A 57,671-nucleotide genomic window follows, 5' to 3' on the forward strand; every position below is an offset into this window, starting at 1 on the left:
CGCGGTCGACGGCGCGCTCGCCGGGATCGCCTGCCGCGGCGGCGGGTGGGGGATCGGTGACGTCGGCGAGGCGCAGGCGGGAGAGCAGGCCCGGCAGCCCGGCCAGCCGGGTCAGCTCGGCGCGGCAGTCGGGACATCCGTCCAGATGCGTCTCCACTGCGGCGCGTTCTCCGGGGGCGAGCGCGCCGAGCACGTAGCAGCCGAGCGCGACGCGCAGCGTCGAGCAGGTGTCGGTCACGGCGCCCACCCCTGCTCCTCCAGCGCCAGCCGCAGCGCGCGCAGGCCGTAGTAGACCCGGGACTTCACCGTGCCCTCCGGAATATCCAGCGCCGCCGCCGCCTCGGCCACCGAGCGGCCGAGGAAGTACGTCTCGACCAGCGCGGCGCGGTGTTCCAGGCTGAGTGTGCGGAACGCCTCCGCGACCTGCCAGCTTTCCATCGCCCGTTCCAGGTCGTCGCCGGCGGGCAGCGACGTCAGGACGTCGCCGGGCAGTTCGGCCGGGCGGGCCCGGCGGGCGCGCTGCTCGTCCACGACGATCCGGGCCGCGACGGTGAACAGCCACGGGCGCAGCGGCCGGTCGTCCGCGTCGAGCTTCGGCGCCTGCCGCCAGGCCCGCAGCAGGGTCTCCTGCACGACGTCCTCGGCCCGGCCGCGGTCACCGGTCAGCCGGGTGGTGAAGGCGAGCAGTGCCGCCCCGTGCTCGGCGTGCACGGCACGCACGAACACGGCCCCGGGGTCGTCCACCCCGGGCCGGCCGCCGCGGCGCAGTCCCACATCCCCCCTTCACGGGCAGAGCGGCCGTTCGGTTCAGCGGCCGCGCTGTCGGACGGGTGACAGCGGTCACGGTGAACCGGGACGGCCCGTGCCGCGTGACATCCCACGTCCGCACCGGTTCCCGGGCCTTCCGAGGCACTGGCCCTTCCGAGAGACAGGAGAACATGTGATGCACCGTCCGCATACCCGTACCGCGGCCGCACTGGCGACCGGCGTCATGCTGCTCGCCCTCACCGCCGCCTGCGGGGGCGGCGACGACACCGCCGCCGCGCCGGCGGCCTCCCAGCCCGCCGCGGCCACGACCGCGCCGTGGACCGGTGCGCCGAGCGCGGGCGCGACCGCGGGAGCAGGCGTCCCGGCGGCGCCGACGGCGACCGGCACGACCGTCATGGTCACCGCGACCGAGTTCGCGCTCAAGCTCTCCCAGGACACCTTCACCGCGGGCACCTACACGTTCGTCACCACGAACGACGGCCAGGTGATCCACGCCCTGGAGATCGAGGGACCGGGCGTGAGCGGCTCGGAGACGGCGGACCTCGGGCCGGGCCAGTCCGAGGGCCTCACCGTCACCCTCAGCCCGGGCACGTACAAGCTGTACTGCCCCGTCGGCAACCACGAGTCGCGGGGCATGTCCACGGAGATCACCGTGACCTGACCTCGCCCCGCCCGCCCCGCCCGGCCGCGGTCCGCGTCCGGGGCGGCGCCGGGCTAACGTCGGGAGGGTGAGCGTCCAGCCCCCGCGAACACGGCCCGCCGTCCTGCCCGTCGACCTGCCCGTCGACCTGCGCAGCGACACCGTCACCCGGCCCACGCCCGGCATGCGCCGCGCGATGGCGGAGGCGGAGGTCGGCGACGACGTCTACCGCGAGGACCCGACCGTCCGCGAGCTCGAGGAGCAGGCTGCCGCGCTGCTCGGGCACGAGGCCGCGCTGTTCGTGCCGAGCGGCACGATGGGCAACTTCTGTGCCCTGCGTGCCGGCGCCCCGGTGGGCACCGAGGTCGTCGCCGACACCGACGCGCACATCGTCACCTACGAGCTCGGCGGGCTCGCCGCCCTCGGCGGCGTGCAGACCCGGACCCTCAGCGGCCTCGCGGACACGCTCGACCCGGCCGACATCGCGGCCCAGCTGCGCGCGTTCCCGGTCGCGCACAACTACAACATGGTCCGGACGAGCGTGCTCGCGGTGGAGAACACCCGGGCCCGGGCCGGTGGCCGGGTGTGGCCCCTGGAGCGGCTCGACCGGCTGCGGCTGATCACCGAGGATGCCGGGGTGGTCCTGCACTGCGACGGCGCCCGCCTCTGGAACGCGGCGGTGGCGCTCGACGTCCCGCCACGCCGCCTCGGCGAGATCTTCGGGACGCTGTCGGTCTGCCTCTCGAAGGGCCTCGGCGCCCCGGTCGGTTCCCTCGTCGTCGGCGGCGCCGAGCACGTCGAGCGGGCCCGCGAGTGGCGCAAGCGGCTCGGTGGCGGGATGCGCCAGGCCGGGGTGCTCGCCGCCGCCGGCCTGTACGCGCTGCGGCACCACCTCGACCGCCTCGCCGACGACCACCGCCACGCCGCCGCGCTGGCCGTGACCCTCGCCGACGCGGCACCGCGGCGGGTCCACCCGGAGCGCACCGAGACCAACATGGTGCTCGTCGACGTCCCGGACGCGGCCGCCTTCTGCGCGCAGGCGGCGGACGGCGGTGTGCTCGTCGGCCTGGCCGGTCCGACGACGGTCCGGATCGTCACCCACCTCGACGTCGACGACACCGCGATCCGCCGGGCCGGGGACGTCCTCGCCCCGCTGCTGAACGCCCTGCCACCAGCCGGTTCCTGACCGCGGCGCCGAGGTGTCAGGGGCCGTAGGACCTGGTCGGGTGGATGAGGACGGCGGCGCGGCGCTGTTCGGCCATCACCCGGTCGTAGGTGTCCCAGTCGTCGTGGGTGCCACCGGCGGCGGTGAAGATCTCCCGCAGCAGCAGCCGGAGACGCTCCGCGTCGACCTGCTCGTGGGGGTCGTCGGGCCCGACGATCTCCGCCGTGCCCTCCACGGTGGCCCACCGCCACCCGGACCGGAACGTCGCGCTGACCTGCGGCCGGCGGCGCAGGTTGGCCAGCTTCGTCCGACCGTAGGTCACGAAGGCCACGACCGGCGCGGGCTCCCGCGGATCGGGCGGCAGCGGATGGGGCATGAACGCGGCGTTCACCACGGAGGCCTGGATGCTCCCGTCGGCGCGGCTGGTGGAGATCACGGCCAGCCCGCTCTCCGCGTGCCCCAGTTCGGCTGCCGCCTCGAAAGCGGCCCTGTCAAAGGCGGCTCCGTCGGGAGCGGCGGAGTTGTGCGGGGGGTCGAACGGGGCCACAGACGTCCCTCGCCTTCGCGGTCGGTCCGCCCCCACCGGCACCGGACATGGTGGTGGGCGGTCACACACGGTCCGCGGCCAGGCTACCCAGCGGGAGCCGCGAAGCGACGATCACGGGACGTGGCGGACGTCCTCAGGCTACGGATGGCTGACAGGCACGCTGCGAGGCGGCCGCGTCCGGCTTCAGGTCGGCGAGCGTGAGCGGAAGGGCCGGCGGGTAGGGCAGGACGATCCGCGTCGTGGTGACCCGGCCGGGGGCGACCCGCACCAGCTCGCCGGAGCGCAGCGCCCGCCAGCCGGGATGCTCGTCCATCGGCTCGCTGGCCACCACCACCGAGGGCACGGCCGCCAGGTCGGCCGAGCGCAGCCGGGTCGTGCCCGTGGCGTCGACGTGATCCAGCGGACGTCGGCCGTGGTGGCCGCCGGCGGCCCGGCGCAGCAGGAAGAGTGTGTTCGTCTCCGGGTAGCGCAGGGCCCACAGCTCCCGCGGCGTGGCGAGCACGAGGTTGATGCTGTAGACGGGCAGGTTCGCCGCGACCCACCGGACGGCCACCTCGATGCCGCGCCCGACGTCGCCGTCCGCGTTCGCGATCTCCCGGGTGATCAGGGCGAAGAACCGCTCGGAGTCGGTGTCGCCGGCGACGAGCTCACGGGCGCTGCCGAGCCGCTCCTCCAGCCGGTCGAGCCCCTCGATGACCCCGTTGTGGGCGAAGATCCGCCCGTCCTGGTGGAACGGGTGGGTGTTCTCCGGCGCCAGCCGCCCGGTGGAGGCATGGCGGACATGCGCCACGAACGTCGTGGACGTCCGGCGGCGGGCCTGGGCGGCGAACTGCCGGTCCTCCCAGGCCGCGATCGGCTGCCGGAAGACCTCGGGACGCCCGTCAGGGTCGAAGACGCCGAGGCCGGCGCCGTCGGGATTACGGTGGCTCTGCTCATCCAGGCTGTCGGGCGCGTCGAGCAGCCAGAACGTCGCCCTCGTCCGCTCCGGGGCACTGCTGAGACCGAGAAGTCGACACACGCCCGCGAACCCCCCCGTGATCGCCGTGGCTGCGGCCGCGGGGCGGGCCGTCGCCTGCTGCCAGGGGGTGTTCCCGCTGTCCGCGGCGCCGCACCCGGATCCGTGGCGTCTCCGGGGAGGGGGTCCGCGGGGCGCGACGGCTCAGACGAGCGCCGAACCCGAAGGTGTCCGCGGCCTGGTGCTGGGTCGCCCGCTGGAACTCCAGCAGGGCGTTGCCCTCGTCGTCCTGGACCAACACAGTGGTCACCGGCGGGAGCGCGGGCGCGGGTTCAGGGCACCTCGAGGTTGTTGTCGATCAGTGGCAGGTGCTGGAGGTGCTTCGCGTTCGACGCGATCGCGATCAGCGCGAGGGCCTGCGCGTAGGCGACCTTGCCCGCCTCGTCGAGCGCATCGACGTCGATGTCGGCCAGGACGTCCACCGAGAGCCGAAGGAACTCCTTCGAGTCGAACTCGGTGCCGTCGCCGATCAACGCGGGGACGCGGGGTGGAAGAGCGCGCTTAGCCATACACCCATGGTGCGTGCCGCCGCGTCCGCCTGTTGCCCGGACCCCCGGATCCGCCCGCCACATCGCCGGAGCGCGGAACCCCAGGCCTGACGAAAGGTCCCCGGGCCGCCCCAAACCTGCTGATCCACCGGCAGACCTGCCCTAAACCGGGCGTGCCCGGGAAGTGCGGCGGGTGAGTGAGTCCATAGAGTCACTCACCCGCCACGGTGGTGCTGGAACGGCCGTCGGCTGGGGGCGTCAGGCTTGTGTGACCCGGCACCAGGACGGAATCCCCGTCTCCGGACCCCCGACCCCGACCTGGGGCCCGGACCCTTGCTGCCGCTACACCGCAGCTGTCCGGAGGCCCGGGTGGCGGCGGAGCAGGACGGTCGCGATCAGCGCGGCCAGGGCGACCGTGACGAGCCCGTTCACGACCAGCGCGGTCTGGATGCCGCCCAGCGTCGCCTCCCGCGCCGAGTGCCCGCCACCCGCGGTGAGCGCGGACGTCCGGGCGGTCGCCACCGCGCTCACGATCGGTATCCCCAGCGTGAGCGCGACCTGCTGGGTCATCGTGGTCAGGCCGGTGGCCAGGCCCTGCTGGGCGTCGGGCAGCCCGGAGGTCGCCGTCACCAGGTAGGCGACGAGCCCGCTGGCGTGGCCGAAGAATCCGACGACGGACGCCGCCAGCACGAGCGACAGCGAGCTGCGGTCCAGCCCGACGAAGGCCAGGGCCAGCGCGGACAGGCCCTGGACGAGCAGCCCGAGCACCAGGGTGCGGCGCGGTTCCACGACGGCCAGGACGCGCGGTGCCACCAGTCCGGCCACGAACGCGGCCGTCCCGGGCAGCCCGAAGATCAGCCCGGTCGTCACCGCCGAGTAGCCGAGGACCCGCTGCAGGTACAGCGTCATCAGGAACACGATCGAGCTACCCATCGCGAAGACGACCAACCCGCCGAGGTTGCCCCATCCGACGTGGCGTAGCCGCAGCACCTCCAGCGAGGCCAGCGGATGCGGGCTGGTCGCCTCTATCCGCCAGAAGGCGCCGAGCAGGACGAGCCCCGCGGCCACCGCGATCCACACCGACGGCCGGCCCCAGCCGTCCTCACCGCCGCTGGAGATGCCGTAGACGAAGGCGACCAGCCCAGCGGTGACGGTCAGCGCCCCGGGGACGTCGAGCCGCTGGCGGACGTCCGCGCGGCCACCGGGGACGACCCGCGGCGCGGCGAGCAGGATCGCCAGCGCCACCGGAACGTTGACGAGGAAGGCCCAGCGCCAGCTGAGATAGCCGGTCAGCAGCCCGCCCACCAGTGCGCCCACGGTGAAGCCGGCCGGCAGCAGCGCACCGTTGAGGCTGAGCGCACGCTGCCGGACGGGACCCTCCGGGAACGTCGTGACCAGCAGGGACAGCGCGGCCGGGATGGCGATCGCGGCGGCGAGGCCCTGGCCGACGCGGGCGAGCAGCAGCACGGTCGGCCCCTGGGCGAGCCCGCCAAGCAGGGACGCCACGATCAGCAGCACCAGGCCGGTGAGGAACATCCGGCGTCGTCCGGCCAGGTCGGCGACCCGCGCGAACAGCAGGGTGAACCCCGCGGACGGCAGCGCGAACGTGGTCGCGATCCACTGCAGGTCGCCCTCACCGAGGCCGACCCCCGCCCCGATTGACGGCAGGGCCACGTTGAGGATCGAGAAGTCGATCGCGAGCATGAACTGCGTCCCCAGCAGCAGCACGAGCGCCAACCGCTGCCGCGGAGTCATCCGGTCGGGCCCCGCTGGCCGCGGATCCCCAGCGACGGGCCGCTCGGCCGTCGCGGACGGCGCGGGGTGCCTCGGGGCCGGCACGGCGACGCCGGCCGGGTCGCTCGCGTCCGGCGTGCCGACGGAGGCCCGCTCCGAGATCGCCGCGGGCATCGAATCTGTCATGCCCCGCACGATTCTGGACGTCGACGGCCCTAGCCACGCCCCCGCCGTTGCCACCCCCACGGGTCCTGCCCACGGCGTGGATGGCACCGTCAGGGTGACGGCCACCGGGAATAGTCCGGCGGCGGAACCCGGTCCTGGTGGTTCCTGGCACTGGCAGGGTCACCTTCGCCCCGTCGACTCGCGCGCCGTGCGGCGTGACAATGCCGAGCATGACCGAGCTGGGGGAGTTTCTCCGTTCGCGGCGCAACCAGATCACACCCGCGGACGTCGGCCTGACCCGCCCGGGTGACCGCCGCCGCGTCCCGGGCCTGCGGCGCGAGGAGCTGGCCCAGCTCGCCGGGGTGAGCGTCACCTACTACACCCGGCTGGAACAGGGGCAGAGCCGCAACGCGTCCGACGCGGTCCTGGACGCGCTCGCCCGGGTGCTGCTGCTGGACGACGACGAGCACGCTCACCTGCGCACCCTGGCCCGCCCGGCGCGCGTCGCCCGGCGCACCGCCCGGCCGGAGAAGGTCCGCCCGGGTGTGCGGCTGCTGCTGGACGCGGTGCGCGACGTGCCGGCGCTCGTCATCGGACGGCGGACCGACGTCCTGGCCTGGAACCGGCTCGCGCACGCCCTGCTCGCGCCGCATCTGGACTTCGCGGCGCCGAACCGCTGCGCGACCCAGCCGAACATGGCCCGCCTCATCCTGCTGGACCCGCACATCCGTGATCTTTACGTGAACTGGCGGCGCAAGGTCGACGAGGTCGTCCGCTACCTGCGGCTGGCCTCCGGTCAGTATCCCGACGACCAGCAGCTCACCACCCTCATCGGCGAGCTGTGTGTGAACAGCCCGGAATTCGCGGCGAACTGGGCCCGCCACCAGGTGCGCGACTGCGGGCACGCCGTCCGCGAGTACCGGCACCCGCTGGTGGGGGACCTCGTCCTCGCCGAGGAGGTGCTGCGCGTGCAGGACGACTCGGGCCTGCGGCTGCTCGTGCTCTCCCCCGAACCGGGCTCGGCGAGCGCCGAACGGCTCGCCCTGCTCGCCAGCCTCACCGCCGCCACCGTCGACACGGCCACGGCCGTCGGCGAGCCCCCCTGCGCAACGATTCCCGGCAGCCATCACCTCGCCACGACTCCCGGCAGCCAGCACCTCATCCCGTAACCACCGTCACCCTCCCCACGCCCGCACCCGTGCCGTGGTCACCGAGGCCGGCGCGGTCGCGGTCCGCCCGCAGCAGGTGGACGCCGACCAGGACGAACGCGGCCCCGGTCACGGCCTGGAAGACGGCCACCAGGGCGAGCGGAAGGACGTCCACCAGTGTGCCGGGCAGGGCGGTCAGCAGCAGGAGCCAGCTCGCGACGGGGACGAACCGTGCACGGACGAGCGCCGTGGCGAACAGCATGCTGCCGGCGACGTAGAGGATCCCGGCGGTGTAGACGGCCGGCATCGTCGGGGCGGAGTCCGCGAGCGCGTCGCGGACGGGCTCATCCAGGGGGAACAGCACGTACACCCGGGAGAACTCGATACCGGTCAGCAGCACCAGCCCGACGATGTTCGCCAGCGCGCCCAGGTCGAGCAGCCGGTTGCCCGGCCCGCCGAGGGGACCCGGCCGGCGCAGGCAGGCGGTGATGCCGGCGACGGCGAGCACCGCGAGGACGGGCGCGGCGACCCCGGCTGTGTTCAGCACGGCGTTCTCACTGCCGGCGATGTCCACCGGCGCGTCGAGCAGGACGGCGGCGCCGCCCGCGATGCTCGCCGCCGCGGCCGCGAGCCGGGTTCGTGGCTCGACAGCGGGCGGGCTGGGTGGGGTGTCTCGGTCGGTGCTCATGGTCGTCCTCCGAACGGCGGGGAGTGTCGCCCCGGCCACCGACCCTGTCTATATCGGTAGCCAGTACTCTGATCGCCAATATAACGGTAGACGTACTAGTGGGCAACGGGACGGCTGGCCGCCCCGCTGGAGACGCGGTTCGGTGAGATTCAGTGAGGTTCGGTGCGGTTCAGTGCAGTTCGGTGAGGCGGCGGCTTCCACTGCCGGTCACCGCCACCGCGATCGCCACTCCCGCCGCCATCAGCAGCCAGCGCAGCAGGAGCAGCCCGTCGCGGTCGAGTGCCACGGCCCGCAGGGCGTCGCCGAGCTCCCCGAGCGCACCCAGCGCGAGCCGGCCGAACCACACGACGGCCGCGGCGGCCGCCAGCCGTGGATCCTGCCCGCCGAGCAGGACGCACAAGGCGGGCAGCAGGACGGTCAGGCCGAGGCGGAGCGCGACCGGTGCCGCCTCTCCCGCGGTGCAGGTCGCGGCGAGTGCGAGCAGCGGGCCGGCGGCGTAGGCCGCGGCGACGCCGGCCCGGCGCGCGGACCGCGGCCAGCACCGCGCGGAGGGCCCGGCCGCTACCGGCGGCCTTTGCGCCGGACGACCCAGCAGCAGGCCCAGGAAGACCACGCCGAGGCCGGACAGCCAGCCGAGATCCCCGTACCCGCCGCTGTTCGCGGCGGTCAGACTGGCCGTGAGCGTGACCAGGGCCGTGAGCGCGGTTGCCGTCAGCGCGCCGGCCCGCCGCCCGCTGTACCCCAGTCCGACGCCTACCGCCCCGGTCACCCCCGCCACCGCGGTCCACCACCCGGGAGCGGGACCGATCAGGAGAGCGGGGGTGACCCGGGGCGTCGCGCCGCCGAACTGTGCGGTCCAGACGTCCACCGTCATGACGACCAGCAACATCACCGCGCCGAGGTACAGGCCGCCGCGCCAGACACCGAAAAGCCCCGGTCCGGCGCGGGCCCGTGCGCGCAGGCGCAGCGCCAGCGCGGCGAGCGACCCGAGCTCACCGAGGTGGGCGCGCCGGCCGCGGGTGGCACCGACCTCCGCGACGGTGAGCGCCACGTCGTGGGTGAACGCGGGGTCCACACCCTCGAGGCGGGCGGCGAGCCACCGCGTCGACGCGGCGAGCCGGCCGTCGCTCCAGCGTCCCAGCGGGCCGGGGGTGGACGCCGTCACGTGCCGCGCAGCCCGAGCCGGGCCACGGCCAGGTCGGCGTTCGCCCGCAGCCTCGCGGCCTCCTGAGCGAGCAGGCCGGCACCGGTGTCGGTCAGCCGGTAGTTGCGGCGCGGCGGGCCGCCGTCCGACACCTCACCGTCGAAGGCGACGAGCCCGTCAGCCTCCAGGCGTTCGAGCGCGCCGTACAGGGTGCCCGCGCGGAGCCGGACGCGCCCCTGGGACATCTCCTCGACGGCCTTGATCACCCCGTAGCCGTGCAGCGGCCCGGGCCCCAGCGCGGCGAGAATGAGAAACGTCGGTTCCCGCAGTGGGACGGAGGCGGACACCCCGCGATCATACCGTCGACTGTGCCGCCCATCGGTATACCGGCGGCCGGTGATCGGCCTAGGAATCCTCGGGCGTCGCACAGGTGGAACGGGGCCGGGCTCCCAGGTGCGGATGGATCCCCGGGTGCAGCTCCAGCGTCGCGGCCACCCGGCGCAGCAGGCCGACGAACACCCGCCGCTCGTCGGCGGTCAGATCGCGGGCGATCTCGCCCTCCAGCGGTGGGATCACCTCCGTGACCTGCTCCAGAAGCGCCGTACCGGCCGGCGTCAGGTCGATCTCGAAGGCCCTCCGGTCCTGTGCGCTGCGCCGCCGCCGGACCCAGCCCGCCTCCTCCATCTCGTCGATCAACCCGACCATGTTGTTGCGGTGCATGCCCAGCGCGTCCGCGAGCTGCTGCTGGGTCCGGCCCGCGGCCGCGGTGGTCAGGTTGCTGAGCACACCGAACGCGCGCGGTGAGACGCCGAGCGGCGCCAGCCGGTCGGCGAACTCCTGCGCCGTGCGGGCGCCGACCTGGGACAGCAGGAAGGGCAGGGACACGGAGTAGGGGGCCGCCGGGACGTCGTTCACGAGTCGGAAGTGTACCGTCCAGTGATTGTCATCTAAGGTGACAATCACTAGATGGGTGTTTCGCGCCGATTCTGTGTGATCGAGATGGGGAGTGGCTGAGATGAAGATCGCGGTAGTGGGGGCGACCGGGCGGACCGGAGCCCTGGTCGTGGAGCAGGCACTGGCCCGCGGCCATCGGGTGACGGCCGTGGCACGCCGGCCCGAGGCCGTGCTGGCCCGGCACGACAACCTGCAGGTCGCCGCCGCGGACGTACTCGACCGGGAGACCCTCCTCCCGGCGCTCGCCGGTGTTGAAGCCGTCGTCTCGGCGCTGGGCGCGGCGGCCGGCAGGGAACCGACGACGGTGTACTCCACCGGCGTCCGCAACCTGCTCGCGGCGATGCGGGCCGGCGGCGCGGGCACCATCGCCGTGATCTCCGCGACCCCGGCGGGGCCGCGCGGCGAACTGCCCTTCCTGGAACGGCGGCTGATGATGCCGGTACTCGACCGTTTCTTCGGCGAGGCCTACGCCGACATGCGGCGGATGGAGGACATCCTGCGGACCAGTGACGCCGACTGGATCTCGGTGCGCCCGCCCCGCCTGATCGACCGCCCCGGGACCGGCTCCTACCGCGTCGCCACGGAGGCGCCGCTGCCGAGGGCCCGCAGCATCACCTATCCCGACCTGGCCATGGCCCTGCTGGACGTGCTCGACCGCCGCGACCTCCACCGCCGAGCGGTAACCGTCGCGCACTGAGCCGCCGCCGGCCGCCCGCCGGCGCCACGACCACCGACGACCATCAACGAGGCCACGCACCCGCGGATCCTGAGCGGCCTGTCGCCTTCTGGGAGCGCTGGGACGAGGAGCCCGCGGCCGTTCGCGCTGTTTCCGCCGTGGGCCGGCACGACGTGGAGGGCCTCGGTGCGGGAGCGGTGTCTCCCCGCCGCAGCAGCGCTCTGTGCAGGCGGGCGTTCTCCTGGTACAGCCGTTGTAGTTCAGCCTGCTGCTGGCGTCGTCGTCGCTGGTCGTAGCCAGTCGCCGTCTCGGCCTGGCGGACCCATCGTCGAAGCGTCTCGGTGCCCATGTCGAGCGCGGCAGCGACGGCCTTGATGGCCTGCGATGTGGACGGGTACTGAGGCCGGATGCGTGCGACGTGGGCGACGGCCTGGGCGCGGAAAGGCGGGGGGTACCTCGTCGGACGACCCATGCTGGAACGCTCCTGCGGTGGGGGAGGGAGGCCTCCCGACTGCGGACGGACGCATGGGAGGCGTGACACCGGATTTTTGGCAGTGTTCAGCCAGTGCACCGAGCCTGGATCTCGAATCCGAGACCGAATGGATCCGTTCGTGCTGCCCATTACATTCCTCGACCGGTGCGACGGTGCGCGGTCGAGCCTGCGGGGTCTGCTGGCCGTGAGCTCACTTCGCGGCGAGAAAGCTCCGGGGCAGGACTATGGCAGAGCAGGTCGCTCCTGTCAGCAAAACGGCAGGCAAATTTCTTTGTTGCTCCTGACGTGCCAGGTGGAGACGCCAACAGGCTGTCGGTGGCGCTGCGCACCGGCGATGACAGACGCGGCCTGTCGTTGCGCGCGACCTGGGCCAGCCGTTCCTGACGTCGGGGTCATGTGACTTTCTGCCTCTAGCATCCGACGGTGACAGCTTGCAGCCGACCGACGCTCCGGAACCCGCGCTTGGAATCGGCTTATGTTTCATCGACGTAACACACTCCTGTGTGTCTGGTGTCATATCGACTCCGGAGAGTGTGCGAGCGTGTTAACTGCGTCGCGGCGCAAGGTATCACGGCCCTGGGTGTTCTGTACCTAAATGCCCCGCTTGCGCCGCCGGCCTGTCGTCGCACGCAGTAACCGGTAGGCCATCGGTGATCTTGCCGTAATCGCAATGGGTAACGATTTCGGTGGACGGCGCATGCGGGGCTGTTTGCGCCGCGGCATTCGATCCTGTCATTTTCGGTGATCCGGAACGGCAGCTGTTCTCCGTAGCGGCCGCGCTGGTGCCGCTTTCCCTGATCAAGGGATTCCTGCTGGATCGGAGTTGGCGTGGTGCGGGCATTCCCCATGCGTCGTCGTAGGTCCCTCGTCCGTTCCCTGTGTATCTTCTTGGCCGCGTTACTGGCGGCGACGGGAACCGAGCTCGTCCTCTCCGCTGAGCGGCCGGTGTGGGCCGCGCCGGCCGAGACCGCGGACGCCCCGCCGCCAGCCCCGACCGGGCCCGCGCAGCGACCGGACTTCATCTCGGCGCAGCTGGCCGCGCATGCGGAGAATCGGCGGATCGAGGTGACCGAGGAGCGGACGGAGACGACGTCGACGTTCGTGAATCCCGACGGGACGGTCACCGTCGACTCCTACACGGGGATCCGCCGGGTCCGCCGGGGGGAGGGCTGGGCCGACGTCGACTCGACCCTGGTCCTGGCCGACGGAAAGGTCACGCCGAAGGTCGCGAAGGCGGGCATCGTGCTGTCGGCGGGCGGGTCGAAGCCCGGTGACGTCGCCACCCTTGTCGACGGTGCCCGGGAGATCGCCTTCGGCTGGCCGAGTGCGCTGCCCGCTCCGGAGCTGAAGGACAACACCGCGACCTACCGGGGCGTCGCCGAGGACACCGACCTGGTCGTCAAGGTCGTTCCGACCGGCTACGACGTGCTGATCGTCGCCCACAGCCCCGCCGCCGCGCAGGCGGCCCTGTCGCTGCCGATGCGGCTGAAGGGCCTCACCGCCACCCGGACGTCGGCCGGGGAACTGCAGCTGTCCGCCGGCGGGAAGGTGACCGCCCGCTCGCCCGCGCCGCTGATGTGGGACGCCCATCTCGACCCGGAGAGCCGGCTGCCCGACCGGGTCCGCGGCGTCGACGCGACACTCGACACCGCGAAGGCCGCCTCGCCCACGCTGGCGCTGAAGCCGGACCGGACCTGGCTCACCGACCCCGCCCGGCAGTACCCGGTGACCATCGATCCGGCCGCCACCCTCGCCGACAACCTCGACACCGACGTGAACAACCTGTACACGACCACCAACTACGACACCTACGAGAACCTGCGGGTGGGGAACTACCTCGGCGCGGCGGTGAACCGTTCCTTCCTGCGCTTCGACGACTCCGCGATCAAGGGCAAGCACGTCACCTCGGCGGTGCTGAACCTGTGGCAGGGCGGATCCGCGACGTGCACGGCCCAGCCGACGATCGTGCAGGGATCCGGCGGGATGGGGGCGGGCACCACCTGGAACACCCAGCCGAGCGCGGACGGGATCACCTGGGGCAACGCCACGTTCAACAACGGCGGGTCGTGCACGGGCTCGGGTGGCACGAACATCGACATCACCGGGCTGGTCGACGCCTGGGCGCACAACGGCTACCCCTCGCCGGAGACGCTCACCCTGCGCGCTCCGAACGAGTCCGACGGCAACCAGTTCAAGTACTTCTACTCGGGTGACACGTTCCTGGCCCCGCACATCTCCACCACCTACAACTCCTACCCGGGGACGGTCGCCGGCCGGTTCACCAGCCCGTGCTCCGCACAGTGCGGCGGCAGCCCGGCGATGGTGCTGACGAACAGCACCACCCCGACCCTGTCCGGCGCGTCGCTGGATCCCGAAGGCAGCCCGGTCCGGCTTGACTTCGAGGTGTGGAACTCCGCCGGCTCCACCATGATCACAAGTGGGTCGGTGTCGAACGTGACCTCGAACGCGGTCGGCACCTGGACGGTGCCCTCGGGGCTGCTCACCAACGGGACGGCCTACCAGTGGCGGGCGCGTGCCTTCGACGGGGTCGACTACTCGCAGGCATGGTCGGGCTGGATCCCGTTCACCGTGGACACCACCGCCCCCGCCGCGCCGACCGGGCTGAGCTCAGCGGCCTGGCCGTCCGGCGGCTGGGGCTCGGCCACCTCCGGCACGTTCACCTGGACCTCGCCGGGCGGGGACACCCAGTCGTTCCTCTACGGCCTCGACCAGCCCTCGCCGTCCACCGACACACCCTCGACCGTCACCTCGACGCTGAGCCCGGGCGGTGGGCTGCACACCTTCTACCTGCGGACCAAGGACAAGGCGGGCAACCTCTCCCCGGTCGCCTCCTACGGGTTCGGCGTCGGGGCGGGCGCGCTCGCGCAACCGGCGGAAGGGGCGCGGATCCAGCGGTACACCACCCTGGAGGGGCAGGCCCCCGCGGCGCAGACCAAGGTGACGTTCCAGTACCGGCAGGGAACGAACACCGCCACGGCGTGGAGCGACGTCCCGACCGCCGACGTGACGGTGGCCGGGACGTCGACGCACCCGACCTGGCCGATGACCCGTAACGGCTCGGGCCTGTTCGACAAGCTGACCTGGGATCTCAACGCCACCCTGACCGGCTTCGGCGCGCCGGACGGACCGGTGCAGGTCCAGGCCTGCTTCCGGGACGCCGCCGACACGGTGTCATGCGCCCCGCTGCACACCGTGCAGTTCGCCCGCCGCGCCTTCGCCGACGCCGACGCCACCCAGCAGGTCGGCCCGGGCACCGTCGCCCTGCTGACCGGCGACTACTCGGTGTCGGCGACGGACGTCTCGATGCCGACCTACACCGGTGAGCTGACGGTCGGGCGCTCCTTCACCACCCTGGCGGTGGGCGGCACGCCCGGGGTGTTCGGCCCGGGTTGGACGGCGAGTATGCCCGGCCCGGACGCGGGCTCCGCCGACCGCACCCTCACCGACAGCACCGCCTCCGACGGCTACGTCGCGCTCACCGACGAGAACGGCGTCCAGGACGTCTACACCCGCACCGGCTCGGGCGTCTACCCGTACTCCTACGCCGGTGTCGGTGACGTCGGAACGGACGGGTCGAAGCTGGTGAAGGACTCGGCCACCCAGTTCACCCTCACCGAACTCGACGGAACACGGACGATCTACACCGCGCAGACGGTCAGCGGGGCGACGGTCTGGCGGGTCAGCCAGGTCATCGAACCCGGCACGAACACCACCTCCACGTTCACCACCGACTCCGCCGGGCGGACCACCCGCATCCTCGGCCCGGTCCCGGCCGGCGTCACCTGCACCACCCTCGTCGCCGGCTGCCGGGCCCTGACCCTCGGCTACGCCGCCACGACCACCGCGACCGGCACCGGCACCGACCCGGCCACCTGGGGCGACTACACCGGCCGACTGACCTCGATCGCGATGTCCCTCAACGGCGACGCGCCGATCAACGTCGCCGCCTACGCCTACGACGCCGCCGGCCGGCTGCGCTCGGCGAAGGACCCCCGCACCGGCCTGACCACCACCTACGCCTACGACGCGGCCGGCCGGCTCGCCCAGATCACCCCACCCGGGCAGGCCACCTGGACCCTGACCTACGACGGCGCTGCCCGGCTCTACACCGCCTCCCGCCCCGCCCCCGGCGGGGGGACCGCGACCCAGACGATGGCCTACGACGTGCCCGTGTCCGGATCGGGAGCGCCAGTCGACCTGTCCCCGGGGCAGGTCGCGGGCTGGGCGCAGACCGACATCCCGCTCTACGCCGCCGCGGTGTTCCCCGCCGGCCACGTGCCGGCCGCCGTCCCGGCCACGACGGACTGGCCCTACGCCGACCTGACCTACCTCAACGCCGACGGCAAGCAGGTCAACACCGCCTCCTACGGCAACGGCGCCTGGCAGATCACCACCACCGAGCACGACGCCAAGGGCAACACCATCCGCACCCTGTCCGCCGAGAACCGCAACCAGGCATTCACGCCCACCGCCGACACGGACATGACGGTGGCGGCGCTGACCAGCTCCGCGGCCCGCGCCCAGCAGCTCGACGAGCAGACCGTCTACAGCTCCGACGGAGTGTCGGTCACCGACACCTACGGCCCGACCCATCAGATCGTCGACAACGCCGGAGCCCGCTACTCCGGCCGCGAACACGTGCACACCGACTACGACCAGGGCGCCCCCTCCGCGCCGGACCCCTACCGGCTGGCGACCACGGTCACCACCAGCACCCGACAGGCGGGCGGCACGGACGTCGACGCCCGCCGGACCGTCAACGGCTACGAGGCCAAGACCGGCGCCGACCCGTCCACCTCCGGCTGGGCCCTGCGCAAACCGACGACCATCACCACCTGGATGGGCGGCGGTTCCACCCCCGACATCGTCCGGACCACCTACTACAACCCGGCCGGGAACACGGTGGAATCCCGCCAGCCGAAGGCGAACAGCACCGGCACCGACGCCTTCACCACCGTCACCACCTACTACACCGCCACCGGATCGGGCAGCTGCGTGAACGCCTCCCGCACCGGCCTGGCCTGCACCAGCGGCCCCGCCGCCCAGCCGTCCTCGGGTAACCCGCTGCCGGTGTCGACCTACACGTACAACTCGCTGAACCAGGTCCTGACCGAGGTCGAGACGGTCAACAGCACCACCCGGACCAGCACGTTCACCTACGACACCGCCGGCCGCAGGACCTCCGAGGCGATCACCGCCAGCCCGGCCGCGAACGGCGGCACCGCCATCCCCACCGCCACCTACGGCTACGACCCGGCGACCGGCCTGGCCACAACCACCACCGCGAGCGGCATCACCCTGACCACCGGCTACGACAGCTGGGGACGGGTCGTCTCCCAGACCGACGCCGACGGCAACACCGCCACCACCGGCTACGACATCGACAGCCAGGTCACCTCCGCCACCGACGGAAAAGGCACCTACACCTACACCTACGACGGCGCGAACGAACATCGCGGCCTGCTGACCAGCCTGAACGTCGGTGCCGGATCAGCGCCGTCCACGTTCACCGCCGCGTACAACGCCGATGGCAAACTCGTCGCGCAGACCTATCCGAACGGCCTGGTCGCCACCACCCGCTACGACAACAACGCCGAACCGACCAGCCTCGTCTACGCCAAGAGCGGCACACCCTGGCTGTCGTTCACGCAGGCGAACTCGATCCATGAACAGATCCGCATCGACACCACCCCCGTGTCCGCGAAAACCCTCGGCTACGACCCGTCCGGCCGGCTGACCTCGGTCGCGGACACCGTCAGCTACGGAGGCCCGGCGAGCTGCACCACCCGCGTCTACGCCTACGACCCCGATTCCAACCGGACCGCGCTGACCAGCTATCCCGACGCCGGTGGAAGCGAGACGGGAACCTGTTCTACCAGCACCAGCCCGACGGCCTACTCTTTCTCCTATGACCAGGCCGACCGGCTCACGAACTCCGGTTATGCCTACGACCTGTTCGGCCGCACCACCACCGACCCCTACCCGCCCGCGGGCACCTCGGTGAGCGTCGGCTACCACGTCAACGACCTGGTCGCCTCGGAAACCGTCGGCACCACCACCCGCACCTACACCCTCGACCCCGCCCGGCGCCTTCGGTCCTGGACCGAAGGCAGCACGACCAGCACGAACCATTACACGTCAGCCTCCGCCGACAGCCCCGCCTGGATCGGTGTCGGGACCAGCTGGACGCGGAACATCGCCGGTATCGGCGGGGACCTCGCCGCCACCCAGACCGACACCGGTGCCGTCATCCTGCATCTGGCCAACCTGCACGGCGATGTCGTCGCGACCGTCGACGACATCACGACGGCCAGCTCCATCGCCAGCTACGCCGAATCCACCGAGTTCGGCCTGCCGTACTTCCCCTCCACCGCCTACCCGCGCTACGGCTGGCTCGGCGCGAAGCAACGCTCCCGCGACACCCTCTCCGACCTCACCCTCATGGGTGTCCGCCTCTACGACCCCAACCTCGGTCGCTTCCTGTCCACCGACCCCGTCCCCGGCGGCTCCGACAATCCCTACGACTACGCCCACCAAGACCCCTACAACAGCCTCGACCTCGATGGCCGGTTCTGGCGCAAGGTCGGCCGCTTCATATCTCATCATAAGGTCGACATCGCCCTCACCGCCCTGATGTTTGTTCCAGGTGGTGGGGAAGCGAGGCTGGGCTGGGAAGCGATTCAGATCGCGCGTCAAGCACGCTATGCCCGTGCTGGATGGGGTGGCTGGAGAGCCGCGGTGTCGAGGGGTGGCATGATTGGACGACGGGTTCCAGGAGCACGCAATTTCAAAATCCACTACGATATTGATGTGCATCCGTTCAGGTTTATCGGTAACCGCCCCCATATTCAAGTCGACACCTGGAAGCGCGGAGTGAAGGGGAGGCCCCGGAGCTATCGTCTTCCGTTCTTCCGTCTCTGGAGGTGAGATGAATGTTGCCGGGTCGTCGCCATCGCAGGGAAATGCGTGAGCTTCTTCGGAGACGGGTGGAGCTAGAGCTCGTAAATCTATCTAAAGTCGGCTTTGTTGAAGCGGAGAAATTTGACAGGCCGGTGAGCTGGGATGAAACATATGATGGGAAAAAAATATACTTGAAAATCTATCGTACCGTCGAAAGCTCTGATTGTGTTATGTTGTGGGTGAATGTCGACGACGGTGGATGGAGTGCGTATCATCCGGAGTCGGGATTCGTCTATGTGAGAAGGTAGCAGTCGGAGCTTCTCCGTAGAACAATGGTCGGGATGGCGGCTCCCTCTGTGTCGGTCTCGGCCGGCCGGCCTGGATCGGTGTCGGGACCAGCTGGACGCGGAACATCGCCGGTATCGGCGGGGACCTCGCCGCCACCCAGACCGACACCGGTGCCGTCATCCTGCATCTGGCCAACCTGCACGGCGATGTCGTCGCGACCGTCGACGACATCACGACGGCCAGCTCCATCGCCAGCTACGCCGAATCCACCGAGTTCGGCCTGCCGTACTTCCCCTCCACCGCCTACCCGCGCTACGGCTGGCTCGGCGCGAAGCAACGCTCCCGCGACACCCTCTCCGACCTCACCCTCATGGGTGTCCGCCTCTACGACCCCAACCTCGGTCGCTTCCTGTCCACCGACCCCGTCCCCGGCGGCTCCGACAATCCCTACGACTACGCCCACCAAGACCCTCGTAACGTCCTTGACCCCGGTGGAAGTGGTCCTGGCGAAAAAGCCTGGCCCGTGACCGGGCTACCGCGCGGCATGCCGGGCCCGCGCCTCGGGGAGGCCGGGCGCGGGTGCGATCCGCGGTGAGGCGGCCGGGAGGGCACCGGCGCAGGTCATGGGGTGGCGGCGGGTACCGGCCCGTGACTGGTGACCACACCGACGGTGCCCTCGGCGAGCCGGTACGACAGACCGACCACCGCACATCGTCCGGCGGCGACCTCGGCCGCGAGCAGGACCGACCGGCCGACCAGGCCGTCGACCGTCCGCCGGATATGCGTGCGCACGAACGCGTCGACGTCAGTGTGTCCGGCCGCCCGCGCCGACAACACGCTGGGCATCACCCGCTCGACCACGTCCCCGAGATAGCCCGCAGGCGCGGTCCCGTCACGATCTGCCTCGGACGCCGCGGTGACAGCGCCACACGAATCGTGCCCGAGAACGACGACGAGTGGCGCACCGAGCACGCTGACGCCGTACTCGATGCTGCCCAGCACCTCAGGCCCGGCGACGTGACCGGCGGTCCTCACCACGAAGAGATCCCCCAACCCGCGGTCGAAGATGATCTCAGCTGCCAGGCGGGAATCGGAGCATCCGAACAGCACGGCGAACGGATGCTGTCTCGGCGCCACAGCCGATCGGCGGTCAGCATCCTGGTTCGGGTGCAGCCGTTCACCACGCACGAAGCGCGCGTTGCCTTCCCTCAGGACCGCGAACGCCTCGGCGGGCGAGGACATAGCGAGATTGAAATCGGGCACGCGCAGCAACCTATCTGGTCAGGCGCCGAACCGAACCCGATCGCGGCAACGCCACCAGCAACCGACCAGCCGGGCGCCCGCGAAGGCCCGGCCGTCGAGGTGTCTCCGGGTACCGGGGCGTCCATATGCCCGGTCCGACGCCCGGTCCCGCCTCGCGACCGCGGCCCACCATCCCAAACCCAAGATAGTCAACGCCGTTGACGGCCTGTGCCTCAACCCCTACGACTACGCCCACCAAGACCCCTACAACACCTTCGGCCTCGACGGACGACCCCGGGTCGTGGGTGACACGACTACTTCACTTTCCACTTCATTTTCCACATCGAACAGCGAGGCGGATTCTGGTGAGTGATGCGCAGACGCCCTTGGCCCCTGAGGGTAAGCTGGGTAGATGTACCAAAGATCCATATGATGGTTGCTATTTACTCGTGGCAACCGAGACCGAGGACAGCTTCTATTTTTATTTGAGTGATCATCCAGACTTGCCAAAATCTGTCGCCCGCCACGACGATTTCAGGGTCCACGAGGACGATTTTGATGATGTCGTCGAGGAGCTTGGCGTAGAATGGTTCGGGTCTGAGGAGGGTGAGCGCCTGGAGCGAGAGGTATTTGATCTCCGCCGGGAATGGGCGGCGCGGCGAGCTCGTCGCGAACGTCTGCGAAAGTGGTTCTCGCACCTCCATCAGTGATGACGGCACGGAGTGCGATTGTCGTCGCGCCAGCCATGAATGACATCGGAGAGAAGGTCACGGACGCGGCCCAGTACGGCGCTCAGATATTCGTCGGCTTCCAGTTCCCCGAACAGGGGGTGGCTTCCGCGGTCGGGTTCTTCGGCCACGCCAGCGGGCTCGCCGCCTACCTGGTCACGGCCACCTCCGGGCTACCCGACGCCCAGCAGGGCCTGGCCACCGGCCTGGTCACCATCCCCTCACAGCCCTGATCGCCGCGTTCCTGCTCCGCCGCCACCCGGGTGCCCGCCAAACCGCGGTGTAGCGGCCCGCCTCGATCGACTACTGCCCGCGGGGAATGCCCCGCTGTCGGATAGATGTCAGCCGTTCCGGTCGGTCCCGCGCGGGCCGGGCGCGGCAGCCGACCGCCGGGGACCTCGTTCGTCGTATCCCCGCACGTCAGGGCGTCGCGGTGGGCTCGGTGCCGTCCACAAGCGGGCCCGTGAGGACCCGCGTGGACAGATCACTGCCGGACCGGGACCGATCGCGCTTTGCTACCATCCGGCACTCTAGGAGGTGCCCGAAAAGGGGCACGGGTGGTGATAGCGGGCGCGTCTCGCGCACCGTCGTTCCGCGGGGCGGCGACCAGGAGGTCGGTCTGTGTCGGTCATCGACCGGGCTCGGGTGGCCGCGGCGCTGCCGGGGTACGTCCTCGGCCGCGAGCTGGGCGCGGGCGCGTTCGGCCTGGTGATCGCCGGGCGTCGGCTCCCACCCGGCACGAGCTCCGCAACCGACGGTGCCGCGGCTGGCGGCCCCGCGACGGACGTGGCCGTCAAGATCCTCGATCTGGGCGCGGCCGGCGTCGCCCCCGCCCCCGGTGGCGACGGCTCCGGCGGGGCGTCCGCGGGCACCGTCGTACTCGGGTCGGCTCCCGGGGCCGGTCCGCCGCCCGCCCCGGACCGTGACCAGGACGCCCGGATCCTCACCCAGCTCGATCATCCGCACCTGTGCCGGCTGCTCGACATCGTCCCCGTCGACGGGCTGCGCCTGCTGGTGACCGAGCTGCTGCCCGGCGGGACACTGGCCCGCCAGAGCCTGACCCCGCCGGCCGCGTGCGCGGTCGTGCTCGCCGCCGCCGACGCGCTGATGCACGCCCACGCCGCCGGCGTCCTGCATCGCGATGTCAAACCCGCCAACATCCTTTTCGCCGCGGACGGCCAGCCGAAGCTGACGGACCTGGGCGTGGTCGGGCTCGTCGACGGGACGCCGCTCACCGCCGGCGGCGTCATCGGCACGGCCCAGTACATGGCTCCCGAGCAGGTGAGCGGGAGCCGCCTGGGGCCCGCGACGGACATCTACGCGCTGGCCGCGACCCTGCACGAGCTGCTGGCCGGAACGCCGCTGTTCGGTGCGGGCCTGACCGCGCCGGAGCTGTTACGCCATCACTGCGAGGTCGTCCCGGCTCCGCCGCCGGGCGTCCCGCCGCCGGTGGCGGCGGTGCTGGCCAGGGCGCTGGCGAAGGCACCGGGGGAGCGGCACCGCACCGCCGGGCAGTTCGCCATGGATCTCGCCGCGGCCGCGCGGCTGGGGTACGGCGGCGACTGGCTGGCACGGGCGGACGTTCCGCTGGCGATCAGTGACGGGCTGCGCGAACAGGGATCGGGCCCCCACCCGGCGCTGGGCCCGCCAGGCGCTGTCGGCATCGGCACCGGGGGTGCCGGAGCCGGCACAGGCGCCGATGACGATCTGGCGGAGCGCACCACGAGGTTGGACCCGCCGCTGCCGCCGGTGACCTCCCTGCTTCCGGAGCCTGTGCCGGTCGGCCCACCCGGCGGCGCCCAGGCGACCGGCCCCGAGGCCACCAGCGCTACCAGCGCTACCGATACCGGCCTGTCCGCCGAGGGACCGCTGCCTCGCTCGGGCCCCGGCGGTCCTGATGGTCCGGCCGGCCGGCGGGCGTCCCGGCGGCGGGTGTGGATGGTCGGCGCCGCGGTCGCGGCGGTGCTGGCGGTCGTGGCCGCGCTGGTCGTCCCGCGGGTCACCGGCGACGAGCAGGCGGTCACCGGTGCCGCTCCGGCCAGCCCGCGCAGCGGGCCGGGCACGGCGGCGCCGCCGGAGCGGCCCGGACCGCTGCCGCCGCCACCGCCGTACCCGGTGGTCACGGTGGCCGGGACGGGCGAGGCGGCGTTCTCCGGCGACGGCGGCCCCGCCGGCTCGGCGGCGCTCAACGGCCCGTTCGGGATGGTCGCGGACTGGGCCGGCAACATCTATGTCGCCGACTTCGACAACAACCGGGTCCGGCGGATCACGGCGGACGGGACGATCACCACGATCGCCGGGACCGGTGAGGCGGGCTTCTCCGGCGACGGGGGGCCCGCCACCCAGGCACGGCTGCGCCAGCCGGCGGCGGTGGCGCTCGACTCGGCCGGCAACATCCTGATCGCCGACACGTTCAACCAGCGCATCCGCCGTGTCGACCCGTCCGGGATCATCACGACGGTGGCGGGCAAGGATGACCGCGGGTTCAGCGGGGACGGTATGCCGGCGACCGAGGCCACCCTCTGGTACCCCGGTGGGGTCGTGGCCGACCCGACCGGCAACATCTACGTCGCCGACAGCGGCAACAACCGGATCCGGCGGGTCGGCACCGACGGGATCATCCAGACCGTGGCCGGCGGGGACGGTGAGGGCGCGTTCGGTGACGGCGGCCCGGCGGCCGACGCGCTGCTGGCGTTCCCGATCAGCGTGGCGATGGACCGCCCCGGCCGGCTCTACATCGCCGACTCCGGCAACAACCGGATCCGCCGGGTCGGGCTGGACGGGGTGATCGAGACCGTCGCCGGCACCGGCCTGCCCGGCTACTCCGGCGACGGCGGGCCGGCGACCCGCGCCACGCTGCGTTCCCCGCGCGGGGTCGCCGTCGACGCGCGGGGCGCCATCTTCATCACCGACCGGACCAACCGGCGGATCCGGCGGGTCGACCCGTCCGGGATCATCACCACCGTGGCGGGCACCGCCCACCCGGGCCGGGACGAGTCCGTCGACCCGGACGCGATGAGTCCGGACGGGCCGGTCGCGCTCGACCCCACCGGGGACGTCTTCGTCGCCGACCGGCGGCGCAACCAGGTGCTCCACGTGGAGCTGACCGGCTCCGGGTAGCGCCGCGCCCAGACGGACGACCAGCGAGCCAGCATCAGCGAGCCAGCATCAGCGAGCCAGCAGAGCTCAGACCAGGACGGGAGGGGAGCCGTGCCAGTCGTCGACCGCGCACGCGTCGCCGCCGCGCTCCCGGGCTACGGGATCGGCGGCGAGCTGGGGTCGGGTGCCTTCGGGCTCGTGCTCGCCGGCTACCACCAGGAGCTCGACCGGCGGGTCGCGGTCAAGGTGCTCGCCAGCGGCGCGGCGGAGGCGGCGGTCGACTTCCGCACCGAGGCCCGGCTGCTCAGCCGGCTCGACCATCCGCACATCGTGCGGACCTACGACTACGTCACCCGCGGCGACCTGTGCCTGCTGGTGATGGAGATGCTGCCCGGCGGGACGCTCACGCACCGGGTGATGCGCCCCGAGGCCGCCTGCGCGGTCGGCCTGGCCGTCGCCGACGCGCTCGCCCACGCGCACGCCCACGGGGTGCTGCACCGCGACATCAAACCGGCGAACATCCTGTTCACCGACCAGGGCCAGCCCAAGATCACCGACTTCGGCATCTCGAAGGTGTTCGAGGGGTCGGCGTCGACGGCGAGCCGGGTGGTGGGCACGCCCCGCTACATGGCCCCCGAGCAGATCACCGGCGACCGGCTGAGCCCGGCCACCGACCTGTACGCGCTCGGCGTCGTCCTCTACGAGCTGTTCACCGGGGCGTCGCTGGCGCCACCGTCGCTGCCGCTGCCGCTGCTGCTGCGCCATCACACCGAGGTCGTGCCGCCCCCGCCGCCGGGGGTCCCGGCGCCGCTGGCGGAGGTGCTGATGCGCAGCCTGGCCAAGCGGCCCGAGGACCGCCATCCCAACGCCCGCGCGTTCGCGTTCGACCTGGCCCGGGCGGCCACCGCCGTGTTCGGCCGGCACTGGCTCGACCGCGCAGGCATCCCGATCCACCTCGCCGAGGACGTCCGCCAGATCACCACCCGCAGGTTCGGGCGGGTGCCGCGCACGGAGGAGCACGGCTGGCCCGCGGGCGGCGGACCGGTCCGCGGCGGGCGACCGGGCGGCCGGGCGAGCCGGTGGCTGCCGGTCGGCCTGCTCGCCGGGGGGCGCGGCGCGCGGGTACCGCTGACGGTGACCGCGCTGGCCGTCGTCCTCGCGCTCGTCGCGGGCGGTGGGGCCGGCTGGGCGGTGTGGGGGCGGCCGGAGCCCGCGCCGCCAGCGCCGCCGGCCCCGCCGCCGGCCTGGCAGCCGGTGCTGGCCACGGGCACGATCACCACGGTGTTCGGTTCCGGCTCGGAGGGCTTCTCCGGCGACGGCGGGCCCGCCGCCCAGGCCGAGTTCGACACCCCGAACGACCTGACGATCGACGCCCCGCGCGGTTACGTCTACGTCGCCGACACCGACAACCACCGGATCCGCCGCATCGACCGGACCGGCACGATCACCACCGTCGCCGGCACCGGGACGGACGGCTTCGCCGGCGACGGCGGCCCGGCGACCGAGGCGCAGCTCGACGAGCCGAACAGCGTCGCGGTGGCCCCCGACGGCACCCTCTACATCGCCGACACCCACAACCACCGCATCCGTCGCATCGGCCTGGACGGGATCATCACGACGATCGCCGGCCAGGACGACTTCGGTTTCGCCGGTGAGGTGAGCGACGACGGCCTGACGTTCTCCGGCGACGGCCTGCCGGCGGTGAACGCGAAGCTGAACTACCCGAACACCGTTCTGCTGGAGCCCGGCGGGAGCCTGCTCGTCGCGGACGGGGAGAACAACCGGGTCCGTCGCATCGGCCTGGACGGGATCATCACCACGATCGCGGGCACCGGGGCGGAGAGCTTCGGTGGCGACGGCGGCCCGGCGACCTCCGCCGGCTTCAGCTACCCGAGCGCGCTGGCCCGTGGCCCCGACGGCAGTCTCTACGTCGCCGACCAGGACAACTACCGGGTCCGCCGCATCGCCCCGGACGGGACGGTCAGCACGTTCGCCGGGACCGGGACGATGGGCTTCTCCGGCGACGGCGGCCCGGCCGTCCAGGCCGAGGTCAACACCGTCGGTGCCGACCTCGCCGTCGACGCGGCCGGCAACGTCTACCTCTCCGACCCGGGGAACAGCCGGGTCCGGCGCATCGGCACCGACGGCGTCATCACCACCATCGCGGGCACGGGCGCGTCGGAGTACTCGGGCAACGGCGGCCCGGCGACCGCCGCCGAGCTGGTGTACCCGGGTGGCCTCGCGCTCGACGACGTCGGCGACCTCTACATCGCCGACGGTGTCGACGGCCGGGTGCGCGCCATGCGGCTCCCGCCGGGCAGCTGCGCCACGGCGCCGTGCCCGACCTCCCCGCCCGTCCCGGGTGCGTCCCCGGCTCCCGGCGCCCCCGCGCCGCCCGCCTCCGCTCCCGCGCCCGTGACGCCGGGCGTCGCGGGCACCGCGGCGTAGGGCCGGCGTGCCCGCCGTAGACCGGGCGCGGATCGCCCAGGCGCTGCCCCGCTACACCCTCGGCGACCAGCTCGGCTCGGGGTCGTTCGGCCTGGTCATCGCCGGGCACCACCAGGACCTCGACCGCCCTGTGGCGATCAAGGTGCTGTCGGCGGCGCTCGCGGCCGACTTCCGGGCCGAGGCGCGGATGCTCAGCCGCCTCGACCACCCGCACATCGTCCGGATCTACGACTACGTCGCCCAGGACGACCTCTGCCTGCTGATCATGGAACTGCTGGGTGGGGGCAGCCTCGCCCAGCACCGGCTGCGGGCCGAGGCGACCCTGGCCGTCGGGGTGGCCGTCGCCGACGCGCTGGCCCACGCGCACGCCCACGGCGTGGCGCACCGCGACATCAAGCCCGACAACATCCTGTTCACCGAGACCGGGCAGCCCAAGCTGACCGACTTCGGCATCGGCAGGTTGTTCGAGGCCGGGCCGGGGACGACGAGCGGGATCGTCGGGACCCCGAAGTACATGGCACCCGAGCAGATCGCGGGCGGGCCGGTCGGGCCGGCGGCGGATCTCTACGCGCTCGGCGCCGTCCTGTACGAGCTGGTCGCCGGCAGGTCCATGTTCGACCCGGGGCTGTCCGTGCCGGAGCTGCTGCGCCATCAGTGCGAGGTCGACCCGCCGCCGCTGGAGGGTGTCCCCCCGGCGGTGGCCGCCGTTATCCTGCGCGCGCTGGCCAAGGCGCCCGCCGAGCGCCAGCGGGACGCCCGTGAGCTCGTCCGTGACCTGTCCGAGGCCGCGGCCGGGCTGTTCGGCCCGGACTGGCGCGCCCGCAGCGGCCTGGTCGTCCGCCTCACCGAGTCCGTCGGCGAGGCGACCCTCGGCGGCGGCTCGGGCACGATCCACCGGTTCAGTCCGCCGCCGCGCGGGACGGGCCCAGGCGCCGCGGGCCCCGCGGTGGCCGGTCCCGCCGCAGCTGGGATGCCGGCCACCGCCGGCCCGCCCGGGGTACCGGTTCGGGACGCGCGGGAGGCACCGGATCCGCCGCCCTCGCCGGACGTGGCGAGCGGGGCGGGACCGGCGGCCGCCGCCGGAACCCCGGTCTCGACCGGAACCGCGACCGCACCGGGGCGGAACCTGTTCGAGGGCACCCCGTACGGGCGGCGGAGCCGGCTCACCGGACGCCGGGCGGGTGCGGTCGCGCTGGTGGCGGTTGTCGCCGTCGCCGTGATCGTCGCCGCGGTGCTGACGCTCGGCCGCGGAGGCGGTGGCCCGGCCGCGGACGGCCGGCCCGGCGGCACTCCCACGCCGCCGACCGCCCGGACTCCGGCGCCCGTGACCCTGCAGCAGATCGCCGCCTGGGCCGTCGCGCCGTCCGGTGGCTTCTACGTGGTCGACTCCGCCGGCACCCGGCTGCTGCGGCTCGATCCGGCGGGGAAGGTGTCGCTCGTCGCGGGCACGGGCGTCCCGGGGTCGACGGGCGACGGGGGACCGGCGCTGCAGGCCCGCCTGCGCGGCGTGCGGGACGTCGCGGTGGACGGCGCCGGCAACATCTACCTCGCCGAGGAGCGCAACGACCGGATCCGGCGCGTCGGCCGCGACGGGGTGATCACGACGGTGGCGGGCGGCGGCGCGACCAGCTATCGCGACGGCCTGCCGGCGACGAGCGTCGCGCTCAGCGTCGTCTCCGGCCCGATCGCCGCCGACCTGGACGGCCAGCTCTACCTGGCCGGCGCGGGCCGGATCTACCGGGTCGACCGCACCGGGGTCATCCGGCTGATCGCCCGCGCGGGCAGCGTCGGAAGCGAACCGGCGACGCCGGAGGAGGCGGCGGTACCGGTCGTCGCGGCGGGCATCGGTGACGTCGAGGTGCGGGCCGGGCGGGTCTACGTCGCCGACTACACGACCAGCCGGATCCAGGTGCTCGAGCCGGACGGCTCCGTGCGCACGCTGGCCGGCACGGGCCGGGAGGGGTTCAGCGGCGACGGCGGCCCGGGCCCGGCCGCGGACCTGAACCTGTCCTACCGCCCGTCCGCCCTCGCGCTCGACGCGGCGGGGGACCTGTACTTCCCGGAGACGGTCAACCACCGGGTCCGGCGCGTCGACACCCGCGGGATCATCACCACGGTCGCCGGCTCCGGCGAGCTCGGCACGGACGGCAACGGCGGCCCCGCCCTCAACGCCCGGCTGTGGGGCCCCGAGCGGGTCGCGGTCGACGCCGCCGGTGTCCTCTACCTCGGCGAGAGCGGTGTCACCGTCCGCAGGGTGGGCCCCGACGGGATCATCACCGAGTTCCCGGGCTGAGCGCGACTCAGGCCGGGGAGGTGTCGGCGCCCTGCCCGCCGGTGTCCTGGCCACCGGCGGGCTGCCCGGCGGCGATCAGGGAGAGGACGTCGGCGAGGTAGGCCTCGGCCGCGGCCTTGCTGATCCCCAGGGCGGTGAGCGGGCCGGTGCCGTCCTCCAGCTCCAGCAGCGCCAGCAGGATGTGCTCGGTGCCGACGTAGTTGTGCCCCAGCCGCAGCGCCTCCCGGAAGGTGAGCTCCAGGGCCTTCTTGGACGGCCCGTCGAACGGGATCAGAGCGGGAAGGTCGTCCACCCGCGGGGGCAGGGCCGCGGTCACGGCCTGGCGGACGGCGTCGAGGGAGACACCCTGGGCGGCGATGGCGGCCGGGCCGAGGCCCTTCGGGTCGGCGAGCAGACCGAGGATCAGGTGGCCGGGGGTGATCTCGGCGTTGCCCGCCGCCCGGGTCTCGTTCTGGGCGGCGACGATGCTGTTGCGGGCCCGCGGGGTGTAGCGGCTGAACCCCTGCGACGGGTCCAGGCTGGACGGCTCACCGGGCCCCTTGGGCACGAAGCGCTTCTGCGCCGCCTGCTTCGTCACGCCCATGCTGGCGCCGATCTCCGTCCAGGACGCGCCGGAGCGGCGGGCCTGGTCGACGAAGTGGCCGATGAGGTGGTCGGCCACCTCGCCGAGGTGGTCGGCGACCATGACCGCGTCGGTGAGCTGGTCGAGGGCGTCCGAGTGGACCTTCTTGATCGCCGCGATGAGGTCGTCGAGCCGGACGGGGTTGTTGATGGTGACCGGGTTTGGGTTCGTCATGCCGTCAACTCTAGGTTGACGCTGCTCGAAGCGTCAACCGCGAGTTGACGAAAACTGTGCGCCGCGCGTGCGCTCAGTCGGTGGTGCGGCGCCGGTAGAGGGCGACCGCCAGCGGCGCGCACACCGCGACGATCCCCACCGACCAGAGCACGGCGGCGACCACCGGGTGCCGCATCGGCCAGGCGTCCGCGGCGGCCGAGGGGTTCGGATTGCCGAACAGGTCCCGGGCGGCCGCCGTCACCGCGCTGACCGGGTTCCACTCGGCGATCGCCCGCACCGCGGCCGGCATGCCGGCCGTGGGCACCATCGCGTTGGAGACGAACGCGAGCGGGAACAACACCACCAGCCCGATCCCCTGCGCGCTCTCCGGGCCGTCACTGACCATGCCCAGGCACGCCGTCGCCCAGGCCAGCGCGTAGGCGAACAGCAGCGGGATCGCGAACGCCGCCACGAACCGGGCCGGCGAGGTGTGCGGCCGCCAGCCGATCGCCAGCCCGGTGAGCACGACGATCGACATGCACACCAGCGACGAGAGCAGGTCGGACAGCGACCGGCCGACGAGGACGGCGGCCCGCCACATCGGCAGGGTGCGGAACCGGTCGACGGCGCCGCTGCCCAGATCCGTGCTCAGGCCGACCGCCGTCCCGATCGAGGCGGTCGTGAGGTTCAGCGAGATCAACCCGGCGATGGCGAACTGCTTGTAGTCCCCGCCCCCGACGGCCACGCCGCCGCTGAGCACATACACGAACAGCAGCGTGAACAGCACCGGCTGGATGGTCACGTCGGACAGTTGCAGAGGTTCCCGGGCGACGTGGACGAGGTTGCGGCGGGTCAGCACGACGACGTCGCGCACCGCCTGGCCGATCGAGCCCGACCGCGCGGGCGCCGCGGGCGCCGCGGGCGTCGTGGGGACGATCGGCGTGGGGGTGCCGGTCGCGACGGTGAGCTGGGACATCAGGACACTCCCTGGCCGGTGAGCGCGAAGAAGACGTCGTCGAGGGACGGGGCGTGCACGACGACGTCGTCGACGAGCGCGCCCACCCCGTCGAGGGCCCGGATCACCTCGGTCGCCACCCCGGAGCCGCTGCGCACCCCGGCCCGCAGCCGCCGCCCGCCCGCGTCGACGTCCACCCGGCCCTCGACGAGAGGCGCCAACGCGGGGAGTGCGCCGTCGTGCGGGGCGCTCAACGTGACCTCCAGCCGGTGTCCGCCGGTCGCCGCCTTCAGCTCACCGGCGGTGCCGCGCGCGACGACCCGGCCGTGGTCGATCACCACGATGCGGTCGGCGAGCGCGTCGGCCTCCTCCAGGTACTGGGTGGTCAGCAGGATCGTCGTGCCGGCCGCGACGAGGTCGCGCACGACGTCCCACATCCGCGCCCGGCTCGTCGGGTCCAGCCCGGTGGTCGGCTCGTCGAGGAACAGCACGGCCGGGTGGGCGACCAGGCTGGCGGCGAGGTCGAGGCGCCGGCGCATCCCACCCGAGTAACCCTTCACCACGCGGTCGGCGGCGCCGGCCAGCTCGAACCGCTCCAGCAGCTCGTCGGCGCGGGTGGCGGCCGCGCCGCGGCGCAGGCCGCTGAGCTCGGCGACCATCCGCAGGTTCTGCCGGCCGGTCAGCGCCTCGTCGACGGTGGCGTCCTGCGCGGTCACGCCGATGCGCCTGCGGACCTCGCCGGCCTGGGTGACGACGTCGTAGCCGGCGACGCGGGCGTGCCCGGCGTCCGGCCGGGCCAGCGTCGTCAGGATCCGCACGGCGGTGCTCTTGCCCGCCCCGTTCGGGCCGAGGACGCCGAGGATCGTTCCCGCGGGGACGCTCAGGTCGACCCCGGCCAGCGCCTGGGTGTCGCCGTAGCGTTTCGCGAGGTCCGTCGCCTCGATCATGATCTGGTCCATCCGGGCTCCGTCCCGCCGAATATTTACCTGCCAACAGGTAAGTTGACTTACCTGTCGCAAGGTAAGCAACATCGTGTCAGGTCGTCAAGTAGGTTGAGATCATGCCCAGACCGCCCGCGCCCACCGAAGGGGAGAAGAGCACCCGGGAACGGATCCTCGACGTGGCTCTGGAGCTGTTCAGCACCGCCGGGTACGAAGCGGTGTCGCTGCGCGAGATCGCGGAGCGGATGAACTTCACGAAGGCGGCGCTCTACTACCACTTCTCGAGCAAGGACGACATCCTGCTCGCCCTGCACCTGCGTCTGCACGATCTCGGCCGGGCGGGCTTCGACGACCTCGAGGCGGATCTGGCCCGCCCGGAGCGTTGGCCGCAGCTGCTCGACCTCGTCGTCAACACCATGCTGGCGAACCGGTCGCTGTTCCTGTTCCACATCCGCAACCACGGTGCGCTCGAGCGGCTGCACAGCCACAGCCACGACGCCGACCACGCCGACCTGCAGGAGCGGTTCCAGCGGATCCTCACCGACGAGAACGTCCCGGTGGAGCTGCGGGTGCGGCTGATGTGCGCCCTCGGCGCGATCGCCGGCGGGTTCGTGCTCGGCGGTGAGGTGCTCGCCGACGTCCCGGACGCCGATCTCGGCCGGATGCTGCGCACCGCCGTCGGTGACCTGATGTCCCCGGCCGCCGCCCTCGCGCCGCCGACCCGCACCTCCTGACCGAACCACGCCGTGTCGCGCGAGTAGCCGTCAGGTGGCGACGGGTGGCCGCGCACCTGCCATGATCCAGGGCCATGACGACGCGGGACGGGCGGCAGCCGGCCAGCCGGCGGGGATTCCTCGACGCGACGCTGCGGCTGGCGGCCTCCGGCGGGCTCGCCGCGGTCGCCGGCACCGGGGCGGCGGGCTGCGACGGCCCGGCGCCCGATCCGGGCGGCGCACCGTCGGCCACCGCCGCGCCCCGGCCCTTCGCCACCGGCACGCCGGGCCCGATCGCCGCCACCGACCTGGTGGACGTCGACACGCTCTGGGGCTGGGTCGAGCGGATGACCGCGGCGGGACCGCGGTTCACCGGCTCGGCGGCGCACCGGCATCACATCGACGACCTCGAACGACAGCTGCGCGACTACGGCCTCGAGGTGACCCGCCATCCGACCCCGCTGTCGCAGTGGCTCGCGCGGTCCTGGTCGCTGCGGGTCACCGACGCCACCGACGCGACCCGGTCGGTGCCCGTCGCCTACTACCGGCCGTACTCGGGGGAGACCGGCCCGGCCGGTGTCGAGGGACCGCTGGTCGACCTGGGTGCCGGCGCCGAAGCCGACTACCAGGCCGCCGGCGCCGGCCTGGCGGGCGCCGCGAGCGGCCCGGGTGCCCTGGGAGCCCCGGATGCCCTGGGCGGCCCGGGCGCGGGGTCGCTGTCCGGGGCGATCGTGCTGGTCGACGCCCCGGTGGCCCGGCTGCGTGCCTCGGTGCTCGCCGACCTGGCGTACGACGTCCACCCGCCCGAGGCCCGCGCCGAGTTCGCGGCGGAGGACTACTCCCGGGTCTGGCTGGGGGTTCCGCCGGCGCCGAGCCTGGCCACCGCCCGCGCCCACGGGGCCGTCGGAATGATCGAGATCTCCGACATGTCACCCGCCCTCGCCGCCGGGCAGTACACCCCGCACCAGCAGGAGCACGCCGACCTCCCGGCGCTGCGGGTCGACCGGGAGCAGGGCGCCGTCCTGCGCGGCCTGCTCGCCCGCGGGCCGGTGCGCGCCACCCTCGTCCTGGACGCCGACCGGAGCCGCACCACCGTCGACTACCTGCTGGCCCGCCTGCCCGGAGCCGGGCCGCGCCAGGACCCACGAACCGTCCTCGTCGCCACCCACACCGACGGGCAGAACGCGATCGAGGAGAACGGCGGCCCGGCGCTGCTCGCGCTCGCCGAGTACTTCAGCCGGTTCCCGGCCGCCACCCGCCGCCGCGACCTGCTGTTCATGTTCTCTCCGAGCCACATGACCGCCGAGACGGCGACCGTGAAGCCGGACGAGTGGCTGCGCGAGCACCCCGAGATCACGGCGGGGATCGACATGGCGCTCGTCGCCGAGCACCTCGGAGCCATGGCCTGGGACGACGACGGCGGCACCGGCCCCTACCGCGCCACCGGCCGCACCGAGCCGGTCGCCGTCGCGGTGGGCAACAGCGAGACCCTGCGCCGGCTGGCCACCGACGAGGTCCGCCGCAGCGACCTGGCCCGCACCGGCATCCAGAAGCCGTTCCAGGACGGCCTCTACGGCGAGGGGACCTTCGCCTACCGCCTCGGCATCCCCACCATCGCGATGATCACCGGGCCGGCCTACCTGTTGCAGGTCACCGAGGGCGACAACCTCGACAAGCTGGACCGGGACCTACTGCATCGCCACACGCTCTTCCTGGCCCGGCTGCTCGCCCGGATGACCGAGCTGCCCCGGGTCGCCGGGCTGCCCGGCGCCACGCCGGCCTGAGCCCGGGAGGAGGAACGCGGCGGGCAGGGCGACGACGCAGCACACCAGCGACCACCAGAACGCGTCGGCGAACGCACCCGCCAGCACCGGCGCCGCCGATCCCCGGGCGAGGACCACCGCAAGCACGGCGACGCCCAGCGAGCCGCCGATCTGTTGGAAGATCCGCACCGCCGACGTCGCCCGCGGGATCTCGTCGCGGCGCAGCCCCGTGTAGGCCGCGGACATCGCGGGCACCATCGCCGTCGCCACCCCGGCGCCGCGCACCGCCAGAGCCAGGCTCACCAGCACGTCGCTGGTGTCCGCCCCGATCCGGGCGAGCGGGACCGAGCCCGCGATAGCCAGCAGCAGCCCGGCGACGACGAGTGGGCGGGCCGCCCCGCGGTCACTGAGTCGGCCCACCAGCGGCATCGCCACCATCATGCCGAGGCCCTGTGGCGCCAGCAGCAGCCCGGCACCGGCCGCGCTGTGCCCGCGGACCTGCTGCTCGTAGAGAGGGAGCAGGAACATCGCGCCCATCACCGACACCCCGGACAGCAGCATCAGCACCGCCGAGGCGGAGAAGCCGCGGGCGCGGAACAGTCGCAGGTCGATGACGGGTACCGCGCGCGTGTGCGTCGCGTGCAGCCCGAACAACGCCAGCAGGACCAGGCCCACCCCGGCCGGCACGAGGACGCCGGCCGCGCCGAAACCGCCACGGCTGCCGGCCTCGGACAGCCCGTACACGGTGAGCGCCAGCCCGGGGGAGAGCAGTGCGACGCCGAGGACGTCCAACCGCTGCCGGCTGGGGGTGTGCAGGTCGGGAAGTGCCCGTGCGGCGAGTGCGACCGCCACGGCGCAGACCGGCACGTTGACGAAGAAGATCCAACGCCAGTCCAGGGCGTCGACGATCAGACCGCCGAGAACGGGGCCGAACACCGGCGTGACCAGCGCCGGGATCGCCACCACGGACATCAGCCGGCCGAGCCGCTCCGGGCCTGCCGCCTGCGCCAGGATCGTCTGCATCAGCGGCAGCAGCAGCCCGCCGCCGATCCCCTGCACGACCCGGAACGCGATCAGGCTCTGCGCGGACCAGGCCACCCCGCACAGCGCCGAGCCGGCGCCGAAGGCGACCAGCGACACCAGCCACATCCGCCGGGTGCCGAACCGATCCACCGACCAGCCGGCCAGCGGGACGGCCATCGCCAGCGCGAGCAGATAGGCCGTGCCCACCCACTGCGTGGTGGCGTAGCCGATGTCGAAGGCATCGCCGAGGGTGTCCAGGGCGACCGACACGATCGTGGCGTCGAGTTGGACCATGACGGCGCCCGCCAGCACCACCAGGGCGAGGCGGATCACGGCGCCGTCCAGGCGGTCCGGGCCCGCCTCCATCTCCCGTGAGACCTCCCGACCCTGGTCCGCGGCCGGGACCGGCCCGGCCGCGTCCTCGTTGTACTCGTTACCGGTCCGCCCGCTGTCGGGGTGAGTCATCCGGTTCCCTTTCCGTCCGCAGCGCTGGCGATACAGCGTATCGCGTATCGATACGGCGTATCGGCAACGGGAACCCGCCGCGCTGCCGGCAGTGGCGTCGCCCGCAGGCGCAACCAGCCCGGAGGGACCGACCGCCGCGAAATCACCCGCACTCGTTTCGCCATCACGGAGCATCGGCGTGACAGCCGGACCGCCGTCGCATTCGGACCGGCGCGTCCGCACGCGGGTAAACATCGCTGGTCACGGAGGTGGTCGCTACCAGCTGTAGCGGCGACCAGAACAGGATGCCGACCGTCGAATCCGGTATGCGGGATTGCGGACCGTCGTGACCTTCCTCAAATTGTGTGGCAGCATCTGCCATCTGATTGGGAAGGAGCCTCATGGCCAGATGTGCGCCAACGTTCATCCGCCGCTTCGCTCCGGTCGCCGCTCTGGCGGTCGCCGCCTCTTTGTCCGCATCGGCTTTGTCCGCAACGGCCGGTATCGCCGCCCCGTCGACATCCCTGCCCGCGCCCGTCCTCGCCCGGCCTTTATCGGCGGGCACACAGGCCTGGTGGAACTACGACCGTCCGGCCACCTATCAGACCGTCTCCACCGAGACCACCGTTCCGGCCCGGGACGGCACCCCGCTCAGCTGCACCCTGGTCCGGCCGGCGACCGACGGCGCGCCGGCCGCGGGAACCTTCCCCGGCCTGGTCGTCGAGTTCACCCCGTACGTGGCATTACGGGCGACCTATGTCGCCAGCGAGGCCACCTATTTCGCGACCCACGGCTACAACGCCCTGGTCTGCAACCTGCGGGGGATCGGAGGATCGGGGGGCACCTGGCAGCACGCCATGTCGCCCCAGGACGGCGAGGACGCCCGCGACCTGGTCGAATGGCTGGCCGTCCAGCCCTTCTCGAACGGTCGGATCGGAATGACCGGCGAGAGCTACGGCGGTGACACGACCTACGCCGCCGCCATCAACCGGCCTCCGCACCTGGTCGCCATCGCCCCGCTGCAGTCCCCGGCCGACCTCTACAGCGACGTCATCTACCCCGGTGGCATCAAGACCACCGAGGGCGGCAGCATCGACAACTGGCCCGACACCGCTCAGCTGATCAGCGGTGGAGCGATCAACGCCGCGGCCGAGTACGCGGCCAACCGCGCCCACCCCACCTACGACAGCTACTGGCAGTCGCGGACGTTCGTCGGCCACCACGACGAGATCAATGTCCCGATCTTCGCGATGGGCGGCTGGGTCGACCAGTACTTCCGCTCCGGCCAGCTCACCAACATCGAAGGAGCCCTCGGCCGCACGTGGGCCATCTACGGCCAGTGGCCGCACCGGGCCCCGCTGCAATACCCGAACTGCCCGGGGCTCTGCAACCCCGAAGGACTTTCCCCGGGGATCACGCTCGCCTGGTTCGACCACTGGGTGATGCGGCTTCCCGACGTCCCGATCCCCCCCCGGCCGACCCTGGTCAGCTACGCCGGCGCCAGCCCCGCCGCGACCTCCTCGGGATGGCGGGAGATCATCGGCTACCGGCCGACCGGCACCCCCGTACGTTCGTTCACCCTCAACCCGGACGGCTCGCTCGGAGCGGCCAGCCTGACACCCGGAACCAGCACGTTCCACCAGCCGCGGGATCCGTCGACCGCCGGGGGGTCCCTCCTCTTCCAGACCAGCGCGCTCACCGCACCGACGTCGCTGTTCGGCCGCCCGACGCTCACGCTGCGGGCGCGGCTGTCCGGCCCGGACGCCAACCTCTACGTCGAACTGCTCGACGTCGGACCTGACGGTACCGAGACGCTGGTCAACAACGGCTTCCTCCGGGCCAGCCACCGGATCTCGAGCGTCGTGCCCACCCCGGTGCCGACCGGGGTACCCGTCACCCTCACCGTTCCGATCCGGCCGGACGACTGGCAGTTCGGGGCCGGCCACCGCATCGCCGTGCGTGTCTCCGGCGGCGTCCCGACGATGCTCACCCAGAATCCGACCCCGGTCGACGTCACCGTCGCCACCGGCGTCGGCGGCTCCACCCTGACCCTTCCGACCGTCGCCTGACCCTGAGCCCGTGGGGGCCTGCCCGGCGCCTAGCCTGACGGTGGACGGTTCCTATCCACCGTCACGGGCGCACGGGCAGGAGGGCGAGTGGCGGGGGACGGCGTGAAGAGGCCGTACCGGACGTCGCCGAGTGTGCGACAGGCCCGGGCCGACCGGCTGGAAGCCGCGGCCCGGGCCGTCGAGTACGCGGCTCTCCAGTTGTTCGAGCTCCGCGGATTCGACGTGGTGACGGTCGACGACATCGCGGCCGCCGCGAGGATCTCCGTCCGCACGTTCTACCGCTACTTCCCGGCCAAGGACGATGTCCTGCGGGCCGTCGTCCGGCGCCGGGCACAGGCGGTCGCGACCGCCCTGGCGACCCGACCGGCGGACGAGGCGCCGATGCGTTCGGTCCGTCAGGCCGTCCAGGACGTCGTCGCCGCCGAGGACTCGGCCGAGGTCGCCCGGTGGGTCCAGGTCGTGGAGGCCAGCCTGTACGCCACCCGGGTGATGCTCGGTGTGAGCATCCTGGAGTTCAACGGCGTCCTCGCCGAGTTCCTTGGCACGCGGCTGGGCAAGGCACCCGACGACCTGGAGCCCGCGATGCTCGCAGTCGCCGCGGGTGCGATCATCCTCGCCGCGCAGACCCGCTGGTATCTGCTCGGCGGAGACCTGGCGGTGACGATCAGCGATGCCCTCACCGTCATCGACACCGTCGTCCTGGGCGGGGCCGGCGCCAGCGAATGATGCGCCATCCCTCGCTCCGAGGAGTGGAGGCCATCGTGGCAGACGTTTCACATCGCGCCTGGTCGGAGCCGCACGCGGCTAGTGTTGGACGGGTGGATGACCGGCAGCCGGAACCTCGCGCCGCGAGCGGGGGAACCGGGCCCGGTGCGGCACTCGGCCCGCTGTGGGAAAGTCCGCCGGCGCCGCCCAGACCCGGGCTGACCCGCGCGGCGATCGTCGGAGCCGCCATCGACATCGCCGACCGCGAAGGGCTCGACGCGGTCTCCATCCGCCGGGTCGCGGCCGTGCTCGACGCCCGGCCGATGAGCCTCTACACCCACGTCCCGAGCAAGGACGACCTGCTCGACCTCATGACCGACCGGGTGGCCGGGGAGGCCGTCCTGACCGAGGCGCTGCCCACGGACTGGCGGGCGGCGCTGCGGGCCATCGCCGCCCGCAGCCGGGAAGTGGGCCTGCGCCATACGTGGATGCTGCGGTCCGTCGTGAAACGCGGAAACATCGGCCCGAACGCCGTGCGACACATCGAGCAGTCGTTCGAGGCCCTCGCCGGCCTGCGGGTGGAGACCAGCCGCAAGATTGAAATCCTGCGGGCCGTGGACACGTTCGTGATCGGGCACATCCTCGGGGAGGTCTCCGCGCGCAAGCGCGAGGGCCAACAGGTGTGCGCCGCCGACGGCCCGGCCCCGGACCGCAGTGCCGAACCGCGCTGGCAGGCCGTCGTCGAGCATCTGCACCAGCTCGCGGCGAGTGGACAGCACCCGGCGCTCGCCGAGGTGCTGACCGAACCGCTCACGCTCTCGGGCGGGCATGCGGACCGGGCTTTCGAGCAGGGCCTCGACTGGCTGCTGTCCGGCATCGCCGCCACCCTGCCACCAGACGCCGCCGTGGCCTGATTCCCCACCGGCGGTGACCGCCGAGGTCGACGTTGGAACAGGGGAGAACCCGGAAAGTCAACACGACTTTTCCCATTCGACTGCCCCGCCCCCCGGCCAGCGGGCAGCATGCGCCAGGACCGGTGTCCAGATTGCCCGGACCCACCATCCCGTCGGCGTCGCTCGGGGCCGAAGAGGAACTCCCCGCGACGATCCAACTGACGACGACCGACTGGAGCTTGTTCGGAGTCGTGAGTCGAATCGATGACCCGGAAGTTCTCGTCCAGATCACCAAGGACCTCCAGGCGTCGACTTTTAGTGATCTTGGTGAATACACGATCGAACTCCGGACGACGCCGACAGAGCTGTCCGACCAGGCCGGCTGGCGAGAACGACGACTCGCCCTGCAGGCCCTGATATCGACGATCGAAAAGAACGTCGGCGGGCACCTGTCCAGCAAGGCTGCCGGTGCCTACCGGATAACCATTTTCAACCCAGGTAATCTCATCAGGAGTGTTACGGACGGGACCGTCAAGGGCACGGCGAGACACGCGACGGTCGGGGTCGCCGCCGCGGAGATCGGCACCGGAGTCACCCTGGACGACCGGCAGCGCCTCCGGAAATTTCATCCACTCCTGACACTGCCGTGGTATGCGGAGCGGTTCACCGCCGACCCCGGGCTGCTCGCCCTGGAAGACCGCGAAAAAGTCGGCTACGCATTCGTGATGTCGGCGGTCCTCAAACTTGCCCAGATCTGGACGAGGTATCCCGACAGGCTGCACCTCCTGGAGGCCAAGAGCATGTGGGACGTGCTGCCTCGGACGCCTCCCGTCCAGATCCTGAACTCGCTGCGCCCCGTGGCGAGCACGGCGGCCCGCCGCATGGTCGCCAACCGGGCGGTACCGGCCTGGGCGGCCGACTGGGGCCAGGTGCCCAGTGCCGAAGTCCGGGAGAAGGCACGCCGCCACATTCTCGCCGAGGGTGAGATGGGCGGGCACCCGCCGGCCGCCGCGACCGTCGGCGGCCGTCCGGCGATGCTGTTCGAATACCGGGCCGGCATCCCGGACACCTTCGCGGACGCGTGGTGGAAACGGATCTGACGACAGGCGTCCACCGTCGTCGCGACGTCGCGGGTCGGAGACACGTGCCGTTTCATAGGGGTCCTCTGCTCGACGGAGGTGACGATGTCCGAGGTCTCCAGTACCCGATTCTTCGGCAACCTCGACGACCTGACGGCCACCTCGCGGCGCTGCGAGTGAGCTTGGCGCGTGTGACGTCGAGAAATTCTGGAAAAATGTCGAAATCTGGCTTCGCCGACTTGATCTGTCGGCGTTGCATGTTTGCGGCTCGCTGGTCCCGGGCAGCCAATACTGGGAAAATATCCCTGACGCCGGCTCCGCCGCCGACGCCTCCGTCGACCAGCCCGCCGATACGGTGTGAGGTAGAGCATGGCAGCTGTCGTCAGCCCGCCGCCGGTCGCGGCTGGTTCGCGGCCACGACTGTCCGCGAAATCCAAACAACTCACGCCGACCGAACGCGCGGCGCGGGGAAAGGACGCGAGGACGCTCGCGCCGCGCCGGATCCATGGCGAGTATGCGCCGGCGTCGGGCCGGGTCGATCCGGTCGACCTGATCGAACGGCAGTCGCGGACCCGGCTGCCTGAGCTTGTCCCGCTGCGCTACCAGCGCATGCTGGAGTCACCGTTCCGGTTCTTTCGCGGTGCTGCCGCGGTCATGGCGGCGGATCTCGCCGGCACGCCGGTCTCGGGGATCGACGTCCAGCTCTGCGGCGACGCGCACCTGCTCAACTTCCGCCTGCTCGCGTCCCCCGAGCGCCACCTGGTGTTCGACATCAACGACTTCGACGAGACACTTCCCGGCCCGTGGGAGTGGGATGTGAAACGGCTGGCCGCGAGCCTGGTCATCGCCGGCCGCGGCAACGGGTTCGCGCCGGCGGGCCGACAGGCGGCCGTCATCGCGGCGATCGGTGCGTACCGGGCCTGGATGCGCCGGTTCGCGGCCATGACCAACCTCGACGTCTGGTATGCCCACGTCGACGTGGACCAGCTGCAGGCCCGGTTCGCGGGCGTGCTGGGACGGCGGTACGCCAGGCGCCTGTCCCGCGCGGCCACCAGTGCCCGGTCCCGCGACCGGCGGCGGGCGTTCGCCCGACTGACCGAGGTGACCGACGGCCAGCCTCGTTTCGTCTCCGACCCGCCGCTGCTCGTCCCGCTCCGCGAGCTGCTCCGCGGAGCCGAACGCGACCTGCTGACAGGTCAGCTCACCACCGTCATCGACCGGTACGGCACCACCCTGGCGGACGACCGGCGTTCGCTGCTCGCCCAGTACCGGCTCGTCGACGTCGCGCGCAAGGTCGTCGGCGTCGGCAGCGTGGGCACCCGCTGCTGGGTGGCGCTGCTGCTGGGCCGTGACCGTGACGACCCGCTGTTGCTACAGGTCAAGGAGGCACAGGCATCGGTCCTGGCTGATCATCTGCCCGGCAGCCGGTACGGCAACCAGGGGGAGCGGGTCGTCGCCGGGCAACGTCTGATGCAGGCCGCCGGGGACATCTTCCTCGGCTGGCAGCGGGTGGACGGCATCGACGGGCAGCGCCGCGACTTCTACGTCCGCCAGTTGCAGGACTGGAAGGGCATCGCGCTCCCCGAACGCATGGACCCCGACGGCCTCGCCCTGTTCGCGCGGATGTGCGGAGCGACCCTCGCCCGGGCCCACGCCCGCTCAGGTGACCGCGTGGCGATCGCGGCCTACCTCGGCGCCGGAGACGCCTTCGACCGGGCGATCGCCCGGTTCGCCGAGGCCTACGCGGACCAGAACGAACGTGATTTCGCGGCGCTCACCGAGGCCGTGCGGTCCGGACGGATCAGGACGGCAGGTCAAGGAGCGGGGCGGGGACCCCGTCGGCATCGACCGTCCCCGGCCCCAGCGGCCCGGGTGAAGGCCGGCAGACCGCGAACGCCGTCGGCGGTCGGACCACGCGGGGGTGCCGGCGCGCTGTCAGGGACGACCGAGGGCGGGCGCCGAAACCGCGCGGCGGGCCCGTGAGACGTCGTTAACGATCGTCGTTGACGCGCGCAAGGGGGGCTCCGTAATGGATTATCCACTTCTGTCGGCATTCTGGACGATCGAAGTAGCGGGTCCTGGCCTGAGCGTGCTACGGATCGAGCGCAACGCCATCTGGCGTAACCTCGTCGGGCTTGGCGCCAGCGCCCCGGCCGCGCTGGATGAGGCTTCGACCACGACCATGCGGTCGTCCTCGGCCAGCTCGGCAGAGGTTCTGGGCTTTATCTACTAACTTGGTAGACATAGTACCGGCCTGCCGGTACCGTCCCTGACATGAGCGGTCATGCAATCTTGGTCGACCGCCCGCACGTCGACTACGGGCGGGTAGCCAGTGCCCTCTGTCGACGCTGCCGCTGAGCCTGCCGCTCACTCCACGAAAGTCTCCTCGCTCGATCGTTTGAACTTGCTCGTCTGACAGTTCCGACGTCGCGCACCCGTAGCTGTGCCATGCCACCAGCGCAACCGAACATCCCACCTGCGGCGGCGCCGGGCGGCTGGCCGGTCCCGCCTGGCAAACGCTCCGATGCGCGAGTTCGCCCTGACGGTCAGTCCTCCCCTCTGACACCGATTCCCGGCTGGGTGACGGCAAGGACGCCAGAGGGGACGGACGCGTTCGAACCACGTCACAGAATCAGCGCAGCAACGGAAGGCTGACATGTCACCACCCGACGCGTCGGACCTGCTCGTCGAGGCGGCGTCCCGGCAGGCGGTGCCCCCACCCGCGGCGGCGTCCCGGCAGACGGACGAATCCCCGCCAGCCTCGGACCCGCCGGGAGAGAGGGCCCGGCCCCTGCCCGCCGTCGAGACGCTGTCCGGGGCCGGCCTGCGGCAGCGGCGCAGCCTGCCCCGGCCGATCCGTCGGCTGTTCGGCCCCGTCCTGTTGTTGACGATCTGGCAGGTCGGCTCGGTCGTCGGTTACATCCCCGAAGACACGATCGCGGCTCCGAGCGCGGTGGCCGGCACCGGTTGGGACATGGTCGTCGATGGTTCGCTGCCGGAGGCGCTGGCGGTCTCGTTGCGCCGGGTCGGCTACGGGCTGGTCCTCGGCGGGCTCGCGGGGCTGGCTCTCGGCCTGCTCTCCGGCCTGTTCCGGCTCGGCGAGGATCTCATCGACGCGCCCATGCAGATGCTGCGCACCGTTCCGTTCCTCGGCCTCATCCCGCTGCTCATCATCTGGTTCGGGATCGGAGAGGCCCCGAAGATCGCACTGGTGACGCTGGCGGTCGCCTTTCCGCTCTACCTGAACACCTACGCGGCCATCCGTGACGTCGACGAACGCCTGGTGGAAGCCGCCGGCACACTCGGGCTCAACCGCTGGCAGCTGGTCTGGCACGTCGTGCTGCCGGGATCACTGCCGGGAATGCTGGTCGGGCTGCGCTACGCCCTCGGGTTCTCCTGGCTGGCGCTGGTCATCGGTGAGCAGGTGAACGCCGACCAGGGCATCGGCTACCTGATGATGAACGCCCGCGAGTTCCTGCAGACCGACGTGATCGTGGTCTGTCTCGTCGTGTACAGCCTGCTCGGGCTTCTGACCGACGTCGTTGTCCGCCTGCTGGAAAAGGGGGCGCTGTCGTGGCGGCGCGGATTCTCGGGGCAGTGAGAGAAAGCGCGGCGAACGAGAACACCGGGAACGAGAACACCGCGGAGGAGAACACCGGGCGTGGCGCCGTCACCGTACGAGGCCTGCGCCGGGTGTTCACCGATCCGGCCGTCGGAGAGAAGGCCGTCCTCGACGGGCTCGACCTGACGGTGGCCCCCGGCGAGTTCGTCGCGCTGCTCGGTCGTAGCGGCTGTGGCAAGAGCACACTGCTGCGCATCCTGGCCGGCATCGACCGCGAGGTCGAGGGCGACGTGGTCGTCCCGACCAGACGCTCCGTCGCCTTCCAGGAGCCACGACTGTTGCCGTGGAAAAAGGTGTGGCGCAACGTCGCGCTCGGCCTCACCGGACCCGACGTGCGCCTGCGATCCCTGGCCGCGCTCGCCGAAGTGGGCCTCGACCACCGGACCGACGCCTGGCCGCTGACGCTGTCGGGTGGGGAGGCGCAGCGCGCCGCGCTGGCCCGCGCGCTGGTGCGCTCGCCGGACCTGCTGCTGCTCGACGAGCCCTGCGCCTCGCTGGACGCGCTCACCCGGCTGCGGACGCAGACGCTGATCGCGGACCTGTGGCGGCGGCACGGCCCGGCTGTCGTGCTGGTCACGCACGACGTGGAGGAGGCACTGCTGCTGGCCGATCGTGTCCTCGTGATGGCCGACGGCGGGATCGCCCAGGACGTCCCGGTCGAGGTCGACCGGCCTCGCCGGCTCGACGACCCCGAAGTCGGACGGCTGCGCACCCAGCTGCTCGGCCTGCTGGGGGTTCCGGTGTGACCTCGGCCGGCGCCCGCGCTGTTCCAGGCTCTCCCGCCGACGTCCCGAGAGACGGACAGACCGGCCGACGGGCCGGCCGGCAGACCGAAACCGAAGGAGAACCACCCGTGTCCACCCTCGTCCGCCGCCGCCCGCGGTGGGTCGTCGTCCCGCTGGCCGCGGCGCTCGCCTTCGGCGCCGCCTGCTCGTCGAACGACGACACCACCACCCCGGACACCGCGGCGGGCCCCGTCGACCTGTCGACGGTCACTCTCAAAGTCGGCGACCAGAAGGCCGGCACCAAGGCGCTGCTCGGCGCCGCGGGCCTCCTGGACGATCTTCCGTACAAGATCGAGTGGAGTTCGTTCACCTCAGGGCCACCCCTCCTCGAAGCACTGGCCGCCGACGCCATCGACCTCGGCGGCGTCGGCGAGACCCCGCCGATCTTCGCGGCGGCCTCGGGTGCCGAGCTGACGCTGGTGTCGGCCTACGAGGGTGACTCGGCCGGCGCGGCGATCCTGGTCAAGGACGCCTCGTCGATCAGGACCGTCTCGGACCTGCGGGGCAGGAAGGTCGCCGTCGCCAAGGGCTCGTCAGCGAACTACCACCTGCTCGCCGCGCTGGACAAGGAAGGCCTGACCTTCGGCGACATCGACCCGGCCTACCTGCAGCCGCCGGACGCGCTGGCGGCGTTCAACAACGGCAGCGTGGACGCGTGGGCGATCTGGGACCCCTACACCGCCATCGCCGAGCAGAACCTCGGCGCCCGGGTGCTGGTGAACGGCGAGGGCGGCCTCAGCACCGGCCTGACCTTCCTGGCCGCCCGCCCGGAGGCGGTGGCCGACCCCGGCAGGCACGCCGCGATCGCGGACTTCCTGGCCCGACTGCGTAAGGCCTACACCTGGACGACCGAGAACCCGGACGCGTGGGCGCAGGCATGGGCCACCGACACCGGTCTGACGACCGAGATCGCCAAGGTGGCGCTGGGCCGCGAGAACCGGGTCTGGATCCCGCTCGACGACGACGTCGCCAAGCGGCTGCAGGTGGTGGCGGATGCCTTCACCGAGGCCGAGCTGATCCCCCGCGAGGTGGTGGTGGCCGACTTCGTCACCGACGAGTTCAACGACGCGGTCCCGGCGTCGGCCCCGGCGGCGCCACTCACTTCCTCCGCGCCCGTTTCGTCGTCCGCTCCGGCATCGCCAGCCGCATCATGATCGCCCACTGGCACTGGTTCCCGCCCACCTCGTACCCGGGGTTTCTCCGAACCGCCGCCCCCGATCTCGTCGGCCCGTAACTCCTCCCGGAAGGAAGCCGCCCCATGACCAGCCCGGCCGTTGTGGACGTCGACCTCGACGTCACCCCCCTGACCCTCCGCATCGGCGCCCGCGTCGACGGCGTCCGCCTGTCCGGCGATCTCGACGCCGCGACCGTGGCGGCACTGCGCCAGGCGCTGCTCAAGCACAAGGTGCTGTTCTTCCGCGGGCAGCACCACCTGGACCCCGACAGCCAGATCGCCTTCACCCGCACGCTGGGGGAGCTCACGCTGGCGCACCCGACTCAGGCGTCGCTCGCCGGCTACCCGATCATCCACGAGCTGGACGCCTCCAAGGGCGGCCGGGCGGGCGCCTGGCACACCGACGTGACGTTCGTCGTCAACCCACCGGCGATCTCGGTGCTCCGGGGCGTGGAGATCCCGCCGACCGGCGGCGACACGGTCTGGGGCAACACCGCCACCGCCCTGACCGACCTCCCGCTCGAGCTCCAGGCGCTCGCCGAGAGCCTGCGGGTCTTCCACACCAACCAGCATGACTACGGCCTGCGTCGGCAGGACCTCGAAGGGCTGCCGGAGGAGTTCATCGCGAAGTTCGAGGAGTTCCGCTCCATCGAGTTCGAGGCGGAGCACCCGGTCGTCCGGGTCCACCCCGAGACAGGCGAACGCGCCCTGGTGCTCGGCGGATTCGTCAAGCAGCTCAAGGGAGTCTCGCAAACCCAGTCGGCACTGCTGCTGAACATCTTCGCCGAGGTCGTCAGCCGGCCCGAGAACCAGGTTCGCTGGCACTGGAACACCGGCGACGTCGCGATCTGGGACAACCGGGCGACCCAGCACTACGCCGTCAACGACTACACGACCGAGCCCCGAATCGTGCACCGCGTGACGGTGGCGGGCGACCTCCCGGTCGGTACGGACGGCCGGCCGAGTGTCGTCCGGGCCGGTGACGCGTCGACCTACTCGCCGATCGCCGGTGCGCCCGACGCGCCTCGGCCCTGACCCCGCCTGTGGGCCGGTGTCAGCCGGGCGCCGAAGCGGCGGCGAGCTCGCGGACGACCTCGGCGAACCCGGCCACGAGCGGGTCGGAGGCGCCGTTCACCCAGGCGAGGGCGACCCGTAGCGGCTCGACGTCGATGATCGGGACCCAGCGCAGATCGGGACGGGCGTAGTACTGAGCCATGCTGGCGGGGGCGAAGCAGACCGCCGCGCCCTCGGCGACCTGCTCGAGCATCTCCTCGACGTTGTCGTTGGTCGGTCCCCAGCGTGGCGTCGACCCGTCCGGCCTGGGATTCACCGCCCACCAGTCGACCCATTCGCGCGGTGCCCGCTCCGTCCACATCAGCGGCTCGTCGTTGACCTCGAGGACGCCGACGCCGTCGCGTCCGGCCAGCGGATGGCCGGCGGGCAGCCCGAGGACCCTCGGTTCGACGTGGACGATCTCGGCGTGCAGGCCGGCCAGGTCAGCCGGCAGCCAGACGAAGGCGACATCGATCTGGCCGTCGCGCAGCGCGGCTACCTCACCACCCCAGTCGAAGCGCTTGGGTTCGACCCTGACTCCGGGGTGACGCCGGGCGAACTCGGCCCGTGCGCGGGTGGTCAGCTCGCCGGCACCACTGGCCTCGAAACCGACCCGGAGCAGGCCGGCCTCGCCGCGCCGGTGACGCAGAGCCGCGGCCGTGACGCGATCGGCCTGGCGCAGGGTGGCACGTGCCTCGGACACGACGTCCCGCCCGGCGGCGGTCGGGGTCACGCCGCCTGGATGCCGGTCGAACAGCCGGACGCCGAACTCCGACTCCAGGCTCTTCAGGGCGTAGGACAGCGCCGGCTGGCTCACGAAGAGCGCCTCGGCCGCCCGGCGCAGGTTCCTCTCGTCGGCAATCGCCACGAGGTAACGCAGCTGCCGCAGCTCCATGCGGAGATGATAAACGCTCTTTATCGAGAGTTCGGATCTCTGACTTGGACGACCGCGACCGTCGGCTGGCATAACAGCAGGCGGCGCGGGCACCTCGATCCGGAGCCACCTGATCGAGGGACGCCCGCGTTCCGAACGAGGGGATCGCGTTGTGCAGACTTCGACCGAGCAGACTGCGGACACGCAGGCTTCGCCCACACAGCCCCGGACGCGTTCCGCCGCCGGCCGGGTCTGGCTGATCACAGGCGCGTCGTCCGGCTTCGGCCTGGCGATCGCGCAGGCGGCGCTCGATGCCGGCGACACGGTGGTCACGGCCGTTCGGCGGCCGGCGGCGGTGAAGGAGCTGGCCGCCAGCTACCCGGACCGGGTCGCGCCGATCACGCTCGATGTCACCGACCCGGCCCGGATCGCGGCCGTCGTCGCGGAGGTGATTCTCTGGTATGGCCGGATCGACGTGCTGGTCAACAATGCCGGCCGTGGCCTGGTCGGTGCGGTCGAGGAGACCACGGACCGAGAGCTGCGCGATCTGATGGAACTGCATTTCTTCGGCCCTGCCGCGCTCACCCGCGCGGTGCTGCCGCACATGCGACGCGAGGGGTCCGGCGCGATCGTGCAGATGAGCAGCATGGGAGGCAGGTTCTCCTTCCCCGGGGTCGGCGGTTACTCGGCGACGAAGTTCGCCCTCGAGGGGTTGACCGAGGCGCTCGCGGGCGAGGTCGCCCAGTTCGGCATCAGGACTCTGATCGTGGAACCGGGAGCGTTCCGCACGTCGTTCGCCGGCGGTTCGGCCCTGCTCCATGCCGCGGAACTGCCTGAATACACATCGACGGTCGGCACCGTCCGCACCGATCTGCCCGAGTCCGACGGCAGGCAGCCGGGCGATCCCGCCAAGGCCGCCGCGGCGATCCTCGCCGCACTCGACTCGGACAACGCGCCGTTGCGGCTGCCGCTGGGCAACGACGCCACCGACGCGGTCGTGGCACACCTGGACTCGGCCCGCGCCGAGCTGCTGGCGTGGGAAGCGGTCAGCCGGAGCACCGACTTCGACGACTGAGGCCCCCGTGACCGGCAACGGCCATCCGGACGGGGCCGCCCACGTCATCGATGACGTCGTCCGAGGCCTCTGATCGGGCGATAACCTCAGTACGGGAAATGGGCGAGGGCCGGCGCTTCCGTGCTACCTGTTACCACTGGTCGCGGTGCAGCACATGGCGCAGAGGAATTCGGGTGGCCGGTCGGAACTCGGTGCCGACGGTGTAGGCGAGTGGGATGAAGGCGGCCAGCATCACCCGGTCGTACGGTACGCCCAGCAGCGTGGCCATCTCGCGTTCGAGGGGCGCCTGTGCGGTCGTCCACACCGTCCCCAGGCCCCGGGCGCGGGCGGCGAGCATGAAGCTCCACACCGCCGGCAGGATCGAACCCCAGGTCATCGACTGGGCGAGGACGGACGCGTCGTCGGTTCGCCCCTCGACGCAGGGGACCACGAGCGCGGGGACCCGGTGGATGTTGTCGTACAGGTGCTGGAAGCCGCTGCGTATCCTGGTCAACGACGACGGGTTGGCGCTCATCCGTTCGGCGTCGCGCCGCGTCAGCGGGCTGGCCTGCGGGTCGGCCGCGGCGACCGCGCGTCGGAAGACGTCCGCGAGAGCGCGGCGTCGCTCCGTGTCGGTGACCACGATGAAGTGCCAGCGCTGCCGGTTGCGCCCTGTCGGGGCCTGCACGGCGAGCTCGACGCATTCCTGGACGAGCGCCCACGGCACCGGCCGGGACAGGTCCAGCCGGTGGCGTACCGCCCGGGTGGTGGACAACAGTTCATCGGGCGACAGGTCCAGCAACATGGGGATGCCTCTCGTGGCCTCGTGCGGATCGGGGAATCCACAGGTTGCCCACCTGCCGCGCCAGGGCGGTAACGTCCGGTTTCATCAGGTGAAAGTGGCGCGATGACGGGCGGACACAGCGCGGCATCAGGGAGGCGGCGGCATGTCGGCGGTGGGCCGGGCGCTGTCCGTCCTGGACGCCTTCGCAGACGGGGCGACCTGCTTACGGCTGACGACGATCGCGGAGCGGGCCGGCCTGCCGTTGCCCACGACGCTGCGGCTGGTGCGGGAGCTTGTGGCGTGGGGAGGGCTGGAACGCCAGGCGGACGGGTCGTACCGGCTGGGGACCCGGCTGTGGGTGCTGGGCGGCCAGGTTCCCTGCCAGCGCCGGCTCGCCGAGGCCGGCCGGCCCTACCTGCGGGAGCTCCGGACGGCGACGGGCCGCGCCGTCGCGCTCACCGCCCTCGACGGCGATCGGCTGCTCGTCGTCGATGAGCTGGGCGCAGCCGTGCCGCGGGGCTCGTACCTGCCTCTGCACGCGACGGCCGCGGGCAAGCTCTTCCTGGCCCACGGTCCTGACGCCCTACGACAGCAGGTGCTGCGCGATCTCGTGCGGGTCACGCCGTACACCATTACCGCGCCGGGGCTGCTGCACCGCCAGTTCACCGAGATCCGCGGCGGCTCGCCCGCGATCGCCACGGAGGAGCGGTGCCTGGGGGAGGTCGAGGTCGCCGTGCCTGTGGGGGCGACGGGCGACGGCGTCCCGGTGGCGGCGCTCTCCGTGACGGCGCCCTCCGTCCCGGCCGCGCGGCGGGCCACGCCGGTGCTCGCGGCGACCGCGTCCGCGCTCACCGCCCGTCTGACCCCGCCCTCCTCGGGCCAGGATTCATCGACCAGCCCTGCCTCGCGCAATCGGCGCGTCCCTGAAAGACGACCGCGGTAGGTGGGCCTTCACCGCCGGGCGGTTCCGGCTGCCCAACGAATTCTCACGGTGGCTACGGCGATCTGGCACAACGACATCGCCGCATCGACCGGTCACTGATTACCTCGACCGCTGAACAGGAAGGACTACCCGGCCTAAAATTGATGTCGGCGTCGCGGTATGGGTGGCGGGTGTGATTCCTCGCCTTGATCCCGATGGAGGCCGTCAATTGTGAAGTTCCTGGCCAGCACGTTGGTACCCAAACAGAGCACCGGCGCCGGGCGTCCGCCGCTCAGTCAGCGCGACCGGTTCCGTGAGGTCGTGGACCTTGCCCTGTGGGCTGAGCGGATCGGCTACGACGCCTTCGGGGTCGGAGAACGGCACAACCCGGCCCTGTTGTCCTCGTCGCCGGCGGTGATCCTGTCGCACATCGCGGCGCGGACCACCCGGATCCGTCTGGTCACCACCGTCGCCGTGCTGTCCCTGACGGATCCCGTCCGGGCGGCCGAGGATTACGCGACCCTCGACCATCTCAGCGACGGCCGCCTCGATCTGATCATCGGTAAGGGCGGCGATCCGGTAGCACCGGGCGTCTTCGACGTCGCCGACGCCGATCTGTGGGACCGCCTGGAGGAGGGCTATGAACTGGTCCGCCGGCTGTGGCGGGAGGAGAACGTCACCTGGGAGGGCCGCTTCCGCCCGAAGCTGACCAACGCGACCATCGAGCCCCACCCGTTGCAGCGGCCGGCTCCCCGCGTGTGGCACGGCTCAGCCACCAGTCCCCGCTCCACCGAGCTCGCCGCACGCTGGGGTGATCCGCTGTACTCGGCCAACGGACTGCGCAGGGTCGATCACTATCTGGATCTCGTTCGCCACTACCGGGAGCGGCTCGCCTTCCACGGCCACGAGCCCGACACCGCGTTGGTCGCGGTCGGCGTGCACTCACCGATCATCACCGACCGCTCCCAGGACGCACTGGCGATCGCCCGGCCCGCCTACGAGGTCTCGGTGCGCGAGCACTTCCGCGACCGGGCCGCCTTCCCGTTCGACTCCCTGGAGGATTTTCTGCAGAACGGATCGGCGCTGGTGGGAACGGCCGAGCAAATAGCCGAGAAGCTCATGGACCTGCAGCGGAGGTTCGGTAATCAGGTTTTCGGGGTCGGTGTGGAGGGCTTCTTCTCCACCTACACGAACGAGCTGGGCTCGACCCGTGACCACCTCGAGCGTTTCTTCGCCGAGGTGGCCCCGATCCTACGATCGGAGATCCCCAGCACGATCTGGGAGACAGGGCCGGTCGCCGCCCAGCCGGCGTAGCTTCCGGACCGGGCCACCCGCGGCGTTCACCTGCTGGTGATCTGGTGGGTCAGCGTTCGAGCCTGCGGAACTGGCTGGCATGGAACACCAGTGGGCTGATGTCGTGGTCGGCGTCCAGGTCGTGCACGCGCAGCACGACGATGTCGTGGTCGCCGGCGCGTACCTGCTGGTCGATGCTGGTTTCGATCCAGGCACTGGCCCCGTCCAGCAGGACGGCCCCGTCGTCGGTCACCCGCCAGCGCAACTCGGCGAAGCGGTCGCCCCGCCTGCCCGCGAGCTGACGGGCTGCCCGTTCCTGCTCGGCGCTGAGGATGCTCAGCCCGAGTCGCGGCGCGGCGCGCAGCGCGGGCCAGGTGCTGGAGGTGTGGCCGATGCACAGCGAGACCAGCGGCGGGTCCAGGGAGACCGAGGTGAACGAGCTTGCCGCGATCCCCACCGGCACACCCTCGACCAGCGCCGCCACCGCCGCCACGCCCGAGGGGAAGGCACCGAAGACGTTCCGCAGCCGCCCGGGGTCGAAGATCTGCGTCGCGGCCCGTCCGGCGGCCGGCACGTCGCCGAGGACGCCGCGGTGCGGCGGGGGAGCGGTGCGGTGGTAGGTCATGGGATCACACTCCTGCCCCGTCGGGAAACGCGCCGCCGACGGCACCGCCGCGCGGGACGCCGGTGCCGTCGAGGCCTGGACTCAGGAAATAAGTGCCGACTCCGTGGCCGCGGGGGGCGTCGCGGCCACGGAGTCGGCGCCGAGGACGGGCACGGTGTCGACAGCGGGTGCGGTGTCGGCGGCGGTGTGCTGCTGCTGGCGGCGGGCCGCGGTGTGCCGGTTCTCCGGGATGGGCAGGCCGAGGTTGCCGCGCAGCGTCGTGGACTCGTACTCGCTGCGGGCGATGCCCCGTTCACGCAGGAGCGGCAGGACCTGGTCGACGAACTGGGTGAACTCGCTGGGCACCGTCACCATGATGTTGATGCCGTCGAAGCCGCCGTTTTCGAACCAGCGCTCGATCTCGTTCGCGACGGTGCGCGGTGAGCCCACGAACGGCGAGCGGAACGCCTTGAGCTGGTGTTCGACCACCTGGCGCAGCGTGAAGTTGTTCTCCCGGGCCAGCTTCTTGATCCCGTCCGCCTGGGTCCGGAAGCTGAGCGCGCCCGCGTCGCCGACCTCGGGGAACGGTGCGTCCAGGTCGTACTGCGAGAAGTCGTGCCAGCCGAAGGGACGGCCGAGTTCGGCCAGCGCCCGCTCGAAGCTCTTCGCGCCGAGGGTCGCGTCCTCCTTGGCGCGGGCCTCCTCGTCGGTGTCGGCGATGATCGGGAAGATCCCCGGGATGACGAGCAGCTGCTCGGGGTCGCGCCCCTTGGCCGCCGCCCGCGCCCGCAGCTCGCTGCGGAACGCCTGCGCCTGCTCAAGAGTCTGGGCGTGGCTGAAGATCGCGTCGGCGATGCTCGCCCCCAGGTCGCGTCCCTCTTCCGAGTCACCCGCCTGGAAGATCACCGGCTGGCCCTGGGGGGTGCGCTCGAGGTTGAGCGGCCCGACCACCGAGAAGTACTCGCCGGAGTGGTTCAGCGCGTGCTGGCGGTCGCGGTCGAAGAAGACGCCGCGGTCCTTGTCGCGGGGGAAGGCGTCGGCCTCGTAGGAGTCCCACAGCCCCTGCGCGATCCGGACGTGCTCGTGCGCCCGCCCGTACCGGGTCGCGTAGTCGTAGTGCTCGTCGCGGCTGTAGTTGCCCGCCGTCCCGGCGTCACCGCTGGTGACCACGTTCCAGCCGGCCCGGCCGCCGCTGATGTGGTCGAGCGAGGCCAGCCGGCGGGCGACGTTGAACGGCTCGTTGTAGGAGGTGGTGATCGTACCCACCAGGCCGATGTGGCTGGTGTGCACGGCGACCGCCGACAGCAGCGTCAGCGGCTCGAGCCGGCTGAGGTAGTGGTTCGGCGAGTCCGGGGTGATGAACTGGCTGTCCACGATGAAGATGTGGTCGAACTTCGCGGCCTCCGCCTGCTGCGCGCGGGCGATGTACCAGCGGACGTCCACGCTGGCGTTGCCCGGGATCTCGGGGCTGAGCCAGGTGTTGTGCTGCCCCGGGCCGCCGACCCCGATGAGGACGGCGCCCAGCTTGAGCGTGCGAGCGGACATCGGTGGAACCTTCCTGGTGATCGCGCGGCGAGCGCGTTGGGACGGCTCTGTCGACCGGATCGCGCCGGATCCCGGCGTGACGGGCGCGCTGACGGGGCGGGAGGGGATCTGAACGGGATGCGCCGCCGCGCCCTCCGGTCGGCACCTCGCGAGGCACCGGCCAGGTCGGATCGGCGATGGAGCGGATCAGTGGTGACGCAGGGCAACCGAGAGTCGGTCTGTAATCCGATCAGGTCGGCGGACGGATCGGGTCAGCGACAGCGGGTGGCCTGACTGCGTGCATGGTCCAACCAGCGACGACACGTGAGCAGCACGGTGGTCGACTGGGCCATGCCGATCAGCATGCGATGTGCCTGACCGGATGTCCAACGATGCTTCGCGATGGAGACCCATCACGACTCGTGATGATTTTCCATCATCCCGATGAACATAAAGGGTTTGACAAGTAGCGTGTGTGGCATGCGCCGGACTCTGGACATCGCGCCGCTGCGCAGCTTCGTGGCTGTCGCGGACTGTGGCGGTTTCCAGCGGGCCGCGTCGTCCCTGCATCTCAGCCAGGCGGCGGTCAGCCAGCACGTGCGCCGCCTCGAATCGGCCACCGGACGGGTCCTGGTCGAGCGTCAGGGCCGTCGGTCCCAGCTCACCCGCGACGGCGAGCACCTGCTCGGCCAGGCGCGGCGGATCCTGAGCCTGCACGACGAGACCCTGCACGGCTTCGGCCTGGCGGAGACCGAGGAGACCGTGGTCATCGGCTCGACCGAGCACGGCGCGGCCCAACTACTGCCGGTCCTCGCGGACGTGCTGGGGCAGTCGCTGCCCCACCACAGTGTCCGGTTCCGCATCGACCGGGGTGCCAGCCTGCTCGAAGGGCTCGAGGCTGGCCGGATCGACCTGGCGTTGCTGCTCGGCCCGGCCGACAACCCGCGCGCGCAGCCGGTCGGCGAGCTGGAGCTGACCTGGTACTCCGCCCCGACCTGGCGGCGGCCGTCGCTGGCCCAGCCGATCTCGGTGGTGGCCTTCGACCAGCCCTGCGCGCTGCGGTCCCGGGCCCTGGAGACGCTGTCGCTGCACGCGATCGAGACGGTGATCGGCGCGGAGGCCATCCAGCTGGCCGGCGTACAGGCGGCGGTCGGCGCCGGTCTCGGGATCGCGTTGATGGCCACGTTCGGCCAGACCCCCGAGGGCCTCGTCGCCCGCGACGACCTGCCCAGGCCGGCCCCGCTGCCGATGGTCCTCTGGGCCAGGCAGGGTCTTCCCGCGAAGACCTCACAGAGCATCGTGGAAGCGTTACGGCAGGTGCTGGAGCGGTTGCCGGCCGAGCGGAACACTGCGCGGCTCGAACTTGCCACCGGAGCCTGACGGGAGCCAGCGCACCATGTCGCTCATCTCAATCCCCGGAGCCTCACCCATCCGCGGAGCCTCACCTCGTACTCGGCCGGCCACCTCCGGGGTGATCGCGGCCGTGATCCCGAGCCCGTTCGTCGACCAGATCCGGTCCCGGCTCGGCGCCGAGGCGCATGTCGTCGACGTCCTCGGCGGGGAGGTCGCGCCGGCGTCGTCGGGCCCGGTGCCAGTCCTGGTGATGCCGCCCGCGGCGCTGGGCGGCTCGCCGACGGCCGCCGTGCTGGCGGCGGTCGAGCGGGCCGGCTGGGTGCACTTCCTGTCGACCGGTATCGACGGCTTCCCACTCGATCGTCTCGCCGGCCGGACGGTGACCTGCGGCCGCGGGGCGAACAGCCCGGCGATCGCCGAGCTCACCGTCGGTCTGCTGCTCGCCGCCGAGAAGCGGATCCCGCAGATCTGGGAGGCCCGGACGAACGAGCCGTTCCTCGCCGAGCCGCTGGGCACGCTCGTCGGTCGGACGGTGGGGCTGATCGGATTCGGGTCCATCGGCCAGGAGCTGGCCCGCCGGCTGGACGGGTTCGGGACGCGGCTGCTGGCCCTGCGCCGCAGCGGACGCCCGGCCGAACAGCCGACCGTGACCGTGGTGCGGACCCTGCCCGAGCTGGTCGGCGAGGCGGACCACCTCGTCGTGGCCGCGCCACTGACTCCGGACACGGACCGGCTGCTGGACGACGCGGCGTTCGCCGTCACCAAGCCCGGTCTGCACCTGGTCAACGTCGCCCGGGGGCGGATCGTCGACACCGACGCGCTGGTCCGGGCACTGGCCGCCGGGACGGTGTCCCGCGCCAGTCTGGACGTCACGGACCCCGAACCGCTGCCGGCCGACCATCCGCTGCGCCATGACGCCCGCGTCCGGATCCTGCCGCACCTGTCCTGGTCGGCTCCCGGCGGCCTCAGCCGCGGCTTCGACCTCTTCGCCGACAACCTGCAACGCTGGTGCGAGGGCCGGCCGCTGCACGGCGTCGTCGACGTCGAGGCAGGCTACTGACTCGGATGGAACTCTCCAGGGATGACCCGGACGAGAGCAGGTTCGACCTCTACCTACCACCCTGATCCGACAAACCACCGCTATCAGTGCATATGGCGACGCGTGGCGCGGCGACCGTGCTGTGCGACCGGGCGGTGCTGCCGAGAGAATTATCTTGACTGAGTGCAAATTTTTTGGTCAAGCTACTCGCCATGAGCAGAAGCGGGTTGAGCCTCGAAGAGCGCGTGCAACTGCTGGAGGACCGGGAGGAGATCCGGCAGAGTCTGATCGACTACGGCGAGCTGCTCGACGCCCGTGACCTCGATGCCTGGGCCGAGCTGTGGGCGGAGGACGGCGAGTTCGAGATGAGTACGGGTCGGACGGCACGCGGGCGGGCCGCGATCAGGGAGATGCTCGCCACGGTGATGGAGAAGAGCCCGCCGGCAGTTGTCCACATGGAGATGAACCCGCGGATCACCGTCGACGGTGACACCGCCCGTTCCACGATGCTTTACGGAGTCGGCCGCACCCAGGACGACGGGCTGACCCGCGTCATCTGGTTCGGACACCACCACAGCCGGCACGTGCGCACTCCGGACGGCTGGAGGATCCACTACCGCCGCAACACCGTCGACCTGCCGGAGACCGGCCACCCCTGAACCGGACCCGGTGTTCCGCGGAACACCGGAGCACCGGCGCCGTACGTCGGTTCGCGCCCCGTTGCGCGGGGATCAGCCGGGGCGGTTGGCGAGTGCGACGGCCGGGGCGCAGGCGGCGCGAGCGGTGCGGGCGGGTGCGCCGAGCAGGTAGCCCTGGCCGAAGTCGATGCCGGCGTCGATGGCGACCCGCAGCTCGGCGGTGTTCTCGATGCCCTCGGCGATCACGCAGCCGCCGATCTCCGCGGCGACGTCCACGATGGCGGCGGCGACGGCGCGGCGGGCGGGGTCGCGGTCCATCCCGTGGGTGATCAGGTAGTCGAGTTTCACGATCTCGGGCCGCAGATGGATGAGCTGTTCGAGGCCGGCGTAGCCAGTGCCGATGTCGTCCACCGCGATCTGGGCGCCGAGCGCGCGCAGCGCGTGGATGCCGCGCATGACCACCGGGTCGGCGCTGAAGTACTCGTGTTCGGTGATCTCGACGATCAGTCGTTCGCAGGCCGGGAACGGGGCCAGCAGGCCGACCAGGCCGGAGGTGATGGTGGCCGGTGAGGCGTTCACGGCGAGGGTGACCGAGCGGGGCAGCTCGGACATCACGGTCAGCGCGCGCCGGATGGCCGTCAGCTCGAGGTCCGTGCCGAGCCCGACGCTGCTGGCGACGGCGTACCAGCCCTCCGGGTCGTCGGTCGATCCCGGGAAGCGTGACAGCGCCTCGACTCCCACCACGCCGCCATCGGAGAGGTCGACCACCGGCTGGAAGACGATCTGCGGGCCACCGGCGTCGATGAGATCGTTGATCACCCGGGAGACCCGGCTGCGTGTCTCCCACACCCGGTGCAGGTCGATGACGGCGTCGCTGAGGAACGCGGCCAGCAGGCTGAGGAACCGGCCGTCGCGTTCGCGCAGCTCCGGGCGGGGCTGGTGCGCGAG

General features: G+C 72.0%; 52 protein-coding genes (1 of these 52 running past the window's edge). 30 read left to right on the forward strand and 22 right to left on the reverse strand.

The genetic code is table 11. The features are described 5' to 3' along the window. Both MXD62_RS33010 and MXD62_RS33015 read right to left on the reverse strand, forming a co-directional pair. The coding region (locus MXD62_RS33010; protein ID WP_248833272.1) for a zf-HC2 domain-containing protein at positions 1-247 on the reverse strand (247 nt) is incomplete at its 3' end. Then, positions 235-744 carry a sigma-70 family RNA polymerase sigma factor gene (locus MXD62_RS33015; protein ID WP_308301367.1) on the reverse strand — a complete coding sequence of 170 codons (510 nt, stop codon included), beginning with the start codon at positions 742-744 and terminating at the stop codon, positions 235-237. The genes MXD62_RS33010 and MXD62_RS33015, both read right to left, overlap by 13 nt. Before the next feature lie 199 nt (positions 745-943). Here MXD62_RS33015 and MXD62_RS33020 point away from each other — a divergent pair, with 199 nt between their 5' ends. Together MXD62_RS33020 and MXD62_RS33025 are read left to right on the forward strand one after the other, a co-directional pair. Beyond that, positions 944-1,429 carry a hypothetical protein gene (locus MXD62_RS33020; RefSeq protein ID WP_248833274.1) on the forward strand — a complete coding sequence of 162 codons (486 nt, stop codon included), beginning with the start codon at positions 944-946 and terminating at the stop codon, positions 1,427-1,429. A gap of 67 nt (positions 1,430-1,496) precedes the next feature. Next, complete coding sequence (locus MXD62_RS33025; RefSeq protein ID WP_248833275.1) at positions 1,497-2,594, forward strand: low specificity L-threonine aldolase; 1,098 nt, start codon at positions 1,497-1,499, stop codon at positions 2,592-2,594. Positions 2,595-2,610: 16 nt separating this feature from the next. Here MXD62_RS33025 and MXD62_RS33030 read toward each other — a convergent pair whose 3' ends face one another. The 4 genes from MXD62_RS33030 to MXD62_RS33045 all read right to left on the reverse strand — a co-directional run bounded on the left by MXD62_RS33030 (position 2,611) and on the right by MXD62_RS33045 (position 6,543). Then, on the reverse strand, positions 2,611-3,036 hold the full coding sequence (locus tag MXD62_RS33030; RefSeq protein ID WP_251082713.1) for a TIGR03618 family F420-dependent PPOX class oxidoreductase: 426 nt from the start codon (positions 3,034-3,036) through the stop codon (positions 2,611-2,613). Positions 3,037-3,253: 217 nt separating this feature from the next. Beyond that, complete coding sequence (locus MXD62_RS33035; protein ID WP_248833277.1) at positions 3,254-4,138, reverse strand: class II glutamine amidotransferase; 885 nt, start codon at positions 4,136-4,138, stop codon at positions 3,254-3,256. 269 nt (positions 4,139-4,407) lie between these two features. Beyond that, the gene (locus MXD62_RS33040) at positions 4,408-4,644 is read right to left on the reverse strand and encodes a hypothetical protein (protein WP_248833278.1); all 237 of its coding nucleotides are present in this window, start codon (positions 4,642-4,644) and stop codon (positions 4,408-4,410) included. A 321-nt stretch (positions 4,645-4,965) separates the two neighbouring features. Then, entirely contained in the window at positions 4,966-6,543 is a 1,578-nt protein-coding gene (locus tag MXD62_RS33045) for an MFS transporter (protein ID WP_248833279.1), read from the reverse strand. Between the two features lie 209 nt (positions 6,544-6,752). Here MXD62_RS33045 and MXD62_RS33050 point away from each other — a divergent pair, with 209 nt between their 5' ends. Further along, positions 6,753-7,691, forward strand: a complete 939-nt coding sequence (locus tag MXD62_RS33050) for a helix-turn-helix transcriptional regulator (protein ID WP_248833280.1) — start codon at positions 6,753-6,755, stop codon at positions 7,689-7,691. On the opposite strand, the gene MXD62_RS33055 is transcribed toward MXD62_RS33050, so the two are convergent. The 4 genes from MXD62_RS33055 to MXD62_RS33070 all read right to left on the reverse strand — a co-directional run bounded on the left by MXD62_RS33055 (position 7,681) and on the right by MXD62_RS33070 (position 10,417). Beyond that, positions 7,681-8,358 carry a hypothetical protein gene (locus tag MXD62_RS33055; protein WP_248833281.1) on the reverse strand — a complete coding sequence of 226 codons (678 nt, stop codon included), beginning with the start codon at positions 8,356-8,358 and terminating at the stop codon, positions 7,681-7,683. The genes MXD62_RS33050 and MXD62_RS33055 overlap by 11 nt on opposite strands. A 169-nt stretch (positions 8,359-8,527) precedes the next feature. Continuing rightward, positions 8,528-9,523: a hypothetical protein gene (locus MXD62_RS33060; RefSeq protein ID WP_248833282.1), complete on the reverse strand. Its 996-nt coding sequence runs from the start codon at positions 9,521-9,523 to the stop codon at positions 8,528-8,530. After that, positions 9,520-9,849 carry a PadR family transcriptional regulator gene (locus MXD62_RS33065; protein ID WP_248833283.1) on the reverse strand — a complete coding sequence of 110 codons (330 nt, stop codon included), beginning with the start codon at positions 9,847-9,849 and terminating at the stop codon, positions 9,520-9,522. Before MXD62_RS33065 ends, MXD62_RS33060 begins: the two co-directional genes overlap by 4 nt. Positions 9,850-9,907: 58 nt before the next feature. Then, a complete protein-coding gene (locus MXD62_RS33070; RefSeq protein WP_248833284.1) occupies positions 9,908-10,417 on the reverse strand; it encodes a MarR family winged helix-turn-helix transcriptional regulator in 510 nt (169 codons plus the stop codon). Between the two features lie 100 nt (positions 10,418-10,517). Here MXD62_RS33070 and MXD62_RS33075 point away from each other — a divergent pair, with 100 nt between their 5' ends. Then, positions 10,518-11,153, forward strand: coding sequence for an NAD(P)H-binding protein (locus tag MXD62_RS33075; protein ID WP_248833285.1), 636 nt, complete (start codon positions 10,518-10,520; stop codon positions 11,151-11,153). Positions 11,154-11,196: 43 nt separating this feature from the next. Here MXD62_RS33075 and MXD62_RS41100 read toward each other — a convergent pair whose 3' ends face one another. After that, positions 11,197-11,754 (reverse strand): transposase, encoded by a 558-nt coding sequence (locus MXD62_RS41100; RefSeq protein WP_368862486.1) that lies wholly within the window; start codon positions 11,752-11,754, stop codon positions 11,197-11,199. 557 nt (positions 11,755-12,311) lie between these two features. On the opposite strand from MXD62_RS41100, the gene MXD62_RS33080 reads away from it, so the two are divergent. Together MXD62_RS33080 and MXD62_RS39520 are read left to right on the forward strand one after the other, a co-directional pair. Continuing rightward, positions 12,312-12,485 (forward strand): hypothetical protein, encoded by a 174-nt coding sequence (locus tag MXD62_RS33080; RefSeq protein WP_248833286.1) that lies wholly within the window; start codon positions 12,312-12,314, stop codon positions 12,483-12,485. A gap of 28 nt (positions 12,486-12,513) precedes the next feature. Further along, on the forward strand, positions 12,514-18,573 hold the full coding sequence (locus MXD62_RS39520) for a DNRLRE domain-containing protein (protein WP_285224275.1): 6,060 nt from the start codon (positions 12,514-12,516) through the stop codon (positions 18,571-18,573). Between the two features lie 265 nt (positions 18,574-18,838). Here the strand turns inward: MXD62_RS39520 and MXD62_RS33100 are convergent, their stop codons facing one another. Then, a complete protein-coding gene (locus tag MXD62_RS33100; protein WP_248833287.1) occupies positions 18,839-19,297 on the reverse strand; it encodes a hypothetical protein in 459 nt (152 codons plus the stop codon). Here MXD62_RS33100 and MXD62_RS41105 point away from each other — a divergent pair. After that, entirely contained in the window at positions 19,205-19,429 is a 225-nt protein-coding gene (locus tag MXD62_RS41105) for an RHS repeat-associated core domain-containing protein (RefSeq protein ID WP_368862487.1), read from the forward strand. The genes MXD62_RS33100 and MXD62_RS41105 overlap by 93 nt on opposite strands. Positions 19,430-19,455: 26 nt before the next feature. Here the strand turns inward: MXD62_RS41105 and MXD62_RS33105 are convergent, their stop codons facing one another. Continuing rightward, positions 19,456-20,097 carry a carbonic anhydrase gene (locus tag MXD62_RS33105; RefSeq protein WP_308301366.1) on the reverse strand — a complete coding sequence of 214 codons (642 nt, stop codon included), beginning with the start codon at positions 20,095-20,097 and terminating at the stop codon, positions 19,456-19,458. Positions 20,098-20,525: 428 nt separating this feature from the next. Here MXD62_RS33105 and MXD62_RS33110 point away from each other — a divergent pair, with 428 nt between their 5' ends. The 5 genes from MXD62_RS33110 (at position 20,526) to MXD62_RS33130 (ending at position 28,644) form a co-directional block, all read left to right on the forward strand. Beyond that, complete coding sequence (locus MXD62_RS33110) at positions 20,526-20,786, forward strand: hypothetical protein (RefSeq protein ID WP_248833288.1); 261 nt, start codon at positions 20,526-20,528, stop codon at positions 20,784-20,786. 35 nt (positions 20,787-20,821) lie between these two features. Further along, the gene (locus tag MXD62_RS33115) at positions 20,822-21,037 is read left to right on the forward strand and encodes a hypothetical protein (protein ID WP_248833289.1); all 216 of its coding nucleotides are present in this window, start codon (positions 20,822-20,824) and stop codon (positions 21,035-21,037) included. 388 nt (positions 21,038-21,425) lie between these two features. Then, positions 21,426-23,924, forward strand: a complete 2,499-nt coding sequence (locus MXD62_RS33120) for a protein kinase (protein ID WP_248833290.1) — start codon at positions 21,426-21,428, stop codon at positions 23,922-23,924. A 90-nt stretch (positions 23,925-24,014) separates the two neighbouring features. After that, positions 24,015-26,351, forward strand: a complete 2,337-nt coding sequence (locus MXD62_RS33125) for a protein kinase (RefSeq protein WP_248833291.1) — start codon at positions 24,015-24,017, stop codon at positions 26,349-26,351. 7 nt (positions 26,352-26,358) lie between these two features. Then, positions 26,359-28,644: a serine/threonine-protein kinase gene (locus MXD62_RS33130; RefSeq protein ID WP_248833292.1), complete on the forward strand. Its 2,286-nt coding sequence runs from the start codon at positions 26,359-26,361 to the stop codon at positions 28,642-28,644. A gap of 7 nt (positions 28,645-28,651) precedes the next feature. Here the strand turns inward: MXD62_RS33130 and MXD62_RS33135 are convergent, their stop codons facing one another. The 3 genes from MXD62_RS33135 to MXD62_RS33145 all read right to left on the reverse strand — a co-directional run bounded on the left by MXD62_RS33135 (position 28,652) and on the right by MXD62_RS33145 (position 31,333). After that, positions 28,652-29,440: a Clp protease N-terminal domain-containing protein gene (locus MXD62_RS33135; protein WP_248833293.1), complete on the reverse strand. Its 789-nt coding sequence runs from the start codon at positions 29,438-29,440 to the stop codon at positions 28,652-28,654. A 73-nt stretch (positions 29,441-29,513) separates the two neighbouring features. Continuing rightward, on the reverse strand, positions 29,514-30,395 hold the full coding sequence (locus MXD62_RS33140) for an ABC transporter permease (RefSeq protein WP_248833294.1): 882 nt from the start codon (positions 30,393-30,395) through the stop codon (positions 29,514-29,516). Next, positions 30,395-31,333: an ATP-binding cassette domain-containing protein gene (locus MXD62_RS33145; RefSeq protein ID WP_071063405.1), complete on the reverse strand. Its 939-nt coding sequence runs from the start codon at positions 31,331-31,333 to the stop codon at positions 30,395-30,397. The genes MXD62_RS33140 and MXD62_RS33145 overlap by 1 nt, the downstream gene beginning before the upstream one ends. A gap of 101 nt (positions 31,334-31,434) precedes the next feature. On the opposite strand from MXD62_RS33145, the gene MXD62_RS33150 reads away from it, so the two are divergent. Both MXD62_RS33150 and MXD62_RS33155 read left to right on the forward strand, forming a co-directional pair. Next, positions 31,435-32,049 carry a TetR/AcrR family transcriptional regulator gene (locus tag MXD62_RS33150; RefSeq protein WP_248833295.1) on the forward strand — a complete coding sequence of 205 codons (615 nt, stop codon included), beginning with the start codon at positions 31,435-31,437 and terminating at the stop codon, positions 32,047-32,049. A gap of 74 nt (positions 32,050-32,123) precedes the next feature. Then, positions 32,124-33,812 carry a hypothetical protein gene (locus MXD62_RS33155; RefSeq protein WP_248833296.1) on the forward strand — a complete coding sequence of 563 codons (1,689 nt, stop codon included), beginning with the start codon at positions 32,124-32,126 and terminating at the stop codon, positions 33,810-33,812. Here MXD62_RS33155 and MXD62_RS33160 read toward each other — a convergent pair. Continuing rightward, positions 33,717-35,279, reverse strand: coding sequence for an MDR family MFS transporter (locus MXD62_RS33160; protein WP_248833297.1), 1,563 nt, complete (start codon positions 35,277-35,279; stop codon positions 33,717-33,719). The genes MXD62_RS33155 and MXD62_RS33160 overlap by 96 nt on opposite strands. A 380-nt stretch (positions 35,280-35,659) precedes the next feature. Here MXD62_RS33160 and MXD62_RS33165 point away from each other — a divergent pair, with 380 nt between their 5' ends. From MXD62_RS33165 to MXD62_RS33210, 10 genes are all read left to right on the forward strand, one after another. Further along, positions 35,660-37,327 carry a CocE/NonD family hydrolase gene (locus MXD62_RS33165; RefSeq protein ID WP_248833298.1) on the forward strand — a complete coding sequence of 556 codons (1,668 nt, stop codon included), beginning with the start codon at positions 35,660-35,662 and terminating at the stop codon, positions 37,325-37,327. Between the two features lie 132 nt (positions 37,328-37,459). Beyond that, positions 37,460-38,053: a TetR family transcriptional regulator gene (locus MXD62_RS33170; protein ID WP_248833299.1), complete on the forward strand. Its 594-nt coding sequence runs from the start codon at positions 37,460-37,462 to the stop codon at positions 38,051-38,053. 92 nt (positions 38,054-38,145) lie between these two features. Further along, positions 38,146-38,946, forward strand: a complete 801-nt coding sequence (locus tag MXD62_RS33175) for a TetR/AcrR family transcriptional regulator (RefSeq protein ID WP_248833300.1) — start codon at positions 38,146-38,148, stop codon at positions 38,944-38,946. Positions 38,947-39,176: 230 nt separating this feature from the next. Beyond that, positions 39,177-40,025, forward strand: a complete 849-nt coding sequence (locus tag MXD62_RS33180) for a hypothetical protein (RefSeq protein ID WP_248833301.1) — start codon at positions 39,177-39,179, stop codon at positions 40,023-40,025. A gap of 348 nt (positions 40,026-40,373) precedes the next feature. Beyond that, positions 40,374-41,987 carry a DUF2252 domain-containing protein gene (locus MXD62_RS33185; RefSeq protein WP_248833302.1) on the forward strand — a complete coding sequence of 538 codons (1,614 nt, stop codon included), beginning with the start codon at positions 40,374-40,376 and terminating at the stop codon, positions 41,985-41,987. Between the two features lie 46 nt (positions 41,988-42,033). Next, positions 42,034-42,237, forward strand: a complete 204-nt coding sequence (locus MXD62_RS33190) for a hypothetical protein (RefSeq protein WP_248833303.1) — start codon at positions 42,034-42,036, stop codon at positions 42,235-42,237. 423 nt (positions 42,238-42,660) lie between these two features. Further along, positions 42,661-43,605 (forward strand): ABC transporter permease, encoded by a 945-nt coding sequence (locus MXD62_RS33195; protein ID WP_248833304.1) that lies wholly within the window; start codon positions 42,661-42,663, stop codon positions 43,603-43,605. Next, on the forward strand, positions 43,578-44,372 hold the full coding sequence (locus tag MXD62_RS33200; protein WP_248833305.1) for an ABC transporter ATP-binding protein: 795 nt from the start codon (positions 43,578-43,580) through the stop codon (positions 44,370-44,372). The genes MXD62_RS33195 and MXD62_RS33200 overlap by 28 nt, the downstream gene beginning before the upstream one ends. 107 nt (positions 44,373-44,479) lie before the next feature. Further along, positions 44,480-45,565 carry an ABC transporter substrate-binding protein gene (locus tag MXD62_RS33205; protein WP_248833306.1) on the forward strand — a complete coding sequence of 362 codons (1,086 nt, stop codon included), beginning with the start codon at positions 44,480-44,482 and terminating at the stop codon, positions 45,563-45,565. A 104-nt stretch (positions 45,566-45,669) separates the two neighbouring features. Further along, positions 45,670-46,620, forward strand: coding sequence for a TauD/TfdA family dioxygenase (locus tag MXD62_RS33210; protein ID WP_248833307.1), 951 nt, complete (start codon positions 45,670-45,672; stop codon positions 46,618-46,620). A 19-nt stretch (positions 46,621-46,639) separates the two neighbouring features. Here MXD62_RS33210 and MXD62_RS33215 read toward each other — a convergent pair whose 3' ends face one another. Then, complete coding sequence (locus MXD62_RS33215; RefSeq protein WP_248833308.1) at positions 46,640-47,533, reverse strand: LysR family transcriptional regulator; 894 nt, start codon at positions 47,531-47,533, stop codon at positions 46,640-46,642. A 235-nt stretch (positions 47,534-47,768) separates the two neighbouring features. Here MXD62_RS33215 and MXD62_RS33220 point away from each other — a divergent pair, with 235 nt between their 5' ends. Next, positions 47,769-48,587, forward strand: coding sequence for an oxidoreductase (locus MXD62_RS33220; protein WP_285224279.1), 819 nt, complete (start codon positions 47,769-47,771; stop codon positions 48,585-48,587). A gap of 130 nt (positions 48,588-48,717) precedes the next feature. On the opposite strand, the gene MXD62_RS33225 is transcribed toward MXD62_RS33220, so the two are convergent. After that, positions 48,718-49,371, reverse strand: coding sequence for a nitroreductase family protein (locus MXD62_RS33225; RefSeq protein WP_248833310.1), 654 nt, complete (start codon positions 49,369-49,371; stop codon positions 48,718-48,720). Between the two features lie 142 nt (positions 49,372-49,513). On the opposite strand from MXD62_RS33225, the gene MXD62_RS33230 reads away from it, so the two are divergent. Beyond that, positions 49,514-50,293 (forward strand): IclR family transcriptional regulator, encoded by a 780-nt coding sequence (locus tag MXD62_RS33230; RefSeq protein WP_248833311.1) that lies wholly within the window; start codon positions 49,514-49,516, stop codon positions 50,291-50,293. Positions 50,294-50,503: 210 nt separating this feature from the next. Next, positions 50,504-51,586, forward strand: a complete 1,083-nt coding sequence (locus MXD62_RS33235) for an LLM class flavin-dependent oxidoreductase (protein ID WP_248833312.1) — start codon at positions 50,504-50,506, stop codon at positions 51,584-51,586. A gap of 49 nt (positions 51,587-51,635) precedes the next feature. Here the strand turns inward: MXD62_RS33235 and MXD62_RS33240 are convergent, their stop codons facing one another. Further along, positions 51,636-52,190: a flavin reductase family protein gene (locus tag MXD62_RS33240; protein WP_248833313.1), complete on the reverse strand. Its 555-nt coding sequence runs from the start codon at positions 52,188-52,190 to the stop codon at positions 51,636-51,638. A gap of 81 nt (positions 52,191-52,271) precedes the next feature. Further along, the gene (locus MXD62_RS33245) at positions 52,272-53,714 is read right to left on the reverse strand and encodes an LLM class flavin-dependent oxidoreductase (RefSeq protein WP_248833314.1); all 1,443 of its coding nucleotides are present in this window, start codon (positions 53,712-53,714) and stop codon (positions 52,272-52,274) included. A 459-nt stretch (positions 53,715-54,173) separates the two neighbouring features. Between MXD62_RS33245 and MXD62_RS33250 the strand changes: the two genes are divergently transcribed. The 3 genes from MXD62_RS33250 (at position 54,174) to MXD62_RS33260 (ending at position 56,744) form a co-directional block, all read left to right on the forward strand. Continuing rightward, complete coding sequence (locus MXD62_RS33250) at positions 54,174-55,073, forward strand: LysR family transcriptional regulator (protein ID WP_248833315.1); 900 nt, start codon at positions 54,174-54,176, stop codon at positions 55,071-55,073. 103 nt (positions 55,074-55,176) lie between these two features. Then, a complete protein-coding gene (locus MXD62_RS33255) occupies positions 55,177-56,106 on the forward strand; it encodes an NAD(P)-dependent oxidoreductase (RefSeq protein ID WP_248833316.1) in 930 nt (309 codons plus the stop codon). A gap of 206 nt (positions 56,107-56,312) precedes the next feature. Next, positions 56,313-56,744: a nuclear transport factor 2 family protein gene (locus tag MXD62_RS33260; RefSeq protein WP_248833317.1), complete on the forward strand. Its 432-nt coding sequence runs from the start codon at positions 56,313-56,315 to the stop codon at positions 56,742-56,744. A 72-nt stretch (positions 56,745-56,816) separates the two neighbouring features. On the opposite strand, the gene MXD62_RS33265 is transcribed toward MXD62_RS33260, so the two are convergent. Then, a protein-coding gene (locus MXD62_RS33265; protein WP_248833318.1) for an EAL domain-containing protein crosses the window boundary here: on the reverse strand, positions 56,817-57,671 show its 3' portion. The gene runs 381 nt beyond the window's last position; 855 of the gene's 1,236 nt are visible here — the last part of the coding sequence; its start codon lies beyond the right edge, outside the window; it ends in the stop codon at positions 56,817-56,819.

Origin of the sequence: Frankia sp. Mgl5 (genome assembly GCF_023242985.1) — a bacterium.
Classification (GTDB): Bacteria; Actinomycetota; Actinomycetes; order Frankiales; family Frankiaceae; genus Parafrankia; species Parafrankia soli.

Coding starts and splice junctions, on each gene's coding strand:
- MXD62_RS33230 (WP_248833311.1), top strand. CDS start 49,514: ATGTCGGCGGTGGGCCGGGCGCTGTCCGTCCTGGACGCCTTCGCAGAC.
- MXD62_RS33075 (WP_248833285.1), top strand. CDS start 10,518: ATGAAGATCGCGGTAGTGGGGGCGACCGGGCGGACCGGAGCCCTGGTC.
- MXD62_RS33135 (WP_248833293.1), bottom strand. CDS start 29,440: ATGACGAACCCAAACCCGGTCACCATCAACAACCCCGTCCGGCTCGAC.
- MXD62_RS33195 (WP_248833304.1), top strand. CDS start 42,661: ATGTCACCACCCGACGCGTCGGACCTGCTCGTCGAGGCGGCGTCCCGG.
- MXD62_RS33225 (WP_248833310.1), bottom strand. CDS start 49,371: ATGTTGCTGGACCTGTCGCCCGATGAACTGTTGTCCACCACCCGGGCG.
- MXD62_RS33140 (WP_248833294.1), bottom strand. CDS start 30,395: ATGTCCCAGCTCACCGTCGCGACCGGCACCCCCACGCCGATCGTCCCC.
- MXD62_RS33210 (WP_248833307.1), top strand. CDS start 45,670: ATGACCAGCCCGGCCGTTGTGGACGTCGACCTCGACGTCACCCCCCTG.
- MXD62_RS33150 (WP_248833295.1), top strand. CDS start 31,435: ATGCCCAGACCGCCCGCGCCCACCGAAGGGGAGAAGAGCACCCGGGAA.
- MXD62_RS33045 (WP_248833279.1), bottom strand. CDS start 6,543: ATGACAGATTCGATGCCCGCGGCGATCTCGGAGCGGGCCTCCGTCGGC.
- MXD62_RS33115 (WP_248833289.1), top strand. CDS start 20,822: ATGAATGACATCGGAGAGAAGGTCACGGACGCGGCCCAGTACGGCGCT.
- MXD62_RS33215 (WP_248833308.1), bottom strand. CDS start 47,533: ATGGAGCTGCGGCAGCTGCGTTACCTCGTGGCGATTGCCGACGAGAGG.
- MXD62_RS33190 (WP_248833303.1), top strand. CDS start 42,034: ATGGATTATCCACTTCTGTCGGCATTCTGGACGATCGAAGTAGCGGGT.
- MXD62_RS33040 (WP_248833278.1), bottom strand. CDS start 4,644: ATGGCTAAGCGCGCTCTTCCACCCCGCGTCCCCGCGTTGATCGGCGAC.
- MXD62_RS33050 (WP_248833280.1), top strand. CDS start 6,753: ATGACCGAGCTGGGGGAGTTTCTCCGTTCGCGGCGCAACCAGATCACA.
- MXD62_RS33245 (WP_248833314.1), bottom strand. CDS start 53,714: ATGTCCGCTCGCACGCTCAAGCTGGGCGCCGTCCTCATCGGGGTCGGC.
- MXD62_RS33160 (WP_248833297.1), bottom strand. CDS start 35,279: ATGACTCACCCCGACAGCGGGCGGACCGGTAACGAGTACAACGAGGAC.
- MXD62_RS33165 (WP_248833298.1), top strand. CDS start 35,660: ATGGCCAGATGTGCGCCAACGTTCATCCGCCGCTTCGCTCCGGTCGCC.
- MXD62_RS41105 (WP_368862487.1), top strand. CDS start 19,205: ATGGGTGTCCGCCTCTACGACCCCAACCTCGGTCGCTTCCTGTCCACC.
- MXD62_RS41100 (WP_368862486.1), bottom strand. CDS start 11,754: ATGGGCAGCACGAACGGATCCATTCGGTCTCGGATTCGAGATCCAGGC.
- MXD62_RS33185 (WP_248833302.1), top strand. CDS start 40,374: ATGGCAGCTGTCGTCAGCCCGCCGCCGGTCGCGGCTGGTTCGCGGCCA.
- MXD62_RS33240 (WP_248833313.1), bottom strand. CDS start 52,190: ATGACCTACCACCGCACCGCTCCCCCGCCGCACCGCGGCGTCCTCGGC.
- MXD62_RS33155 (WP_248833296.1), top strand. CDS start 32,124: ATGACGACGCGGGACGGGCGGCAGCCGGCCAGCCGGCGGGGATTCCTC.
- MXD62_RS33145 (WP_071063405.1), bottom strand. CDS start 31,333: ATGGACCAGATCATGATCGAGGCGACGGACCTCGCGAAACGCTACGGC.
- MXD62_RS33250 (WP_248833315.1), top strand. CDS start 54,174: ATGCGCCGGACTCTGGACATCGCGCCGCTGCGCAGCTTCGTGGCTGTC.
- MXD62_RS33020 (WP_248833274.1), top strand. CDS start 944: ATGCACCGTCCGCATACCCGTACCGCGGCCGCACTGGCGACCGGCGTC.
- MXD62_RS33055 (WP_248833281.1), bottom strand. CDS start 8,358: ATGAGCACCGACCGAGACACCCCACCCAGCCCGCCCGCTGTCGAGCCA.